We start from the raw sequence: 57,671 nt of genomic DNA on the forward strand, positions 1-57,671 counted from the left end.
TCCAAAATGGCTACGGCCAAGCATGAAGCACCTGCGTCAAGAGCAGCCTTTGCTGTTTCTGCATCACCATGCCCGTAGGCGTTTGCTTTTACAACTGCCATTAGCTGGACATGTTCACCGATATGTTCTTTCATATTGCTGACATTTTCCTTTATCGCGGACAGGTCAATTTCCGCCCACGTATCCCTGTAAAAAGGTTTTGTGCTCATTACGACACTTCCTAGCTTTTATTCAATATCATTTACATATCATACTAAAATTAAAGGCCAAAGGGAAACGATGTCTAACGAAAAAAAGGCCAAATCATGTTTGGCCTTTGGCGGTCATTTCGATGATTGTCCCTGCATGCTTTTCGCTACTGTCACCATTTCCTCTTTAGAAAGATCTTTAGAAGAGAGAAGGTAATCAACGCCGTCATATGTCCATGATAATGATGCATCCGACAAAGCGCCGATGGTGTAGCCGAGATTTACCGGTTCGCCGTTCAGCGTAACGGAGGAGGAGGCCTTGGCAATCTGGGCTTTTTCCTGAATTAACGTAAATGATTTTTCTCCTCCATACGTCATGATGATGCGCTTCCCGTCTTCAGTAGAAATATCTTTTTCTTCAAGCAGCTTTACGCCAAGCGGCAGTTCCAGCGGCGTTTTGACCGCGAATGTATCGGAAGGCTTCGCGCTTGTGGCAACATCCATTTGAGAAAGAGTCATATTTTTCTTTTCGTCAAATGATTCTTTATCAAATTGTTTATTAAATTCAAAGTTGCTGAATTCTACTTTGACCATCACTTTCCGGTCAGTATCCATCACTTTGACAGATGACGGGCTCATATCCTTTTTGTTAAATGTGATTTCTTGCGTCGGCAGCATTTTGTTATGCTGATAGTTTGTTTTTGTTTCGAATACGTATTTCTTTTCTTTCGCTGTGAAAACTGCATCCGAATCGTTTTGAACATCCTTTACGAGCGATTCAAACAAATAGACCTGACTGCTGTTGTTCGGCCAGTCGCTTTGAAATCTGAAGCTCTTATTTAAAGACGGCGTGAGAACGAATACTCCGTTTTCATTTCGTAAAATGACTTGGTTTTGGTCCTTTTTCGGATTTTCTAAATAAACCCTGTACAGAGACGGCTTTTTGTGCCAGATTTCCACATTGTATACTTGAGGCTCACTCCCTGTCTCGATGGTCATTTTCGCTTTTGCTTTGTACGAGGTGTATTCTTTCGCCTTTTCATCTAACCCGGCCACAATATCTTGCTGTGTTTTTTGCCCGCAGGCAGAAAGAATAAGAACAGCAAGCAGTCCCGTTAAAAGCAAAACAAAGCTTTTTCTCACCTTTTTCAACCCCTTTTTCTCAATTGATGTAAAAGGAAGAAATCGCTTGTTTGACTTTAACGGTACGCTCGGTACACGTTTAGGCAGAACAGATGCGTACCATAAAAGCCTCAAACAACTTGTCTCCCTTAATGCACTATCAAATATATGAGTGGGGTTTCCCTAATATGCAGACTAGCTTGACAACCTTTCAATCACAACCTGCGCGGCAGCGTATTCTTTTGTGTGAGTGATTGATACGTGAACGGCGGCCTGGCTCAGTTTGGTACAAATGATGTAGGGCTTGCCATTTTGGTCTTTCCTAATTTCAATGTCCTGAAAGCTGAGCTGCCTCCCTATACCGGTGCCAAATGCTTTCGAGAACGCTTCTTTTGCCGCGAATCTGCCTGCGAGAAATTCGATTTTTCTTTTCTCTGAAAGCTCATGGTATTGGTCAAGTTCGCTTCGCGTCAAAATCCGCTCGGCAAACCTTTTCTGGCGTCCAGCCATAGAGGCGATCCGTTTAAGCTCGGTAATATCAAGTCCAATGCCGTAAATCATGCATGATAACCTCCTTTGCGTACGTACTATTTAAATGGTTTGTCTCATAAACGTGTTACTATAGATATACCAAAATGAAGAAAAGGGGCTCGGAATGTTTATACGGACTGAAAATTTTCAAACGTTTATCAGGCTTTATCCCGTTGTCACCTTTATATTGGCTTTGCAAGCTGTTCTCTGGCTGTTTTTTTCACTCCCTGTCCATTCAGTCGTTTTATGGAGGGATACTGTCGCAGGCTATAATCTAGGTGTGGCTAACGGTGAATGGTGGCGGCTGATCACACCGATTTTGCTGCACGCCGGTTTCACACATCTGCTGTTTAATTCCATGTCCATCTTTTTATTTGCCCCCGCTTTGGAACGCATGCTGGGAAAAGCGCGTTTCCTTCTTGTGTACGCCGGCTCCGGCACCATCGGCAATATCGGCACGTATGTTACAGAGCCGCTTGATTACGTGCATGTCGGGGCTTCAGGCGCCATTTTCGGGCTATTCGGCGTGTACCTGTTTATGGTTCTTTTTCGCAATGAGCTAATTGGGCAGGAGCATTCCAAAATGATCCTCACCCTGCTCGCATTTGCCGTTCTCATGTCGTTTATCAACTCCAATATTAACATGATGGCTCATCTGTTTGGACTATGCGGCGGGTTTCTTCTTTCGTTTTTGTGTGTGCAAAAAAAAGAGCGGCGGTATTAACCGTCGCTTCAGATTGTTGACAAAATCCTAAAATGGTTTTCATTTTAGGATTTTGTCATCTTTTCAGCGTGATTGAAAACCCTTGAAGTCTAGGAAGGGCGAGCATAGGAGCGGACATTCACAGGATGTGATGACGACGGCGTTTAGGCAGGACGCCTGAGAATTTAGCCGTTGATCCACTTCGCATTGAGCACCGAAGCGCAGTCCTGACAACGAATGCGAGGGGTTGCCGACACGCTGGAGCGGCGGTATTAACCGTCCGCTTTTTCATATGAGTACCAGTTTAAAATGAAGGCTGCATCCTCTTCACCTACATCCCTCACCGTTAATTCTTCCATGTGGCTCGATGATTTCACTGAAGTAGAAATGGTATACAGGCGGCCTTTCTTTTGGAAATAGGATTGGCTGAACTTGCAAACCTGCATTCGTTTTTTGAGTACAATGGCGGTTGTTCTGCCTATAAATCTAGACGTCAGCTGCAGACGGTTCCCGTTGATTGTCCACGCAGCGTCTTTATACGCGAGATAGCCGAAAAACAATTCAATCGGCAGCAGGATGACCGACAGATAGCCCCAGGGCTGAAAGAAAATACATAACGGAATGATCAAAAAGAGCGAAAAAATGACAGAACGGAACAAATAGCGTTTCAACGCGCGCCGCGGCAGGCGGCGGCAGTTTTCTTCCAGCGTGTATTCCGGCGTAAATGTTCGAAGCATGTGCGGAAGCTTTTTTTTATGAATCATTGGAAAGAGAATGGTCAACGCACCTTCTTCTTTTTCCCGGTCGCCGCCGCCCGCACTGACGATGGACACCGTTACAAAGCCGAAAAGCTGCCGGATGATGTTTTCTTTTATTTTAATGGCTTGAATTTTTCGCAACGGAATCGTGACTTGATGTTTTTCAATAATTCCTCTTGAAATCACCAGTTCCTGCTCTTTTTTTATGATTTGAAAGTTCGCGTATCTAAACATCATGCCCGCAATGCTGAAAATCCAGGCGATAAATAAACCGATAAAAATGAGTACCGCGTAAATACCGATGCTGGCGTGCTGAAGAAAGGAAAATTTATCGAATAACCAATCCATCGGCAATACTTCATCGAGCTGGGAAATAAGCGCAAATACAGCCGAGATAATGACTCCGATTCCGCCAGAGGTAGAAGCGGCCATGAGCAATTCTTTCGCGTTCATGCGATAGTGCTCTTGCACCTCAACGGCAGGATCTAACTCCTCCTCAGCTTCAAGCTGTTCATCACCAAGTTCATTTTCTCGTCTTTGCGCTTTTTTCTTAAAGACAGCTTCTTTGATGCGTTCAGCCTCTTCCACAGAAATAGCAGAAAGAACGGCTTCTGCCTCCTTGCCTCCGCCCGCTGTTTCAATTTGCAGCTTCACAAGCTTAAAGATTTGCTGGACAAGGCCCGCGCTCGTATTCATCGTTTGAATCCGATCAATCGATATGTATCGCTTTTTCGTCACAAATAAGCCTTCTTCGATTCTAAATTCATCATCTTCAATTCGATAGGTAAACCTTCTCCATTTGATGATGCTTGCCGCTACTAGCCAGATGAACAGCACACCGAGCGCAATGGCTCCGTAAAAACGGACAGTATGGTTTGAATTGACGATATACACAAAAAAGAATGGCAGAATGATATTTTTTATTGTTTGAATAATGGTATGGCATAAATTCAAAATGACTGCTGCCGGGTGCAGGCGTTTCGGTTCAGACATCATCGTCAGTCACCCTTGCCAGACGGGAAATGGAGTCTCTCAGCCGGTCCGCTTCCTCCATCTCTAAAGCGGGGATCGAATGAACGGTCGCAGCCGTGGAAATTTTCACTGTTGCCAGATTGTATTTTTTCAATAATGGCCCTTGCGACGTATCAACGTGCTGAACCCTGACCATCGGGACAATCACACGTGTCACCACAAAAATACCTGACTGAATATCTATTTCATGTTCATGGACTTCATATCGCCACACCTTATGGCGGACCTTCGGAATGAGAAAGACCGTCACAATCGATCCCAGCAGCCAAACTGCGCCGAGCACGCCGCTGATCCAGTACGGCCAATGAAAATAATAGCTTAACACTGCAACTGCTATGACGATAAGCAAGCAAACAGCGGATATGATGATCTCTTGAAGTCGCCAAACCTTTAATCCGTCTGGACTGATTTGGTTTTTTGGCTGCTCTCTCAAAAATACCTACCTCCCTTTTTTTCGTCGCTACTTATACGTCTCTTGTACGGAAAGGTTTCATTCTTAAGCATACATAGAAAAATGGCTTCCGTCAGCTGAAAGTTTGCTGAATCACAAATCGTGAATATAAAAAAGCCCAAAACATGATGTTTTGGGCTCTGAATCGATCAAATTAGTAAGATTTTTTCTGGCGTCTGTCACCTGACGAACGGCGATCGTTTGAACGCTTTTTGTCGTAGGAAGAACGGTTGTTGCTTTTCCCTTTTCCGCCGCGGTAGCCGCCGCCTTGGCCGTCTCTGCGTTTAGAAGAGCGCTGGTTTTTGTAGCGTTTGCTGACCATCGGCGCTTCGTCTGTTAAGCGAACCGGTGTATTGTCCGGCTCTTTTGTAGACATTTTGATAGCCGCTGCAACCACAGTCACTGCATCATGATCTTCAAGCAGCTCAGCTGCCGCTGTCATGTAGAAGTTCAGGTTGTTTTCGCTGATTGCCGTACGAAGACGTTCAACCGTAACCTGCTGCTGGCCTTCTAACGCTTCATCAAGTGTAGGCTCCTTCATGCGGTCCATTTTGCGTTTTGTTGTTTGTTCAATTGCGCGAAGCATGCTTTTCTCACGCGGTGTAATAAACGTCATTGCCATACCTGTTTTTCCTGCACGGCCCGTTCTTCCGATACGGTGAACGTAGCTTTCAGGATCTTGAGGCACGTCAAAGTTGTACACGTGTGTTACGCCTGAAATATCAAGTCCGCGAGCGGCAACATCAGTTGCGACAAGAACTTCGATTGCGCCTTCTTTGAATTTACGAAGCGCAACCATACGTTTCGCCTGCGTTAAGTCACCGTGAATTCCTTCAGCTGCATATCCGCGAAGGTTCAGAGCTTCAGCCAGCTCATCGACACGGCGTTTTGTACGTCCGAATACGATCGCAAGCTCAGGAGACTGAATGTCAAGAAGGCGAGTCAGTGTATCGAATTTTTTGCGTTCTTGCACTTCCAAATAGAACTGCTGAATGTTAGAAACCGTCATTTCTTTCGCTTTCACTTTTACGTGTTCCGGCTCAGTCATAAAGCGCTCTGCAATACGTTTGATCGGTGCAGGCATCGTAGCAGAGAACAGAAGTGTCTGATGCTCGCTCGGCACGTTTGAAAGGATAGATTCAATGTCGTCAATGAATCCCATGTTCAGCATTTCATCCGCTTCATCCATTACAACAGTATTTACATTGTTTAAACGAATTGTGCGGCGGTTGATGTGGTCAAGAAGACGGCCAGGTGTTCCGACAATAATATTCGGATTCTTCTTTAACGCCCGGATTTGTCGTCCAATATCCTGTCCGCCGTAAATAGGAAGAACCTTCGCACGTTTATCTTGTCCGATTTTATATAATTCTTCAGATACTTGAATGGCTAATTCACGGGTTGGCGCGATAACGATTGCTTGAATATTAGGAGACTCGGGGTTAATTTTTTCAACAAGGGGTATACCAAACGCAGCTGTTTTACCTGTACCTGTTTGCGCTTGTCCAATGACGTCTTTATTTGAAAGTCCGAGCGGTATTGTTTGTGCCTGAATCGGTGTTGCTTCTTCAAATCCCATACGATTAATTGCTTTCATGAGATCAGAACTTAAATTAAAATCTTGAAACGTTATAGTCAAATTATTCAAACTCCTTCTAATTGCTGTTTCAGTAATGTCGTGATTTACCACTTATAAAACTGCCCTTTAAACAAAAGGGACAGGATCCATCCGTATACAAAGCCCGAATTACTTTAAGTTTTATCTTACCATTACACTACTTGTTTTTCAATAAGATGAGAAGCAGATCGGCTTCTCGAATATGCCGGCTGCTGCTCCATCCGCTCCCATTTGTCCGGCGGAGAACTTTGGGTCAGCGGATGAGAAGGCCGGACGAATATGTTCGTATCGCGAAATAACCTATATATATATTGTATCATAGCCGCAGCCGGCCAGATATACATAATTTCCGGCCGGCATACATTAGTGTTTGCACATCGTATGATTTTATGATGTAATATGATTTTTTCCGCAAATTATTTTCTTAAGAAAGCGGGCTCTCTATTAAATCTTTAACGATTTCTTCAAGCTTCATACCTCTGGACGCTTTGAATAAAATCAAATCGCCTTTTGATGCGTTTTCCTTCACAGCTTGGAGGAGATCTTTTTTCTCAGTGTAGTGGCTGACACGGTCTTTCTCAAAGTGTTTCAGTGCGCCTTCCGCGATAAAAGCTCCCAGTTTTCCGTACGTAAAAACGCGGTCAATTTTTTCAGGGCTGATCACAGCGCCGCACTCTTGATGGAACGTTTCTTCAAGATCGCCGAGTTCAAGCATATCGCCGAGCACGAGCATTTTTTTGCCATAGCCTTCAAGACTTTCTGTCAATTGAATCGCAGCTTTCATGGAGGTCGGACTCGCATTATAAGCGTCATTGATTATCGAAAGGCCGCTGTCTGTTTTAATGAGTTCAAGTCTCATGCCGGTTACCCTTAGGCCGCTCAGTCCTGTCGCCGCATCCTCAGGCGTGATGCCAAAATAAGCCCCAGCAGCAATTGCAGCCATGGCGTTCATCACATTGTGCTTGCCGAGTATCGGAATAAAAAACGATGTTTCCATCCCTTTGATTGTAAAATGGGTGCCTTCCTCACTCTGGCTGACATCCTGAAGCTGATAATCATTATGCGCTCCCGTTCCGTACGTTTTCGTCCGGCAGCTGTATGCATTTTGAAGGAGCGGTTCGTCCCCGATATAAATCAGCACTCCATCTTCTTTAAGCCCGTTAATGATTTCAAGCTTCGCCTCCGCGATACCCTCTCTAGAGCCAAGGTCTTGCATATGCGATTCGCCGATATTCGTAATCACTGCCGCATCCGGGTTTGCCAGGCGGCTCAAGAGGTCAATTTCTCCTTTGGCGCTCATTCCCATCTCCAATACGGCGATCTCCGTATTTTCAGGCATCGCTAAAACCGTCAGCGGCAAACCGATGTGATTATTGAAGTTTCCTCCTGTTTTGTGGACATGGTACCGGGTTCCCAGGACGGCGTGAATCATATCTTTCGTTGTCGTTTTGCCGTTGCTTCCGGTTACTCCGATGACACGCGTGCCAAGCTCCTGCAAATAGGCTTTTGCAAGCTGCTGAAGTGCGATAAGGGTATCATCCACTAAAATGACGGCGTGATTCTCAGGCGGATTTGGTTCTGACCGATCCCAAAGAACGGCCGCTACACCGGCTTCAAAAGCCTTTTCCACAAAAGTGTGGCCGTCAAAACGTTCCCCTTTCAGCGGAATGAAAAGCTGATGTTGTTCCAGTTTTCTTGTATCGGTTGCCACTCCATGAATGACTGTTTGTTCATATTTCGGATTTGTCAATGTGCCATTGACCATTTCAGCAATGTTTTTTACTGTTCGCTTAATCAAGTGAGGTCCCTCTCTTTCTTTTGTATATACGGGAAAAAACACTGCCCTTTTACCGGCAGTGTCCTTCTTCATTAGAATGTATGCTTGATCAATTGTTTTTCAGCGTGGCGTTCTTTTGCAAGCTCCACAAGCTGTTCAATCAGGTCAGCGTATTCCACTCCGGCTTCTTTCCAGAGCAGCGGGAACATACTGAAAGGCGTAAAGCCAGGCATTGTGTTGACTTCATTGATCAGAACTTCGCCGTCAGCTGTCAGGAAAAAGTCCGCTCTGACGAGTCCTGAGCCATCGATCGCTTTAAACGCTTTGATCGCCATATCACTGATTGTTGCGTATTCCTCTTCGGTGACAATCGCCGGAATCATCAGATCAGTATCTCCATCCTCATATTTCGCTTTGTAATCGTAGAAATCCGTCTTCGGTGCGATTTCTCCCACAACAGAGCATTTAGGATCGTCATTTCCAAGAACGCCGATTTCGATCTCGCGGCCGTTGATGCCTTCTTCGACGACGACTTTGCGGTCATATTGGAAAGCAAGCTCAAACGCTTTTTGCAGTTCTTCACGGTTTCGGCATTTGCTGATTCCGACACTTGAACCAAGGTTTGCCGGTTTTACGAAGCAAGGGTAGCCTAATTGCTGTTCAACCTGCTCACAGCATTCTTCCGGAGAATGAGTCCATTCCTTCTTAAGGAAAGCTGCGTATTTAGCTTGAGCAAGGCCGGCCTGCGCGAATAAATGTTTCATAACGACTTTATCCATGCCAGCTGAGGAAGCAAGCACTCCGTTGCCGACATAAGGAATGTTCAAGAGCTCTAGCATCCCTTGGATCGTACCGTCTTCTCCGTTCGGTCCGTGGAGGAGCGGGAATACGACGTCGATTGCTTCATTTTGCTGTGACGCTTCCTGCGGAAACATCTCCTGGTTCAGGGCAGCTGGAGAAAAAGCACTGCCTCCTTGCTCAAATTGAAGCATTTTCACGTTTGAAACAGGCTCAGTTAAACGGGCGCCTCTTACCCATTCGCCTTTTTCTGTTATATAAATCGGATGTATATCAAACTTCTCAGTATTTAGCGCTTTGATTACAGCCAGAGCTGTCTGCAGGGAAACATTATGTTCTGCCGACTTTCCTCCGTACACTAATCCTAGACTTGTTTTCAATGGATACTCCCCCCACTACAATTCATCTTTACTATCTTATCACTTTCACAAGAAAATGATCTAATTATTTTTGGGCATGCTGATGTTGAATGCATTTGTATGTAATTCCTTTTTATTTTATATTAAAATGGCATTGAAAAGGAGATGTGACATATGAAAAAAATCACAACGAACGAACAATTTAATGAACTGATTCAATCTGATAAAGAAATCATTGTAAAGTTTTATGCTGATTGGTGCCCAGACTGCACACGCATGAATATGTTCATCGGCGATATTTTGGAAGAATATAATCAAAACGACTGGTATGAGCTGAATAAGGACGAGCTTCCTGACCTGGCTGAAAAATACCAAGTGATGGGCATTCCCAGCCTGCTTATCTTCAAAAACGGTGAAAAAACAGCTCACCTTCACAGCGCCAATGCCAAAACGCCTGAAGAAGTGACTGAATTTTTATCTGAACATATAAGCTAATTCGTTAAACAGCCTTATTTTATGTCGTCGGGCTCTACATGAACATGAACATGAGTGACATCGTGTTCATGTTTTATTTTGTCTTCTACTTCATCAGCCACTCCATGACCTTCTTCTACTGTAAGCTTCGGATCAACCGTAATGACCATTTCGATATGAACTGTGCTGCCTAAATACCTCGCTTTCACATCCTTTAAGCGATGCACATTTCCGATCCTCGCGACGGTTTGTCTGTAAGGCTCAAGATCTTTTAAATGGAAGCCGTCTGTTAAAGAATGTGAAGCGTCTTTAAAGATATCCCACGCCGTTTTGCAAATGATGATGCCGATGATAAAAGCCGTTACCGGATCAATCCACGGCAGCTGCAGCTGGGACGAAAAAACACCGATAAACGCGCCGGCACTTACAAAAGCGTCTGACCTGCTGTCCTTTGCCGCTGCCATCAGGGCAGAGCTTTTAATGGACGCTGCCAGCCTTTTGTTATATAAATAGATGCCATACATAAACACAGCACTGCCTAACGCCGTCCATGCCGCGATAAGATTGGGCGTTTCCGTTGTGCCTCCCGCAATCGCTTTTCCTCCGCCGATTAACACTTCAATGCCGACTGCCATCATAATAAAAGACGCAATAAGAGACGAAATTGTTTCAGCCCGATAATGGCCGTATGGATGATCGCTGTCAGCCGGCCTTTGGGAAATCCGCAATCCTATGAACACCGCTAAGGACGCAACAATATCTGTTCCATTATTTAACCCGTCTGCTCTCAGCGCTTCAGAATGATATAGAATCCCAATGACTAGCTTCACAACAGCAAGGATGACATATGCAAAAATATTGAGGAGCGCCCCTTTTTCTCCCTTTTTCAGATTTTCTGTCCGCTCCATTGTATACCAGCCTCCATTCTATTACATAGTATGGTTCAAAACATGAAAAATAGCAGAACTGCGTTCAATGAAGCGGGACATTTCGACAGCAAATATTGCCCGGGAAACTTTTTGTCGATTTGTTGAATGTTTGTAAATTGGCAAAGAATAGGACTGTTTTCACCTTTACAGGCTATTGCGGGCATTGTATACTGAAGTTAATTGATAATGATTATCACTATCGTTTGATTGGAGGTTGGTGACACAATGACACCTCAGTCTGCAGAAATCAGAAAAAAACAGCTCATTCATCTGTTAATACAGAATGGTATATACAAAAAGTCAAAGCGTCATCTGTATGAATTGTCGCTGACGGAGTTAGAAAGTGAATACAAACATGTCAGGAGGGCGCCGGAGCATGCCGAAGCGTAAAATAAAAACTTACCAACAGCTGATCCAGGAAAACAAAGAGGCGATTATGGGCAATCCAAAGCTGATGAATGTTATTTATGACAGGATCGACCGCAAGCATCAAAAAAATCTGCAAGAGCAAAACAATACATAAAAAGAGCCGAAAAGGCTCTTTTTTTTATGACTCAAACGCTTCTGCTGCCAGGGTGTGTATCACGGCGTCATCCATCGGCGGGTTATGGAGACCGGCACGCACATCACGGTAATAGCGCTGAAGCGGGTTGGTTCGTTCAAGGCTTTTGGCTCCGACAATTCTCATCGCTTTATCAACAACAGACAACGCAGCGTTTGTGACGATATGTTTCGCTGCACCGAGCTCGCTTGTCAAGTATGGACGCCGTTCCGGATCGTCATATAATTGAGCGATATGGAAAAGAAAGTGTCTGGCATTAAGCAGTTCAAGCTCCATTTCACCTGTCCTTTGCTGTACGGCCGGGACATTCTTGATCGGTCCCTTCAAACTGTTTGGAGAATACTCAGAGGCAAATTGCACTGCATAGTCACGCGCAGCTTGTGCCACACCAAGATAAATCGCCGGAATGTGAAGCAGCCAGCCATTCGGCTTAGCTCCACGAGGCCCTTGAAGCAATTCAACTAGCTTATTCTCTTCAAGCATGACTTCGTTCAGTACAAGATCATGGCTCCCTGTCGCCCGCATCGCCATCATATCCCACGTTTCTTCAATCGACAAACCGGGATCATCTTTATGAATGAGAAACACGCCTGTTGTTTGTTTGTCTTCAATCCATGCGGTTACTAAAAAATAATCCAGTGCTTGTGACATCGTCGTAAAGGTTTTTCTTCCATTCACTGCCCATTTGCCATCCTTTTTGACGGCATTTGTACCCGGACGCCCTCCTCTCGTCGGGCTTCCGGTTTTCGCTTCAGTCGCCGCCCTGTTAATGACGGCTCCGTTTTGGACTTCCTTGGCAACAAATGCAAATACGTCTTCATCCCAGCTGTTTCCTTCTCCAAGCTCCCCGATTACGCTCAAATGCCAGCCGATGCTAAGAGCCGCAGGAGCATCTCCCCGTGCAAGCCGTTCTTGAAACAAGAGCATTTCGTAAACAGAAATGCCCCCTCCGCCATGAGAAGCTGGCAATGTTAATGCCGTATAGCCAGCATCACGCAGTTTTTGTATTTTCCCCACAGGAAAACGTCCTTGTTCGTCATCTTCAGCAGCTGTTTGCTGAAATTCATCCGCAATCCGTCCGATTTTCTCCATCCATTGCCGCTGTTGATCGTTTTGTATAAATAATGACATCCGGCAGCCCCCTAAGTTTTAATTCCGATAAATTTAATATGTATTATAGATTTCCTGCCATTTTTCCGCAACTGTTAATCTTTTTGTCCAGTATAGAAAAACACGCCGTTCCCCTAGGGAACAGCGCGATTACACAGGATTTGCATCCCGGTCTTGTTTCATGCCGAGATAAATCAGCATATATGTCAGGTAACCCATTGTCATCACCAGGCCGCCAAAGAAAAAGCTTGAGAAAATCGGCTCTTCAAAAGCGGTCACTGCAGCCAACACAATCCAGCTGGCATACAGATAGATGATAAAATAGCGAATGCCCGTCTTCATTTTATATATCATGTACAGCCCCACGAGAGAAAACAACCCTAGCGCGAGCCTGAAATAAACAAGATGTTCAAACTGAAACATGAATGACACAAATGAGAATCCAAGCAGCAATACGATCGGTAAAGCGGTAATAAAGTTCCTCAATCGAGACACCTCCGTCAGTACCTTTAGTATAAACCAAAATATCAAATGATATTGATTTACGTGAGCTTTTTCACAAAAATGTCATTCCTTGCCTTTAGACCCGAACATCCCGTTTACAGAAGCACCACCAGCCAACGACGATGAAGAATATCGCGTGTATGATGAGAATCCCAATTGAAAACAATGGCGTCATGCCTGAAAACAACGCTGTCTCTCCGCTTCTGTATTGTGTAAAGTCAGTGTTCGCAAAAAGCAAAAAGCTTCCCCACTTGTTTTCAAACAACTTCATGAGCTGAACAAGTGTACTCGCTCCGTATAAAACGACAAAGGAAACAACAACTGCTACCGCGCTATTTCGGAACAGCGAAGAACAAAGCAGGCCGAATAATCCCATCATCACGGCTTCAAGCCAGTTTGACCCGATCAGCGCCAAGGTGTTGACCAGCAATGTCTGTGATTCCGAGGTCACGGATGTGCCAAAAAACACGAGACCGAATAATAAAGCCAAAATGTAGTATGCCACATACAAATAAAAGCTGACCATTACGACTGTGATTAATTTTGACCAAAAAACCTTTTGGCGTTTAACCGGCCGAATGAGCAGAAATTTGATCGTCTTTTTATCAAATTCCATCGAAATAATTGTCGCTGCAATCACGATCGTTAAGGCCTGCAGCAAAATGTTCAGGCTCGGTGTATACGATAAATAGCCGATGAAGTTTTCATCTGTCCCGGCACTGACGACAATCCGTTTAATGATCAATGCCATGAAGAATTGGAAGACAGCCATCAGGATCAGAGAAACCAAAGTGACCTTCCGATTAAAAAGTTTCATATGTTCATTCCAAATTAATTTAGACAAGCTCTTCTCCCTCCTCTTGATGAGCAGTCGTCGCTTTTATAAATTCGTCTTCCAGTGATTGCGTGTAAGGCGTAATGGAGAATACATTCAGACCTTGTCCGACAAGTGATCGGTTCAGCTCCGGAATGTTTTCTTTTGCTACCTCAACTACAATCTTCCCAGCTTGGCGCTCAGCTTGATATTGATTGCCTGTCAGCCAATTGAGTGCTTTTTCTTGCGGCTGCACTTCTATAATCGCTTTTTCTGTGGTTTGATCAGTTCCTTGTAAGCTGACTTCTGCTTTGATCTCACCCTTTTGAATGATGATGACACGGTCGCACAGATCTTCAACCTCGCGCAATAAATGAGTGGCGAACAGGACTGCTGTTCCTTCCACTTCTGCGAGCTCCTTAATATGATCGCGAAAATCCTTCATCCCCGCAGGATCGAGGCCGTTTGTCGGTTCATCTAGAATGAGAAGCTTCGGCCGGTGAAGAATTGCCTGAGCTATTCCCAGACGCTGCCGCATTCCAAGAGAATAGGTTTTCACTTTATCATGAATGGCTGACGTCAGCCCGACACGTTCCACCACTTCATCAAGCCGTTCATCCGTTATTTCCCTGTGCATATTCGCAAAGTGCTTGAGGTTTTCCCAGCCTGTCAGGTACGGATAGAACTCAGGGTTCTCGACGATCGCTCCAACCGCTTCCATCGCTTTTTCAAACTCTGTATCATGCTGGAATCCGCTGATTGTCACGCTTCCGCTGTTTTGTTTTAGCAGCCCGACGATGATACGGATAAGTGTTGTTTTTCCGGAACCATTCGGACCGAGCAGACCGATGATTTCACCCTCCATGACGTCCATGCTGATCTGTTTTAAAATCGCTTTAGACCCAATCTTTTTATCGAGGCCTTCAATATGTAAAATCGGCTCAGCCATAAAGCCTTCCTCCTTTTTCAACCAAAAATAAACAGTGCCCAAAATTAGGCACTGTTTGTATTATAGCATTTGTTGCTTCCAAATGTTTGGTTAAACCGATAGAGTCGGCGCTTGCTCAGTCTGCTTATTCTTTTCGGTTTCTGTAATGATGACAGCGCAGGCCGCGTCACCTGTTGTGTTCACCACTGTACGGAGCATATCAAGCAAGCGGTCAATTCCAAGAATCAATCCGATTCCCTCGACAGGCAGGCCGACAGATTGAAGCACCATGGCTAGCATAATCAAACCGACCCCCGGAACACCAGCGGTTCCGACACTTGCCAGCACAGCCGTCAGTATTACCATCAGCAGCTGCGTAAATGTCAGATCATGCCCGAACACCTGCGCGATGAAGACAGTGGCCACCCCTTGCATGATGGCTGTTCCGTCCATATTAATTGTCGCACCGAGCGGCTGGACGAAGCTGCTGATTGGCTCAGGCACTTTTAATTTTTTCTGAGCCACATCCATAGATACCGGGAGTGTCGCATTGCTGCTGGAGGTACTGAACGCCACAACCATAACCTCTGAGAAATCTTTAAAGAACGTGATCGGATTTCTTCTGGCTAGAAGCGCTACTGTAGATCCGTAGGTAACGATTGCATGTATCAGCAATGCAACGGTTACCACAACCATGTACAATCCCATCGCTTTCATTGCACTGAATCCTTGGCTTCCGATAGCTGTCGCAATCAGACCGAATGTACCATACGGAGCGAACTTCATGACAAGATTCACCAAGTACATCATCAATTCATTTCCTTGTTCAACGACTTTGAGAAGCATATCCGCTTTTTTTCCGAGCATTGTAATTCCAAGTCCGACAAAAATGGCAAAAGCAATAATTTGCAGCATATTTCCTTCCGTCATCGCTTGAACAGGGTTGGTCGGAATAATGTTTAACAGAGTGTCTGCAATGCTTGGGGCTTTTTCAGCAGTGAATTCGGCAGATGAAGTATCATACGTTCCGAACTCTCCCGGTTTGATGACAAGAGCTAAAATGATGGCAATCGTAATCGCGACTGCAGTCGTGATGAGAAAATAAGAAATGGCTTTCACACCGATTCTGCCAAGCTTCTTAGGATCGCCCAGCCCGGCTACTCCCAGCGTCAGTGAGAAAAAGACAATCGGAACGACAAGCATTTTAATGAGGTTTAAAAAGATGGTGCCTAGAGGACCAAATACAAACTTATTTAAATTTTCAAATAATTCAGGTGATGTTACGTTAAGAATAATCCCCGTCACAGCACCCAGCACCAATGCAATGATAATCTTTGTAGCCAGCTTCATCCGCATTCCTCCCTCTTTTGAAAAAAGCCCGCGAGAGACTCCCGCGGGCTTTGGCTATACAATCAAACCACAGGACTCTCTCTTCACGCTGATGAGGTTAGCTGACGGGTTCGGACGAAGAGATGTCCGTTTTTCAGATGAAAAATTAACCCCAAAAGATCGGGTCCCCCACTCCTTGTTATAGGATTAAGCGTGTGGCTTACTATTATATGATCTATTTTATTTATACAGAAAAGATCCAATTTTGTAAACTATTTTTTGTTACTTTTTTCTCTGGATCTTTTAGGTCGATCCTCCTTGTTGGTGACATCAAGAATATCAAGGAGAAATACAAAGATCGGAATCCCGATAATTAAGCCCCAAATGCCGAAAAAATGTTCAGAGAAAATGAGTACTGTGAAGGTGAAAAAGATTGGCAGCTCTGTTTTCGCAGACATCAGCTTTGGATTTAAGAAATAGGTTTCGATCGCATGAATGGCGAATATGACAAGCACAATGTAAAGCACATACATTCCGCCGCCAGTGCTGTAGGCGATAATGCTGAGCGGAATCAAGGAAATGACGACGCCTGCCACAGGGATCAATCCAAGGAAGAACACCATAATAGACAGCCCAAACAGCTGCGGGAAGTGCATAATCCAAAGCGCGATAAACGTCAGAATACAATTGACGAGCGCAATGATAAATTGTGCCTCAAGCACCTTGCCGAACGTTCTGGCAAATTTGCTTCCGAAAAAAGCAATTTCCTCATAAAAGACCCTCAGTTTGCTCGTTTTAAATTTCGCCATGAATTCAGAAAGGCGTTTTTTCTCAAATAAGAAAAACATGCTGAGGATAAGCGCCATCACGACCTGCAAACCGAATGTGCTGATATCGGCCAGATACGTATACACTACATTGAAGCCCTCTTTGACATATGAACTGATGTTGATATCTCCGAAAACACTGGTGATCTCATCAAAGAAAGGGATGCTGTCAGGGTGATACGCAATATGTTTAATCTGCTTAACCAGCTGCTGGATCTGCGCCGCGACGACCGGATAAAACACAAAACCCCCGACTGTAAGCAGCACAGCCAGCAGCATGTAAAGAAACGTAATGACAACCCGCTGGCTTACGCAGAAGAACTGGCTTACAAACTGCCGCACGACAAGCTCCAAACGATCCATTAAAAACGTGAAAATGAAGGTAAGCAATATTAAGTTGATCATGCTCTTAAATAGATATAACACACCAGTTAACACGACAAAGATGGAGAAACGTCTTACTCCCGGGTGCTGAAAAAATTTAACTAAAGCGGCCATTTATACACTCCTGTTAGGACAAACGTCCTTCATTCAATATAGTATCCATTTGTAAATTATATAACAAAAAAATGCTGAGGTCTCTGTCCTTACCTTAATAATTCTTAAACAATTAAAAAAACGGCCCATGAATGGGCCGTTCTTTTTTCAAACTGCTGTTTTCATTTTTTTCATGCCTTCAACAGCCTCTACGCTTTTTGCTTCATCAAATTCATTTTCGCTTTTTGCAACAATGATCGTGGCGATTCCGTTTCCGATCAGGTTCACAATGGCTCTTCCTTCACTCATGAAACGGTCGACACCAAGCAGGAGTGCAAGGCCCTCCAGCGGAATGACCTGAAGCGCTGACAGCGTTGAGGCAAGGACGATAAATCCGCTTCCCGTCACACCTGCCGCTCCCTTCGATGTCAGCATCAGCACGAGGATAATCGTAATTTGCTGGCCGATGCTGAGGTCTACTCCAAACACCTGTGCCAAAAAGACCGTCGCCATTGATAAATAAATGGATGTGCCGTCGAGGTTAAATGAATAGCCCGTCGGAATCACAAGCCCGACAACGGATTTGGAACAGCCGTAGCGCTCCATTTTATCCATCATACGCGGAAGCACCGATTCGGAAGAGCTTGTGCCAAGCACGATCAGAAGCTCATCTTTAATGAAGCGCAGGTAATTCCACAGGCTGAATCCGTAAAGCTTGCAGATGATATTTAAAGCAACAAATACGAACAGGAACATCGTAATATAAACAGACATCATTAAGCTTGCCAGCGGTTTGATGGAATCGAGCCCGAAGTGCCCGATCGTATACGCCATCGCCCCAAATGCCCCGATTGGCGCAGCTCGCATAATGTAGCCGATAATTTTGAAAAAGACGTGAGAAACCTTGTCGAAGAAATCAATGACGCTTTTCCCTTTTTCACCTAATGCCGCAAGACCGACTCCGAAAAGAATAGAAAAAAATAAGACCTGCAAAATGTCCCCTTTTGCGAAGGCATCAACCATGTTGGACGGAACAATATGTGTCACAAATTCAATCCAGTCGATTCCCTGACCGCCATTTTGCGTGTATTGTGATACATCTCCCTTTTCAAGCTTGCTGTAATCAAGACCCGCACCCGGCTTCATGATGTTGACGACAAATAAACCGATAATGAGTGCGAGGGTGGTGACAACCTCGAAATAGATAAACGCTTTTCCCCCTACTTTTCCAACCTTCTTCATATCGCCCATTTTTGCAATCCCGAGAACGATTGTGAAGAAAATGATTGGTGCGATCACCATTTTAACAGCGTTGATAAATGTATCGCCAAGCGGTTTCATTTCTTTGCCGACATCCGGCCAGACCAGCCCGACAATGACCCCAATGATGACCGCGGTTATGACCTGAACTGTTAAATTTTTAAACAGTTTCATATCCTTCATCCCCCTGTCCTATTCGCCTTTGTGTCTTTCTTACTAGAATGATAGCGTTTTCATATGGTCTGGGGAAGTTTATGATCATAACGGACATTTTGGTCTTTTTGGTCTCAGGTTTATCCTTTTAACACGTAGCGGTTGACCGGCCGGCCGACTCCGCCATATTGAACGTCCAATTTGATGATCCCGGTTTTTTCTAAGTAATCAAGATATCGTCTGGCTGTCACTCTGGCGATGCCGAGCGCCTTGGCGACCTCTTCCGCAGAAAGGGATGCGGTTTGCTGTTTCAAAAATGCAGTGACTTCATTCATCGTGAAGTGATTCAACCCTTTCGGCAGATTCTGTACGGCCTGCTGCGGAATATTCAGGATCGCATCGAGCTGTTCCTGAGACAGCGTATCATTCGCTTCGATTTTTTGTTTATATTGCTTGTACTTTTCGAGCGCCTGTCTCATTCGCTCAAGCTTAAACGGCTTTAAGATATAGTCAGCCGCCCCGTTTTGCAGCATAAGAGAGATCGTTTCCTTGTCTTTTGCAGCGGAGACGACAATGACATCCACTTCAAGCTTTTGCTTTCTAATCTCCTGCAAGGTCTTGATGCCGTCTTTTTTCGGCATGTACACATCGAGAATGACGAGATCGGGCTGTTCTTCTTTAATCAGCTTAATGCCTTCCTCTCCGTTTCCTGCTGTTGCACAGACAGTAAAGCCTTTAACAGTTGTAATAAAATCCTTATTGACCTCTTGAACCATCGGATCGTCTTCAATGAGCAGAACCTTCCATTCTTTACGAGCCATGCTGTGCTTCCTCCCCCTTCATTGGAAAAACGATAGAAAAAGATGTCCCCTGCCCCGCATGTGAATCAACTTCTATCGTGCCCGATCCTTTGTCTATGATTTGTTTCACTAAATACAGGCCATAGCCTGTGCCGCCTGTTTTATTGACCGTAAAACCTTTGTCATAAAGGTGCGGCATATGTGCCTGTTCAATCCCGCAGCCGTTATCTTCTATTAAAATAGCAAGGATATCATCCGTTTGTTCGATGCTAATGTCAATTCGTTTGTCATCTGATTGAACGGCTTCAAAAGAACCGAAGGCATTTTCAATCAGATTCCCCAAAAGCACGACGATATCATGCTGATCAACATGCTCGGGAAATTGCTGAAGACTGCTGTTTTCATCTATATGAACAGCAATGCCGAGCTCCCTTCCCCTTCTGATTTTACTTAATAGAAGGCCGGCCGCAGCGTCATTTTGAATCGAGCGGTGCAAAAATTCAGTCACATTTTCCTGCTCAGTTGATGCCTGGAATGCAAGCTGCAAGGCTTTTTCGGATTTCCCCAGCTGGATGAGACCGGCGATCGTGTGCAGCTTATTCATATGCTCGTGATTTTGGACACGGAGCGCCTCCACAAAGTTTCTGACACCAGTCAATTCCTCTGCCATCTTGGCTGCTTCCGTTCTGTCCTGAAAAATCGCGACGGCGCCGATCACTTTTTTCTTCATGACGATCGGTATTCTGCTGCTCATGATGACCTTACCGCTGACACGAATTTCTTCATTATAAACCGCTTTGTTTCGCTCCACGATTTCGGGCAGGCGCGAATCCTTGAGAACCTCCCAGATCACCTTGCCGATCAGATCCCCCTGCACTTCAAAGATCTGTTTCGCTTTTTCATTGAAAATCGTAATGATGAGACGGTTGTCAATGGCGATCACCCCTTCATTCATCGAGTGAAACGTCGCCGTCCGCTCTTCATACATTCTGACAATCTCATGTGGCTCAAGCTGAAACATTTGTTTTTTGATATGACGGGCAAGCAAAAAGGAACCCGCAAGCCCGAAGCCGAGTGTCAGCACAACGATGAATGCGATATCACGCTTTAAATGAAGCAGGATGTCAGCAATCCCCGGCAGTGTTTTTCCGACAAGCACCACGCCAATTTGGTTGAGGTCGTGATCCTTAACCGGATAAAAAGCGCGAACCGCCGTGCCGATCTCGCCCTTTGCTTCAGAGAAATAAATGTGCTCCGCAAACGCCGCCTCCTCGTCTGCTCCCTCTGATTTCTTGCCAATGCTAGTGCTGACAGGATGCGTATATCGAATGTGATTCATATCCATGACGACAATATAGTCTGCTTCATTAATCATCCTGATTTCTTCAACCGCATGGCGAACCGCTTCTGTCCGTTTTTTTTGCGCCAAAGCTTCTTTCACTTCTGTCATCTCTGACATCGTCCGGGCCGTATTCATCAGCCGCTTTTTCAGCTCCCGCTCCTCTGTATGCTGAATGTTGCCGATGAGCACAATGCCGCCGATCAAAAAGGAGAAAATGACGAGGATATAGGATAAGATCGTGATTTTCCAACGGATTGAGAGCTTCTTTTTGTTCATCAGCTTCTCCTTTCAGGTCTTTACGAATGTCATTGCCCCCATTATCCTTAACATAAGGGAGGGCTTTTCATGAAGAGTTTGCTTGCATGTCTCGCGCTGATGATCGCTGGAATTGCAACCGCTTTATTTATCGGATTCCATGATCATACCGGCAATAAAGAGATTGTTTATGATGACGACCAGGAAGGCCTGCAGGATCAAATCGTCTTTAAATTCAGCCACGTGGTTGCTGAAAATACGCCAAAAGGGCTGGCCGCCAATAAATTCGCTGATTTGGTGAACGAAAAATCAGGCGGGAAAATAAAAATTGAAGTATTTCCGAATGGAAGCCTGTACTCGGACATTGAAGAAATCGAAGCATTGCAAAACGGCGATGTTCAATTTATCGCCCCCTCCACATCGAAGCTCGGCATGCTCTCGCCTGAATGGGGAGTGCTGGATCTGCCGTATGCTTTTACAGATTACGATGCCGCCAAAAAAGGGCTGAACGGAAGCATCGGCACACAGCTGTTTGATTCTCTAAAGAAAAACCAATTAAAAGGACTGGCCTATTGGACAAACGGCTTTAAACAAATCACGACAAATCAAGGGCCGGTCAAAACCCCGGATGATTTAAAAGGGCAGGATCTCCGGATTATGCAAAGCGATGTGATTGAGGATCAGTTCAAGCTGCTTGGCGCAATACCCCATCAGGAATCCTTCAATTCTACCTTTCAGCTGCTAGAAAACAATGTAGTTGATGGTGAAGAAAATACAATCTCAAACATCTATTCTAAAAAATTTTATAATGTTCAGGACTATTTGACAATAAGCAGCCATGGTTACCTCGGCTACGCTGTCATGACTGATGAGCATTTCTGGAAGGCGCAAACCCCAGAAACAAGGCGCATTTTGACTGAAGCGATGAAGGAGACAACGGAGTGGAATGAAACGTATGCCGAACAAATGAACAAGGAGCAGCTGGAGGAAATCAAAAAGAATTCTGCTATACATATTTATGAGCTGTCAGATAAAGAGAAAAAAGAATGGATGAAGCGTCTTGATCCTGTTTACCGGCAGTACGAGCCAATCTTTGGCCGGAAGCTGATCAAGGAACTGTTGGAGCTCCGAAAAGATTCATAGTTCCCATCTCGATACGCTGGTTTTCGTTTATCTTTCTATTGATCGGAAATATAAAAAGAGATAATCGAAAAAGGAGATGGGTACATGTTTAAGCATACAAAAATGCTGCAGCATCCTGCTAAACCAGATCGTCCAGATCCATTATTCGCTAAAAAAATGCAAGAAATTTTAGGCGGGCAATTCGGAGAAATTTCAGTTGCCATGCAGTACTTATTTCAAGGCTGGAACACAAGAGGAAATGAAAAATACAAGGACTTGCTGATGGATACGGCAACCGAGGAGCTCGGGCATGTTGAAATGATCGCAACGATGATCGCCAGACTTCTAGAGGACGCCCCTCTTGATCAGCAGGAAAAAGCCGCTGAAGATCCGGTCATCGGCTCCATCCTGGGCGGCATGAACCCTCACCATGCGATTGTATCAGGACTTGGCGCCATGCCGGAAAGCAGTACAGGCGTACCTTGGAGCGGCGGTTATATCGTAGCAAGCGGAAACCTGCTGGCAGACTTCCGCGCCAACCTGAATGCGGAATCACAGGGACGTCTGCAGGTCGCACGCCTGTTTGAAATGACGGATGACAAAGGCGTCAAAGATATGCTCAGCTTCCTGCTGGCGCGTGACACGATGCACCAAAATCAATGGCTCGCCGCCATTAAAGAATTAGAAGCACAGGAAGGTCCGGTTGTGCCGGGCACATTCCCGAAGGCGCTCGAAAAACAAGAGTTCTCACATCAGCTGATCAATTTCTCTGAAGGCGAAGAAAGCGCCAAGCAAAACTGGCTGAATGAAAAAGCGCCGGACGGAGAAGCCTTTGAATATGTGAAAGAAGCAAAAACGTTTGGAGAAAAACCGGAGTTAAAACCAGCACCGCCTTTTGTTCATAATACACTTCCGGGACGCGAGTAAAGACACAAGCCCAAAACATGATGTTTTGGGCTTTGATTATGCCTTCAGAACCGTCCAGTCTGGTTCGTATTGGATGTCTGGGTTATGTAACAGATCGTGAACGAACGATTTATCCTCTTCGTACAGCGTCACCTCTATCGAAAGAATCACAGCCTTCTGGTCGTTTTCCTCGTATATGCTGTCATGTTCATTCTCCATAAAATGATCATAGGCTTCTCTGTTTTCCCATACGCTGATGATTTCTGCGGTGAGCGGCCCGTCTATCGTTTTTCGCCAGCCACCGGCCTGTTTGATGAAGCCATTTACATGTGATAGTGCTCCCCACTCTGACTGCGCTTTTGCAAATGCTTCAGCGTTTGCAGTGTCTACTTCACATACAATCCTTTTGATCAGCATGACTACTCCTCTATGATGACGGTTTCGGCTTGTTTAAGCTCCACACAGAGATTCACCGTTCTGACGTAAGAGCGTGTGCGGTGAACCGTGCCTTTCGGGATGAGCAGGCTGTCATTTGCTTTGAGCACCGCGGTTTCTTTGTCCTTAAAGTCGATCAGCAGCTCACCTTCAAGAACAATAAACAATTCGTCTGAGTCAGGGTGATGGTGCCAGTCATATTCTCCTGTAAACACCGCAAGGCGAACGCAGTGGTCGTTGACCTCTGAAATTGAAAAATTGGCGTGTTTTTCTTTGACTTCGTTTGCGATGGCGAGCAAATTTTGCATTTCGGACATTAGCGAAAACCCCTTTTTCACTTATTGTATCGCAATTGTCGCATAAATTGAGAAAATTCCCGAAATAAAAAGCGATCCAGCTGATGTGCCGGATCGCTTTTTATTTACAGGTTGTCTGCCTTTATGCTTTTGATTAGTCGTTGTTGCGGGCGTTTCCGCCTTTTGAGCCGATTTCTTGGTAGAATTCTTTATCATGATTTTTGCTTGTAGCCTCTCCGCCTTTACGGCCGATTTCTTGATAGAATTCTTTATCATGATTTTCGCTAGTGGCTTCTCCGCCTTTTTCACCGATTTCTTGATAGAACTCTTTGTCATGGTTTTGGCTTGTGGCTTCTCCGCCTTTTTCGCCAATTTCTTGATAGAATTCTTTGTCATGATTTTCGCTAGTGGCTTCTCCGCCTTTTTTCCCAATCTCTTGATAGAATTCTTTGTCATGGTTCTTGCTTGTTGTTTCTCCGCCTTTTCTACCTGCTTCTTCTCTGCTCATTTTGTTATTGTCTGCCATTTTGAATTCCTCCTTTAATTGGTGTTGGTTGTTGTATTCCCGCTATCAATTCTTTTAAACAAACAAAACACATTGGGTGTGTTTTCAATAAAAAAAAGCAGGCGGATCGCGGTGTCCGTCTGCTTTCTGCTATTCCATCTCTCGTTCTGTTTCTTTCAGTCGTTCAAGAATGCGCCTCTTTTTGTACAGCATCATGCCTGTCTCGGTAATGTCGTTTAATGTTGAGCGATTGGCAGCAGCGCCAAAAACCATTCCGGCGACCGGCACCAGCTGGAATAGCTTTTTCCAGCCAAACGTGTCCCGATAGCCTAAAACGACTTCTCGCCAGCCTTGAATTTGAGATGCGACATTCTTATATGTACGGTCTTGATCGTAGTGTTTTAATTCTTGCAAAATCGATCTTTTGCCGACAACATCAGCCGACGTCAGCTGCAAACATTTCACAATGAAGACACGTTCTTTTTTCTCCTTTGGGTCATAGCCGTATGCAACTGCGATATCCTGTAATGTTTTTAGTGATAAGCCAAGCACTGCCGGAATGTCTGCCGCCAGTGTAAACACGCCGCCCACACCGGTTGTCGCGCCTTGAACGGTTGCTGCGTTGATTCTGTTTTTGCCCATTCCTTCCGCAATTTCATCCATGACAGGAAGAGGCGCTTTCCGGACGTCCTCCAGCGATTCAAAGATCTCCTCCGGCAGTTTCTTTTGAAACATCCTGATAATCTGTTTTTCAGATGTCAGGTACTGTCCTCCTGTTTGAACAAAGCTGCCGATCTCATCCAAGAGCTTGCCGATCTTTTTCTGAATGAATTCAGGTGTCAGCTTGTCCAGCAGCTGAAACGGGAGACGGCCGAGCTTTTCCCAAAACCAGACTTTTTGCTGAGCTTTTTCCCATTTTTCTATCTCTTTTAATTGCTGGTGTAAGTCTTCTTTTCGTTCTGTTGTCACTCAACCCGCACTTCCCTTCCGTTTTTTCTACTATATAGTATACCTTCATTTGTTCAGATGCGTTTTTATTTTTCACCTGCGGGTACCATTTTTATAAAAGAAAAAGGAGTGATGGGACATGCCATGGTCGATGAAGGATTATCCCGCTTCATTAAAAAACCTTGAGAAGCCGGTCAAGAAAAAAGCAATTGAGATTGCGAATGCGATGATTGATGAGGGCTATGAGGACGGACGTGCGATCCCGATCGCGACAAGCAAAGCGAAAGAATGGGCGGAAAACGCATCTACAGATGAAATTGATGATTTCCTTAAACATGATGACGAGACAGAACGCGATGATGGTTCTAACAGCGGCGGAGACCCTGAACTCATGCATAAAGCAGAGCATGTCATCAAGCATAAAAACGGCTGGGCAGTCAAAGCCGAGGGAGCCAAACGTGCGTCTGACATCAAGGATACAAAGAGAGAAGCGATTGAACGGGCAAAGGAAATCGCTGCGCATAAAGGCACTGAGGTCGTTGTCCATTTGGCTGACGGCAGTGTGCAGAGAACGATCAAAACGGGATCATAAAGCGATGTGCTTTTAGGTGTTTCGAAATAATCAGGAGCGGTTATTGATTGGTAAATCATTTATGAGAGGTGATCATGATGCTTAGCTTTTTGGTTTCATTAGTTGTTGCTATCGTTATCGGATTAATTGGAAGCGCCATTGTAGGAAACCGGCTGCCGGGAGGAATTTTTGGCTCTATGATTGCCGGGCTGATCGGCGCTTGGATCGGACACGGACTTCTTGGCACTTGGGGACCGAGCCTCGCCGGCTTTGCTATTTTCCCGGCCATCATCGGGGCAGCCATCTTCGTGTTCTTGCTGGGCCTTATATTCCGCGGGCTGCGGAAGGAAGCCTAAACTCATTAGATACAGGAGGCATCGTTTCGAACTGAAACGATGTCTTTTTATATGGGACCTTATCCCGAATCCCTACATATCATGTTACATAACAGGGAAAAATTCAGGAATGTATTTTGAACATTTTCGGTTGACAAGAAACCGGTATGGTCATATGATGTAGATAAAATAATTTGCCTTAAGGAAACTCTTTGTTGTACGGCAAAAACAATCAGAATTCAGGTGAGACATGATGAACAAGGACATCACAGCACAATCTCCCCGTTCCAAAGCCGTCCAAGATGCGCTTGACGGGAAAATCAGAGGATTCAGAGGGCTGCTCCCTTTTCTTGGCCCTGCATTTATAGCAGCCATCGCCTATATTGATCCCGGCAACTTCGCAACGAATATTTCGGCGGGTTCTAAATACGGATATATGCTCTTATGGGTAATATTATTTTCCAATATCATGGCGCTTTTAATTCAATCTCTATCCGCCAAACTTGGGATTGCGACAGGCAAAAATCTGCCTGAGGTTGCCCGTGAAGAATTCCCGAAGCCTGTCTCGATTGGATTATGGATTCAGGGCGAGCTGGTCATTATCGCAACTGATCTGGCGGAATTTATCGGAGCGGCTCTGGGACTGTATTTGCTGTTCGGCATTCCGATGCTTGAAGCGTCTATTATAGCGGCGATCGGTTCTTTCGCGATCTTGGAGCTTCAGCGCCGCGGTTATCGCTCACTTGAAGCCGGCATCGCCGGTATGCTGTTTGTGGTCGTGATCGCCTTTGCACTGCAGACCTTTTTCGCAAAGCCTGATGCCGTGTCAGTGATGAAAGGACTTTTTGTCCCGGCATTTCATGGCACTGACAGTGTGCTTCTTGCCGCGGGTATTCTCGGCGCAACTGTTATGCCGCACGCCATTTATTTGCACTCTGCCCTTACACAGCGGCGGGTGGTCGGTAAAACGGATGCAGAACGGAAAAAAATCTTCAGATTTGAATTTATTGATATTTTAATAGCGATGCTAATTGCAGGAGCTATTAATGCAAGTATGCTGATTGTGGCTGCTGCATTATTCTACAAAAACGGCCTGTTTGTTGAGGACCTTGATGTCGCGTTTCAGCAATTCGGACATCTTGTCAGCCCTATGTCTGCGGCTTTATTCGGAATTGGGCTGCTCGTTGCCGGGCTATCCAGTTCGTCTGTCGGCACACTTTCAGGCGACGTGATTATGCAAGGATTTATCAACTATCGCATCCCGCTGTATGTACGGCGGTTTATCACGATCATTCCGCCGATCTTGATCATCGCGTCTGGCGTAAATCCGACGACCGCTCTCGTCTTGAGCCAGGTCGTGCTGTCTTTCGGGATCGCCTTTGCCCTCATTCCGCTGATTCTGTTTACAAGCAATAAACGGATCATGGGATCTCTGATCAACGCCAAATGGGTCACAGTGGTGTCTTGGCTGATTGCAGTATTGATCGTCGCTTTGAATGTGTTTTTAATTGTAGATACGTTTCGATAAAAAAACCGGCTGCAAAGCCGGTTTTTTATTTTTGGCAAAAGCTCATTGATACCCTTTTTGACAGAAATTTGTTATGATAGAAGAAAAATCGGAGTTTTGATGATGTCAGTATTTATTCTGTTTTATTTGTGGATTGTTCCTATTGTTATCGGCATTATATGTTCTGTCGCTGCCTATAAATCCAAAGGGAAAATGAGAATAGCGCCCGGCATGGCCATGATCATGTTCAGTATCATTTCCTTGATCACCGCGTTTACAGCCGGACACACGAATTTTCACGTGTTTATCGGCGGCATGTTTTTATTCGGCACCTTCTTGGTCGGTTCTGCTTTTCCTTTCTTTTTCGGGCTGAAGAAAAAAGAGAAATAACCCTATACTGAAAAGAGTTCTGCAAGATTTGATAAGAATAAACAAATGAAACATACAAGGACAAATGCGCTGGTCTTTTTGCTTTGAAAGAAGGTGCATTTGTCCTTTTGCCCGTTCTGAGCATGGCGAAAATCGTGATATGACGCATAGATCATTCCTGCAGATCCTAATACATACAACAATAATTTTATAAACTCAAACATGTAATCCTCCTCATACCAATATAATACAAGGATAACCCGAAATACATTTGTTTCCAACACAAAAAAAGAGGCCTCTAAAAGGGCCTCTTTTTTAGAATAACCGTTTCAAACTTTTCTTCAGTGACGGCATTTCGATTTTTTGGTTTTCGAAGAAGTTTTTCAGCATGTACTTGCTGAAGCCTTTTGCCTGCCCGTAGGTGATTTTGCCAGGCAGCGGCGGTTCGTTCCCAATCATGACATCCACAACGACCGGTTGGTCAGAGTGCAGCGCCTCATGGAAAGCCGGCGCAAGCTCTTCCGCTTTGGTCACTTTGATGCCTTTTGCTCCGCAGCTTTCTGCAAATGCGGCATAGTCGACATTTTGGAGTTGCGTGACATAATCGATATTGCCTTTGACCTGCTGCTCATATTCGATCATGCCGAGATTTTCGTTGTTTAAAATGACGACAGTGATCGGGAGCTTATATTTGACGGCTGTCGGAAGATCCTGCATGACCATGGAAAATCCCCCGTCACCGCAAACAGCGATCGCCTGGCGTTCCGGTTCGGACAAGCTTGCTGCGATCGCTCCCGGCAGGCCGCAGCCCATTGTCGCAAGCCAGCTTGAAACGATGAAATCCTGTTTCGCGTTCATTTTGAAATGACGCGCCATCCAAACTGTCACAGTGCCGACATCTACAGAGAGCACCGCATCATCAGCAGCCGCTTCCTGAAGACGTGCCACGACCTGCTGGGGTTTAAGCGGTGTTGTTGCCTCTGTCTCATCTTTTTCAATTTCGTTCCACCAATGCTGCATATGTTCTGTGCAGGCATTCAGGAATCTTCTGTCTTCCTTGCGTTCAATATACTCTGTCAATTCGTGCAGGCCGAGAGCCGAATCGCAGACAAGGCCCGCTGTCACCGGATAGCGTTTTCCGATTTTCGCCGGGTCTGAATCGAGCTGGATGGCCGGTGTATCATCTGGCAAATAATCGCGGTACGGGAATGACGTTCCGAGCATGATTAATAAATCACATTCCTCCATTGCCTCGTAAGCCGGCTTTGTGCCAATTTGTCCGAGGTTGCCGAGAAAATGCGGGTGCTTATCGGGAACGACGCCTTTTGCCGGTAGTGTGACTACGATCGGAGCGGCGGCTTTGTCCGCAAATTCTAAGAGCTCCCGTTTCGCCTTTTTCATTCCCTGCCCCGCCAAGATAATCGGCTTCTTAGCATTATTAATATATTGCGCGCAGGTGACGAGCTGTTCTTTTTTCGGTTCAAGGTTCCCTTCAATATACACTGGTGAAGTATACACGGGCTCGCGTTTGATTTTCTCCGCAAACAGATCATCTGACACGCTCAATACCGCAACGCCTTTTTTGCTGTAGGCGGTGCGGATCGCCTGATTCAAGAGATCCGGCAGTGTTTCCGCGCTATGTACCTCTCTGTTGAACACAGCCACGTCCTCAAACATTTGCTCCAGCTTGATCTCCTGGAAATAATCCCGTCCGACTTCACCTGATGAAACCTGTCCTGCAATGGCCAGCACAGGGGCGCCGTCCGCTTTTGCATCATATAAACCATTTAATAAGTGCACCGCTCCCGGCCCAGCGATCGACAGACAGACTCCGATCTTGCCGGTGAGTTTTGCTTCAGCTGCGGCTGCCAGTGCTGCCACCTCTTCATGGCGGGTTTGAATGAATTTCAGTTGATTTCTTTCGTGTCTTAATTCCTCAATAAACTCATTTATACTATCTCCGGGGATGCCGTAAACATGATCAACTCCCCATTGTTCAAGCAGCTCTGTCATTGCTTGTCCTGCAGTTTTGTGTGCCATAACGTATCCTCCTTTTTCCTTTTTTCAATACCACAGGAGAAAGGCTTTAAAACCCGGAGACCTAAATCACTTGCCCAGTCTTCTTTTCAACAGATCGATCGCCGCAAGCATGCCGACGTCCTTGAGGGTGAAGGTTGCATCTAAGGCGCCATTCACGTAATCTTTGATTTGCCGTTTTCGGTTCGGCACCATAAAAAGCGGCAAGCGCCGCGGAGAAAACCACTTTAATTGTGCTGTCTCTGCGCCGTCCGCTATTGCTTGTCCGCCTGTTATGCTTCCGAAAAACACATGCTGTTCATCTAGAAACTTTGGCCTTTGATAGACACCTATTTTCGCGGAAAGCGCTGTATTGTAGCCCGTCTCTTCCAATACCTCACGTACCGCTGCTGCCTCAGCCGATTCCCCGGAATCAATCCTGCCGCCCGGCAGATCCCATAAAGGGACATCTTTTCGTTTGAGCAATAGAATCTGCTGATTTTCGTTCAGTACGATTACAAAAGCACCTTGAGTATACACCGCCATTCCTCTCTTTCCCGCAAAAAAGACCAAGGTGATTCCCTTGGTCCTAGACTTTACTTTTTAAAATGATACGGCAGTGTGGCAACCATTATGTCCTTTTTCCAGAACAGCCGAACTCTGAGGAGGAAGGCCGATTGATTGTGAAGGATGGTGTGCCAGCGTTTTTTCGTTATAAATTGCGGAAACAGCACCATGACAGAAAACTGCTCCTTCTTCGCTTTTGCCTCAACTGTTTCTAAAAATTTATCAAACGGATGAACAAGGCTTCTGTACGAGGAGTGAAGGGTAACGAGACGCACTCCATTATTGAGCTCTTCCCAGCGTTTTTCGACTTTCTTTTCCTGTTCTCTGTCAAATGATACGTGAACGGCGATCACCTGATCGGACAGTGATTTCGCATAGTGAATCGATTTTTGCACGACGGTGGTGACACCTGCTACAGGCACAATCACAACGGTGCCTTTGATTTCTTCCGGCTCTTTGTCTACGATGCGAAGCTGTTCACCAACCGCTGTGTAGTGATTTTTAATCGCAAAAAACAGCAAAACGACGATAGGCATAAAGATTAACACAGGCCATACGACATTAAACTTTGTCACAAACAGGATAGATAGAACCATAAACGAAATCAGAGCGCCGCAGGAGTTGATCAGCATTTTTCCGATCCAGCCTTTTGGTTTTTGCTTGATCCATTTTATGCACATGCCGGTTTGTGAAAGCGTAAATGGAATAAATACGCCCACAGCATATAACGGGATTAAGTGCTCCGTCTGTCCTCCGAATAAGATAATGAGAATAATGGAGGCAAAGCCTAAAAAGATAATCCCATTTGAGAAGCCTAAGCGGTCACCCCGAACTGTAAACATTCGCGGCATATACTGGTCTCTCGCCAGGTTGAAGGCAAGCTGCGGGAAGGCTGAAAATCCCGTATTTGCCGCAAGGACCAAAATAAGCGATGTGACACCTTGGATGACATAGTAGAACACATTCCGCCCGAAGGTTTCGGACGCAATTTGTGAAACCACTGTTTCATCGGGCTTCGGCGCCGTTCCATATCCGTATGCGAGCACCGTGATGCCGGAAAACAGAATCGCCAGCAAAATCCCCATCATCGAAAGCGTTCTTGCCGCGTTTCGTGCAGGCGGGTTTTTGAAAGCAGGAATGGCGTTAGAAATGGCCTCAACTCCGGTCAACGCTGAGCATCCGGAGGAAAAAGCCTTAAGCAGCAAAAACAGCGTAATGCCGGCTACAGGTGTGCCAAGCGGTGTATGATGAACCGGCTGGTCTATTTGTCCTGTCATGAGCTTGAACAACCCGACTGCAATGAGAACCAATAGCGCCACCACAAACAGATAAACCGGGTAGGCAAGAATGGATGCCGATTCCGAAAGCCCGCGCAGGTTCAAAATCATAATCACTAACACGAGAAAAATAGCGATCGGCACATGATAATCATGCAATGCAGGAAAGGCCGACGTGATGGCGTCCGTGCCTGCGGAAATACTTACCGCTACCGTTAAAATATAATCGACAAGTAATGAACCGCCCGCGATCAACCCCGGCTTTTCGCCGAGGTTTTCTTTCGAAACAACATAGGCCCCGCCGCCCTGCGGATAAGCGTAAATAATTTGCCTGTATGAAAGAATCAGTGCGAGCAGTAATATGAGAACGCCGACCGCAATCGGAATGGAGTACCAAAATGCGGCAGCACTGATTGTTGCTAAAATGATTAGAATTTGCTCTGTCCCATAAGCGACAGATGACAGCGCATCTGAGGAAAGCATTGCCAAGGCTTTTAATTTCGTCAGTTTTTGCTCTCCCGCTGCTTGAGATTTTAGTGGTTTCCCAATCAAAAAACGTTTGATTGAATGATACATCGATGTCTTCCCCTTTTAATTTCTCATTTTTCAATTAAAACAATAAAACATCAGTGTCTTGCTCTCACATTTTGCAATAGTCCTTTCTGCTATGATGTCTCTGTATGCGATTTACATTCCTAAAAATGAACGGCAAAAAACACAGAGGCAAACGGATGCCCCTGTGCCATAACATCGAACACAGGTTTCATTCATCTCCTCTCACGAACGCTTACGAGGTTAGCTGACGGATTCGGGCATATGAGAGTTAGCCCTACCTAAAAAGGATTCACCCCAACGGCAAAAAGCCATTCTAATGGGTCCCCCGCTCTGATTTCAGATTAAGCGATTTGTTTTCTAAAAGAGATCATACTCCCGTTCCCACACGTTGTAAAGAGGCTTATTGGCCGGGCGGAAAAAATAAAATGATAGGTTCCACAAATGGAATTTACATACCAAAAATAAAAAAACAGAGGCTAGATTGCCTCTGTTTTTATTCTGTATCTGTCTTTCTTTTTCTTCGTCTTACGGCAACCCAAATGAACACTGCCGCAATCACCATAATAAGTGCCAGCACACCAATATACATCCATTTCTGGCTATGATCCTGTGTTGGTTGTTCTGCGCCGGAGCTGATTGTCTCCGATTTGAGCTGCTGGTGGTTTGTAAACACCTGCTGGCTATTTGTTTCATTAAGGACGGTTGCCGAATCATCGTTGCTGTTCAGATAATTGATGATCTCTTTCGTGACAGCCGTGCCATCTCCTTTTGCCGGTGCAAAAACAGCCATTGTATAGTGTGAATCCCAAGGCGATGCTTGGGTAAACACCACTTGTTTTGTCGTCTCATTCAGCATCTCGAAACCAGATACATCAAACGAGCCGTTTTTTGCCTGCGGCACAAGCAGGTCTGATGATTTCTCCTTCAAAAGAGAAAATTGATTGATCCCTCCTATAAAAATGAGGTTTCGGCCTTTCGCATCGTTTGCTGTAACGTCAGATGATTTCTTTACCGTGTATGAATGCTGTGCTTCGCTGCCAAAGGATTCCGTTACGAGAGAAAGCTCCTCAAGCTTCGATTGGCTGGCAGTGTCAGGAAGCACGATTACCGTTGTTTGATCCTGATTTCCGGCGTAAGGAAGCGGCCACTCCTGAAAATCCGCTGACGGGGACATCCCTTTGCTGGCGTATGATAATGTACTGCTTTTATCAATAAAGACCCACTTTTCTTCATCAGTCGTGTTGCAAGGGTTGTTTTCCTTTAACCCGGTTGTGACGAACTGAATATCAATGTAGCGGTTTTTTTGCAGCAGCTTAGGGTCCACTTTCACCGTAACATGATAGAATCCGTTTTTATCTTCTTTTCCTAAGTCATCAAGCCGGACCGAGTGCGGCTGGCCGTTGATCATCACTTTCAGCTCTGAAGCCTGAGAAGCCGATACATTTTCGTCCGTTGAGGCTTGAATCGTTTCAGACTTTTTCAGTTTAAGCGACAGCTTCGCTGATTGGTTTTCATCTAAAACCGCCGAAGCCGGATAAAAATAATGTGCTGAAGATGTTTTGTCGGCTCCAATTGTGATATCGCCCGCTCCAAAATTCTCGAGGGTCAGCTTATCGCTTTCTTTTTTTTCTGTCTGCTTAAGCTTGCTGATTGAAAGTGTATCGCCGCTGAGCTGGCCTGTGTATGTCTGATCTGTCATCACGCTGATTTTTTTAGCGAGTACCTCCTCGGATGCAGCTTGCGCAAACAGAACCGGCTGCTGCTTGCCCTCTGCTTTCAGCACCCGCTCAGCAAGCAGAAGTTCTTCTCCTTTTGCCTGCAAGCCGGCTTGTTTCATCAGTTTTTTCACTTTGCCGTTCCAATGCTTGTCCACTCCGATAACAATCGTCGGCTTATCGATTTTTTTTAGCTCAGATTCTGTGACATACGCAATCCTGACACTGCTGTCCACCGTTTTCAAATAGCCTTCTGTTTTAACCGCAGCTTCAATTTCCGCCGAACTTGGGTCATCCGGAATGACGAGGGCGGTTTCTTCGGTTGTGTTTCCAGATTGGGCGAATGGGTACGGATAATGGTCCAGCGACGTTCCTTTCGCTTCACCGCTTTCAGCAAGTGTCAGCCGGCTGTCCGGATAAATTTTGATCCAGTTGCCAGAAGTATCCTGTCTGACACACACGCCCTCTTTCATTACGCCGTAAAATTTCAGCGATACGTTGTGATAACCTTGCGCTGACTGGTTTTTATTCAGATTCAGCTTCACTGTTTTCCGCTTGGAATCACCATTAAGCTTTAACGTTTTGACTGGTTCATCATCAATGACAGCCGTTAACGATGAAGGAGAAATTAAAAGATTTGATGCTTCGTATTCAATGACCAATTGCTGATTGCCTGAAGAGGCGCCTGCCGGGATCTGATACGTCAGCTCCGCGCTGTCTTTTGATCCATACAGTGTAATCAGCTCGCTTGTCAGCACCTGCTGTTTGGCTTGTTCTTGGCTGCTTTTCCCAAGAAGCGAACCGCTGACCTGTACATCCTTGGCAAGAGCCGGTTGTCCAACCATCGCCAGCAGCATGAAGCTTGTGAGAAAAATCATTATTTGTTTCAAAAAGGTCACCCGCTTTTATGTTGATTGTATCGTTCTGTCTTGTACCATTTGACCTCCTGCTTGAATAAACGGTGCTTGATTTCTACGAATAAAGAGTAGATCACAAGCACAATCCATGCCTGCGAGTATGTGAAGTACATGAGAAACACGATAAAAAAGTTTTGCCTGTTCATTTCTGTTTTTTCAATGCTCAACGTAATCATGACCTCTGTCATAAATAAGAAAAATGCCAAAATCCAGAGAATCATTGCCAAAAATCCAACCGATAAATGCAAATCATAAAACAAATTCACTACAAAAATCGTATTCGACATGATCACGCCAAAGAAAAACAGGAAGTACGTAAAGAAAAAATAAAACAAATCAAAGATAATCCGTTTTCGTTTCAGCTTAAAAAACTGCGCCAAAAATTTGAGCACGACATATTGATTGCCGCGCGCCCATCGGGTGCGCTGGCGCCACCATACCTTCCAGGTTTCGGGCTCCTGCTCCCACGTGATGGCCGCAGGGAAAAAGCGAATGTGATAGCCGAGATTGTACACCCGGATGGTCAGCTCCGTATCCTCAGCGAGCGCTTTGTCATCCCAGCCTCCGAGCTTTTCGATAATGCTTCTGCGAATCGCGAAGTTGGTTCCTGGGATCGTGGCGATTTTAAACCACTTCCATCTGCCTCCCTGAGCCATCCACTGAAAACAGATCGTTTCGATATTGATAAACCTCGTCAGCAGCGTCTTTGCCGCATTGATGACGCGGAATTTCCCTACCACGGCGCCTGCCTTTTCGTCATTCATCAGGCCGAGCACGAGATAATACACGGCCATTTTCTCAGGCGTATTGTCGGCGTCATACACACAGATCACATCGCCATTCGATTCGGCAAAACCCGAGTTGAGTGCAGAGGATTTTCCTTTACCTGCGTTCGGCGGCTTCGTAATCACCATTTTGATGAAATCGTATTTCTCGGAAAATTCATTGACGATATCACCCGTCCGGTCTGATGAATTGTCATTCACGACGATAATCTCCAGCCGGTCCTTCGGATAATAAAGGTTGACCATCGCCTTCAGCGTCTGCCGAATCACAACCTCTTCGTTATGCGCCGGGATGAGGACGCTGACCTTTGGCAGCTCCTTCATGTTTTCTCTCCACTTCGGGATATTCCGTTCGAAGGTCATATAGTGGCGGAACCCGCCCTGCATAAGGAACATGTGGTAGAGAAGCATCACCCATATTAAACTTAGCGAGATAAAGAACAGCGTATTACCCAAGGCTTCTTCTCTCCTTAAAAATTCGTTTTTTCAATGTGGCTCTCAAGTAAAACGTATAACTGACAAACATGATGACAAATAAGAGCACGACAGCGGAGAGAATCCATAATGCCTTTTCCAGAGGGGTTTGCCGATGATGATCGAAAAACTCGTCTATGGCGCTTACGCCGTTTTTCACCTGAATCGTTCCATCACCGCTTGTATGAATTTCCACTTTGTCTGTTTTGACGGTTTGTTGCGTTTTCTTTAAATCAAGCCATTCACTGTCTGGAATGCGTTCCATCTGATCAACCAGCTCCGGCAGATATTTCATCCCAAGATACGGGTGATAAAACCCACCGGCTACTCCGCCTTCAAAATCAATCATCTGAGAGATATGCTCCTCCATATCGCCTAGCGGGTTTTGCTTTGATGTATCAACAAAGCCGATCGTCTCCGGATAAAGCGTCATTCCATGCAGCATCGAGGGAGCGGTCACGAACGGAGGTGCACCGGAGGTTTTCCACGTTGTGTCGCTGAGCTGAACCTGGCCGAAAATGCTTGAAAAATACTGTGAAGCGATTTGATAGCCGTATTCGGACATCGTGTAATGCGGCGCTTCAAACGCCAGCGGGTAAAGACCCGATGATGCCAAATCCTCAATGGCCCGCGTCAGTTTTTGCTTTGTATACGTTTCTTCCTTTTCCCGAAATGGTTCGAGATAGCTGCGGTAGGCTTGTTCGTTCGGGAAGTCCTGTGCCTTCTCCAAAATGGACGGGGGGTCTTCGGCATTTCCGGATGTAATCGGCTGATCCGCCTTTGCATCCCAAAATTCAAAGCCCTCTCCTGTTTCACTGTAGCGATAAGCGTGAGTATAGCCGTGAACAATGATACTGCCACCCATGCTTTGCAGCTTTTTCAGCACCTTGACCATCTTCGGTTGATCAGACAAATACACTTTGTCGCCTGTTTCCGGATTCAAGTAAACCGGAATGACCGCCAGGATAAAAGGAATATGCCGCTGATGCAGATATGTACCGGCTTGTAGCAGCAATTTTTCATCAGACATCGGGCTGATATCCTCGAGACGCAAATACAATAACGTCGTCCCCGCCTTCTCTCCGAAGGCTTCTCTGAGCTGTTTCGCCACGATCAAATTGTCATTTAACAAATTCGTTAATCCAATGTACACATTCCCTTTTTTTGTTTTCCATATAAAAGAATGCGTTTTGCCGTCATCGGCTTTGAAGGTGTAAAGCGCCGTTCCTTTCAGGCCTGATACGCTCAGCACATTAAGCCCGCTTTCCAGAGACACATCGGCCTTTTCCGGCCTGCTGTGAACCTGAAACACATTTTCTTTGCGGGCTAATGAAAGCCCGGAAAATTGGCTGATTTGTCCTGCGTTATAGCCAATGGCGACAACCGGTTTTTTTACGCCGCTGATAAGAGACAGCAATTTTTTGCTGAGCTTTCTTTTCGTTTGGCCGTAATACATCACATGATCTTTTCCTTTGAAATCCGACGCTTCAACATCTGAATCTCTTTTGACTGTTACATGGGATGTAAAGTGTCCCGCAAGCAAATCGAGCATTTTGACTTGAGACGACTCTTTGCCGTCCAAGGTTGAATAGATGATGAGAATGCCGGCATCCCGCTCCTTCGCTTGCGCTGAAGCGGGAAAAGAAGCAATCGCTGAAAACAGAAGCAGCATGATGCAGAGCAGTGTGATTCCTTTATAGTTCATTCATCATCATCTCATTTTCCAGTTCTTCTAAAAATTGATCAGCTGTTTTGATATCTTTCCGGTAGGGCAAATAGCAAACGTGGAACGTAAGCGAGACATACTTTCCATTTTCCAGCTGATATGTATCCAATTGTTTCTTCAGCTTGGTCAGAACGGCTGGCATATGTTCAGCAGGCGTGTGCGTCAGCACGATCCCGATACGCTCGTCGGAGGGGCGGAATTTCTTATCCGTTTCCCGAACACTCGTCCTGATTTGCTGACCGACATATTGGAAAAGGCGATCCGTTTCTTTTTCACCGTACAAGGACTTAAACTCTTTGAAATAATGCATATGGAGCAGCAAAAACACAAAAGAATTGCCGTAGCGCTCAGCCCGCTTCATTTCTTCTGAAAGTTCCAGCTGCATCCTTTGCTTGTTATCAAACCCAGTCACTCTGTCAACAGCAACAAAACTTTTGATTTCGGATTGAAGCCGCGTAATTGAGCGCCGAAGCTCTGCTGTGATATCGTGAATTCTTCCGGAAATAAAAGAAAACAGCAAAAGCGCGATTCCCCACACGACAAGCATTCGCAGCCCTTCCTCAGCTGGAAAGAGCGATGCCTGTCCAGTCTGGAAAAACATCATTAAGGTGCCGAGAACAAAAAGTACGATTAAGGTCACTGCCAGCGCGTAAATCGGGCCGAACCAGATGCCTGCGGCGATGACGACAAACGTGATGCAAAGGATCAGGGCGCCTTCCGATTGCTGGGCTGACACATAATAAATAAACAGAGACAGGGCCGCGATGAGCCCTGAAAAATAAGCAAATAATTTTTGTGATTCATTGAATGATATTTTCATTAAAAAGCTTCCTTTCGGCTAACAGCGGCAGCAGATTGTCAAATGAATGCGTCTGAGTGCCGCTCATATAGCCTCCATAATACGATTTCACCGGATCATGAATTTCAAAGTCATTCATTCTGTCATATATGGCTTTGATGACAGAGCTGTTTTCATGCTGTTTTGTTAAAAACAATACGGCTAATGCATATACGGATGGCGATTCATATTGGACGGCAGGCTCCTTCGTATCTGCCGAATATCGCCCGTACAGTTTTCCGTTCGTCTGAAATTCCTGCTTGATCCAGTCCGCTAAAACAGATGCTTTTTCATCCCCTTCCGGCAAATGCCAAGCAGTGTAAAGCTGATCAATCAGGTTGATTTCACTGTCATATGTGTATTCCTTCGTCTCCGAGCTGTATGTCTTCGGCAAAAAGCCATTTTTTAAAGGAGCTGAATAGAGAACATTGGCATTCCGCTGTTCTGTTTCTTCGTCTATGATTCCATTCTTCTTTAAGACAGCTAAGGCATCAGGCATGACGTATGAAAGCGTCACATCCTTTGAAGCGGCCTGTGAGTCGTAAAAGTCTGTGAATAAACCGTTGTTCATATTGTATGTCTTCAAAGCCGTGCCGATATCCTTAGCCGTTTGCGCGTAGTCGCTGCGGCCCCATTTTGCGGCGGCTTGGTCAAGAGACAGCATAATTCTCATATCATCTATCAGCGCATTCGTCCCGCTCGCTTGGCCATTTTGAATCTTCCACGTTACCAAGTGATTGCTCAACAGAAATGAATCAGTCAGATGCCCATATTGGTCTTGGAAATGCGGTGCGTCATTTTTGCTGAGCAGAAACTCCATCCACAGTCCGAGAGATTCCGATAAATACGAAGGCTGGTCTGAAAAATCGGTTTTGATCAGCCCTTGATCATTCATTAGATTATGATAGATGAAATATTCCGCTGGCTGCAGCGGGCTGGTGTTCACTTCTGCCGCCGACTGATTTTGGGCCTTATTTCCAGCTTCAGCACACCCTGCGGAAAGTCCGATAGATAAGAAGAATAAGATGACAGCAATTAGTGCATGCCTCACAGGCAAATCCCCCTTTGTCGCCTGAAGCGAATCAGACGCTCACAAATAGTTATAGAAGAAAATATGACTGCCATGTTACAAAGTACATTTACTATAAAAGAAAAAAATGCAGATTGCTAGCTTTTTTTTCCCTTTTTGAACATTAAAAAAACGGGACCTAAGTCCAATAGAAAAACCTGTGCGATAGGCACAGGTTTTTTATTATTTATCCAAACCGAGTTTTTTCAGCTGTTCTGCCAGCGCGTTGTTAATCGGCTCATCTTTATTTTGTTTTTTCAAATAAGAGGACACGTCCCGTTTGGAAGCACGTGCTTTGTCTTTGTTTTTTCGTTTTTCAAATACAGAGAGCTTCTCGCGGTGGCCGCACACACACGCAAAGGTCTGGCCCTCACCTTGGCCGCGAAGCTCCATTCTTTTATGGCAGTTCGGGCAGCGCGCGTTTGTTTTTCGGGCAATCGTTTTTCTGCTTCCGCATTCACGGTCTTGGCACACGAGCATCGTCCCGCGTTTGCCGTTTACTTTCAGCATCATTTTGCCGCATTCCGGACATGCCGTTCCCGTGATGTTGTCATGTCGGAAGGTTTGGCTGCTGTTTTTGATGTCTTTTACCGTTTGGTGAGCGTAAGCCTTCATGTCTTTAATAAAGACAGCCGATTTCAATTTGCCTGCCGCGATCGCAGACAGCTTTTGCTCCCATTCTGCCGTTAAAGCCGGTGATTTCAGATCCTCCGGAACAAGCTGCAGGAGCTGTTTCCCTTTAGACGTGATAAAGATATCCTGGCCTTTTTTCTCGATTAAAAAGCTGTTGAACAGTTTTTCAATGATGTCGGCACGCGTTGCCACCGTGCCGAGGCCGCCTGTTTCTCCAAGCGTTTTGACGAGGCCTTTTTCTTCTCCCTGCATAAATGCGCTTGGGTTTTCCATCGCTGACAGCAGGGTCCCTTCGTTAAAGCGGGCGGGCGGTTTCGTTTGGCCGCTTGTTTCCGTTAACGTGCGGACGGCAAGTGTGTCGCCTTTTTGAAGCGCAGGAAGTGTCTGATCTCTGTCATCGTCCTGCTCATCATCCTCATCCGCCATATCATAAACGGCTTTCCATCCTTGCGACTGTACGGTTTTGCCTTTTGCCGTAAAGGTTTCTCCGCCGATTTCTGCGATGACCTTTGTTTCTTCATATTCGAATGCAGGCATTAATACTGCAAGGAAACGTTTCGCAATCAGGTCATACAGCTTTCGTTCCTTATCACTCAGACTGCTGAGAATGAGCGGCTCTTCGGTCGGGATAATCGCGTGGTGGTCTGACACCTTCGCGTCATTGACGTAGCCCTTATGGGATTTGATGCCTCGTTTTTTAATTTGGCTGACATATTGGGCGTACGGTTTTACTTCCATGCCTTCCAGGCGGTCTTTTAACGTCGGGACGATGTCACTGGATAAAAATCTAGAGTCCGTCCGCGGATATGTGACGAGCTTATGCTGCTCATACAGCTTCTGCAGCACAGAAAGCGTTTCTTTAGCAGAAAAACCGAAGCGCTTGTGGGCGTCACGCTGCAGCTCCGTTAAATCATAAAGCGCAGGCGCAAAGCTTTTTTTCGCTGTTTTTTTCAGCTCAGCTATGACCGCTTGCTTTCCTTGAAGGTCTTTTAGCAAACGGCTTGTTACGTCTTGATTGAACGTTCTCGTCTGCTTTGATTTCTTATCCTGCCACGTCAGCGTCATGCCGTCGACTGCTGCACGTATGCCGTAATACGGGACTGGCGTAAACGCTTGAATGTCTGCCTCGCGCTTTGCAATCATGGCAAGCGTCGGGGTCTGCACACGCCCGCATGAGAGCTGGGCATTGAATTTGGTTGTCAGCGCACGGGTCGCATTAATCCCCACAATCCAATCCGCTTCCGCTCTGGCGACAGCAGAATGGTACAGGTTTTCGTATTCTTTGCCGCTGCGAAGCTTTTGAAATCCTTCCTTGATCGCTTTATCCGTCACAGATGAAATCCACAGCCGCTTGATCGGCTTGCGGACATTCGCTTTTTCAATGATCCAGCGCGCGACAAGCTCTCCTTCCCGGCCTGCATCAGTCGCGATGACAATCTGATTGACGTCTTTACGGATAAGCTGTGATTTAACCGCATTGAACTGTTTTCCGGTTTTCTTGATCACAACAAGCTTTAAGGGTTCTGGGATAATCGGCAGATCCTCCAGCCGCCATGATTGAAATTCTTTTCCGTAGCCTTCCGGATCAGCTAGTGTCACCAAATGGCCCAAAGCCCAAGTCACAATATATTGATCGCCTTCGAGATAACCGTTTCCTTTTTTATGGCACTTCAGCACCCGGGCCAAATCCCGGCCGACTGAAGGTTTTTCAGCTAGTACAACTGTTTTTGACATGCTTGATCACTTCTCTTTCTTTCACACTCATCCTTTTATTATAACAGACTTGAACAAGCACTCTCTAACTGCGCCCGTTTTTCGTGTCAATTTCTGAGAAAATGACATGAGTGACGGTTTGCGCGTATGGTGATGTTTTGTTAATGAAATCTTCTACCGCTTCGAGGCTTTCAGCATTGATTTTCAGCATATAGCAGGCCGCGCCCGCAATCCGGTAGCAAAATTCGATATTCGGCAATGTTTGAATATAGCTTTTGAACCGCTCGTAATCCGCGTTTTTAACGGTTGCTTCCACAATGCAGGAAACGGGAAGGCCCAGTTTTTTCTGGTCGACCTCCAGCGTGTATTGCTTGATGATGCCAAACGATTCAAGCTGCCTTACCCGTTCTGTCACAGATGGAGGTGATAGCTTAATTTTTCTGCCTAATTCCCTCATTGACAAACGGCTGTCCTTCTTCAGCTCCTCAATGATATTCAGATCAATCTGGTCAAGTTTCATTTCAACATCCTTCTTTTATGATTTTGTACACATTATCTCGGGTATTTTTGTAAATGACAAGTACAGTTCCCTGAAAAAGGCATGTAAAAATGAATGTTTTCCGAACATTTTTCGAAAGCTGTCATATGCCCCTCCGGATTGTTTATAGTATAAAATGAAAACGTGTCCACAAGGAGGGCGATTTATGCTGCACACGCCGATCGGAAGACTTCGCACGATGGGTTTTATTGAAGGAATGTCACTCTTAATCCTGCTGTTCATCGCTATGCCGCTTAAATATTGGGCAGGCCTTCCGCTTGCAGTGACAATTGTCGGTTCGGTTCACGGAGGGTTGTTCATTTTGTATTTGCTTGTCTTGGCTTATGCAACCTTCTCTGTCAAATGGCCGCTGAAATGGTCAGCCGCCGGCTTCATCGTCGCTTTCGTCCCATTCGGAAACTTTTTGTACGATCGCGGATTGAGGAATTTTAAATAAGGAAACGCAAAAAAGGCTGGATCTTTTTGATCCAGCCTTTCTTATTAAAACCATTTTGTCAGCCAGGCGATATAGTAGGCCCCCGGAATAAACATGAGCTGGGCGAGGAGTGTGCCCGCCACCCTTGATGTAACCATTGTGACAGATGTCCATTTTAAATAGATATAGCTTCGTTTTCCTTTTGCCACATCATCAGCAAGAACGGATACCTTAGGATCAACAAAAATGGCCAGCAGCATCGTCGCAATTCCATTGATCAAGCCCGATGCCATGACGGCTGTCGTGCTGCGCTCCGGCGCCAGCAGGCCTGCGTACAAAGCCGAAAGCACGCCAATCGTATAAATGGATGTAATCAGCATGTTGATGACAAACAAACGCTTCGGAATCAAGCGCATATGAAACCCTTTTACATATGAAATAGACGGCAGACGCAAATAGGAAAAGGCATTTTTAAATCCTTGTTTCGAGCATCCCTTTCGGAATACTTGAAAAACGGAGCCGCCGCCGCCCGCCAAGTGAATAATCGCCCGTGAAAAAAGAGCGACAAAAGACGGGAGCAGGATGATGCCCAGGATGGTGCCGACTGTCGATCCGAAAATCAAGAAGCGGAACTGCTCGCCTACAATCGCCAGTGCGTTTTTTCCCGCATCATCAATTAAATGCCCGGTAAAGGGCTGCTGCACCATGTTCGACATTCTGGACACAATGACCATGACATTAAACAGGGAAAGCGCGGACGCAATAAATCCAACGCGGGCCCCGGAAAGCCTTGTGGCATAGGCTAAGGTTTCTATCGAATGAATCAGCAATAAAAAACAAAATATAAAAAGTACTTGTGTTGTAATGACATGCACGTTATTCTTCCTCCAATTTCATCCTAGAGATAAGACTGGAAAGAAGGCAATTAGGTTTCAGTACGATGTGTTTTTTGCAATAAAAAAACCGCCGGCGTACGCCGGGCGGTTTGTCTTATTCTTTTCTATACGCAAATAAAGATTATATCATCCGCCAGCTCGGGCGGGTTAGATTCATAAAGCATTGTTCCGAAGAATCTTTCTGGAAAGTAAACACCATGGAAATTTCTTGAACACAAGACAACGAAAGCCCTACCTCTCAATCGTCACTGCGGCTCCGAAGCCGCGCCGGTGTGAATTGTAAAACAAAAAAGTCTTTTTTCCATCTCATCGTTAGGGGCGATTTGTTATGAAGGAAAAGAATAAGGGCAGCTGATTATGCTGCTTGGGAAGCGGTAAGCTTCTCTCTCAAAACAGAAAAAAGAAGTTTACTTTCTTTTTTATTTGCTTATTTTTCTTACTAGCTATTCATAATAACATATCGCCCCTGAAAACACAAATTTTTTATAGTTCGAGTGAGACCGGTGTTTTCTCTCCGGCATTCATTAATCTGATATCTTCCGGTTCAATTTCAAGAATCACCAGATTCGGATCATCCTTGCCGTCAAACCAGCGCTCTAATTTAGAACTCCATATTTTGTCCTTCAGTTCTGCCGAATTGTTGATTTTGGCTTTTCCGGCAACTTCGACATAGGCGTCGCCAAAGCCTTCACAATCATAGCCTAATAAAATGTGGACATTGGGGTTGTTCTCAATTTCTTCCGCTTTATGAGTTTCCTTGCTTGTCGGTGTGTAAATCGTCAGCCCGTCATGGAAAAAAGTCATGTAGCGGGAATGCGGTTTGCCCTTTTGAACCGTTGCGAGCGAACCTACTTTATGGTGATCTAGAACATCAAGCACTTTTTGTTTTATGTCTTTCTGATTCATCTCGAATCACTCCTTTTTAACGTCTCCGCTGTTACTTTTCCACATCCGGGGAAGATTTAAACAAGAAAGTGTGCTCTTTATTTTCATCCTTTCCATTCATGCTTTAGCAAGCTGTAATAGATAAGATCATGGTGCCTGCCATTTACGAATAAGCCGTCCCGTGCCCTTCCTTCCTCTATAAAGCCAAGCCGCTCCGGAACCGCTCTGCTTTTTTCGTTTCCGACAGCCGCACAGATCGCCACACGATTCAGCTCAAGCTCTTCAAAAGCATACGTAATGAGTTTTCGGCAGGCAGCGGTAATAATGCCTTTCCCTTCAAATTCTTTGGCAATCCAATATCCGATTTCTGCCTTTCGATTCACTTGATCAAGGTTATGCAGGCTGATCATGCCGCATAGACTGCCGTTATAAAGGAGCCCCGCCTCAATGCCGTTCAGGTCGGCATACTGCCGCCGCCAATCTGGAATGATTGTTTCCCGGTACGTTTCAGCGCTGCTTGGATTTTCTGCAAAAAACAGCCACTTGCTAAGCCTCTCCTGATTTTGGATAATGAGTTCGGCCAGCCGCTCCGCATCCTTCGGCTCCAATAATCGGATGGTGATGTGCTCATTTACCTTGCAAGTGAACATTGCCTCTCCCTCTTTCCTTTTTTACCCATTATAGCGATGATTCCGTTTTTTTCAATACAAAAAAGGATGGGCTGCTAAGCCTCATCCTTATATCCTTGGATCGGTAAAGATATCATGCTTATCTGTGCTCGTCGAAGACATTTCCGTCACGACGGCTCCCTCTTCACCCGCTTGAAACCAATGCTTTGTATTCGGGGGAATCGTATATTGCCCGCCCGGTTCCAGCTCAATTTCGTGCCAGACCGTATAGTGTTCTCTGTCTTCCTGAGGAGGGAGAACCTTTGGCAGCTGCGTTTTTTCTCCTTCTACGTAAAGATACACTTTTCCGTAGCGGCAGCGGAAGGTCTCCTGCTTGCCTTCCTGGCCGTCGACCGGCGGATGGCGGTGTTCCGGGCAAGTCTGTCCCGGAAACAGCACCAGCTCCTTTGAACAATAACGGTCTGTATTGACGTAGACAAAGAGCTGGAGCCCGACTGTTTTTTCTTTTCCTAAGCCGTAGTCCATCAGCTGGATTTGGTCTACCTCCTCGTCCGTTAATACAATGCCTGCCTTTTGATAGTAGCTGTTCACTTCTTCTTTCGTGATGCCCATATGTCTCACTCCCTCTTATGTCGTCACAAAATTACCGCCGTTGACATGCAGTGTCTGGCCTGTCATGTAAGATGATTCATCTGATGCCAGCAGCACATAACAGCCGACGTGCTCAACAGGCTGTCCAGGACGGCCCATCGGCGTATCTTGCCCAAATTGGGCGACTGTTTCTTCAGAGAACGTAGCTGGGATTAATGGCGTCCAGATTGGTCCCGGCGCAACTGCATTCACACGGATGCCGTCTTTGACAAGCGCCTGCGCCATTGTTCTTGTAAAGGCATTGATCGCGCCTTTTGTCGCTGTATAATCAATCAGTGTCGGGTTTCCTACGTACGGGTTAATGGATGTCGTGTTAATGATGGCGCTCCCCGGTTTCAGGTAATCAATTGCTTTTTTAGTCAAATAAAATTGAGAATAAAAGTTTGTTTTGAATGTGCGGTGAAGCTGTTCACTTGTAATGTCTTTGATGCTTTCCTTCGGATGCTGTTCACCGGCATTGTTGACAAGGATGTCAAGGCCGCCTAGTTCTTTGACCGTTTTTTCAACCGCTTCATTGCAGAATTCCTCTTCACCGACGTCACCGGCAATCAGCAAGCATTTTACACCTTCTTGTTCAACGCGTTTCTTCGTCTCTTCGGCGTCTCCATGCTCATCCTTATATACAATGGCGATATCAGCACCTTCCTTTGCATAAGCGACCGAAACCGCGCGTCCGATCCCGCTGTCGCCGCCTGTAATGAGCGCAACTTTTCCTTTTAATTTGTCCGCTCCTTTGTAATTCTCGTACTCATACACCGGACTTGGATTCATTTCGCTTTCAATTCCCGGCTGGCGATTTTGGGTTTGTGCCGGCAGTTCTTTTGGATAATTTGCCATGATGATTCTCCTCCTTTGTTTTCATGTCTATTTGTTGTGTACCTCACACGCTCTTTGGATAAACATGGATTGGCACCTTCGCATTGCTTTATCAGAAAAATGTTTCACATGGAACGCTGGGAGGAAATAACTTGAAAAGGGGGTTACTGAATGATTAACATGCTTTCAAAAAAATTCAGCAGACCTAAAGGCGTCATCGGCATGATTGCCGGGTACATCATGGCTGCTGAAAATCAGACACTGAATCAGTGGACAATCAATCAGCTTGAGATCATGCGCGGGGACAGCATTTTAGAAGTCGGGTTTGGCCCTGGATACTGCATGCAGCAGATATTGAAACGTGAAAAGGATGTTCATCTTCATGGGATTGATGTGTCAGAAGCCATGCTGAAGCTGGCCGCCCGCAGAGTGAAATCAGAGGGGGTACGCCTGATACAAGGAAGCGTCGAGACATTTCCTCTTTCCGCCTCGTTTTATGATAAAGTGATTTCCGTTAACAACTACACCATTTGGAATGACCAAACAAAAGGCATGAAACAGATTTATCGGGCATTAAAGCCCGGCGGCAAAGCAGCCATTACGATGCAGCCGCGGGAAGCGGATGCCAGCCCTGAGAAAACCAAATCATTTGGAAAACAGATGATTGCCGACTTCAAAGCAGCCGGCTTCGAGGACATTGATATACACTTTAAAAACATTAAGCCTGAGCTTTCCGTTTGTGCGACTGCAAAGAAGCCCGCCACATAAAGTGGCGGGCTTCTTCTTTTATGAATGTACAGCCTGGTTGCGCAGGACGTCTTTTTTCACCTTGCCGAGGTTGTTTTTCGGCAGTTCGTTAACGAATTCAACTTCAGGTATTTTGTAAGCGGACAGGCGCTCTTTACAGAATGCGATGACATCCTCTTCCGTTATGCGCTGGCCGCCATTTTTCACGATAAAAGCTTTCGGTTTTTCACCGTAAAGCGGGTCTGGTATTCCGACCACCGCCGTTTCAAGGATTCCCGGGATCTGCTGGATAACTTCTTCAACCTGATCAGGATAGACGTTATCGCCTCCGTAAATAATGACATCCTTGTAGCGTCCAGTGATGAAAATAAAGCCATCTTCATCCACATAGCCTGAATCTCCGGTTCTGAACCATCGGTTTTGCAGCACTTTCGCTGTTGCTTCAGGGTTGTCTTCATAGCCTTTAAATAAGAATGGAGTATGAACAACGATTTCGCCGATTTCTCCTTGGGGGAGTTCTTCTCCCGTCAGAGGATCTTCGACTTTGACTTTAACGCCTTCCACAGGTTTCCCCGCAGATGCCGCTTTATCCATTCCCATATCAGGCATCCATGTGCTGATTCCCCAAGCCTCAGTACTTCCATAGCCATGCGCGAGCGGAATGCCGATATCAAGATAGCGGCGGATTAGGCTGCTCGGCACTTTTGTTCCGCCTGTCATTAAAATAACAAGCGACGATAAGTCAGTTTGGTGCGTTTCCCACGCTTCAAGCAAATACGTGTAAAACACAGGAAGAGCCATCACGGTCTGAATTTTCTCTTCTTCAATGACCTTCAGCATGTGAACAGGATCTTGATCCTTTGTGAACACAAAGGTTGTTCCTGCAAACGTTCCAAGCATGATGCAAATGAGCGCACTCGTATGATAAATCGGATGGCACGCGAGAAAACGAAGGCCCTTCATGCGTGTTACTGAGCTGTTGGATTTTTTGACGTATCTGTATATGCCGCCATGTGTGATCATGCATCTTTTCGGGTTTCCCGTTGTGCCAGACGTGAACATGAGAAGTGCTGTATCATCTGGGGAAACCATTTCCGTTTCCGGCAATTGATCAGGACCGGCAAACAGCGCTTCAAATTCAGCAGATGTTTCATAAGCTGTTCCTGTCTCCATTGTTAAACACAGTGAGGACAATTCAGGAAGAATTTCATCCAGCGTCTCTTTAAACTCCGCTCCGTAAAACATCGCTTTCGGTTCACTTGCTTTTAAAATGCCTGTCATTTCATATGGTTTCAGCTGCCAGCTGACAGGTACAACAACAGCACCTATTTCAAGCGCGGCGAACATAACAGTTGATGCGGGATGGCCGTTTTTGCAAAGCAATGCAACACGATCGCCCTTTTGAATTCCTTTTTGCAGCATGGCATTCGCCAGCTGATTAATCCGTTTACGGTAACCTTTATATGTCAGTGTATGGTCTCCGCTTTTTACAGCCTCTATTTCTTCGCTATCCGGCATGTCATGCAGAATCAGATGCTGTAATGTTTCCATATCGTCATCTCCTATATTCTCTTGAATCTTCAATAATTTGTTAGATTTTCTTCCTTACCTCACCCATTTTAACCCAAAAAAGATAACTTGTAAAACTATTTCATTTTGGAATTATTCCAATACTGAATGATAAAATAGTCCCACATTTTCTTATTTTGTTCCCCGTCCACAGAAAAACACACGCCAATTTTTTGACGTGTGCCATGAAGGATTACAGTATGTTTTTTTCTTTCATCCAAGTGAAAAATATGCGGTTTAACCGCTGATACAATTCTTGTTCTCCTTCTTCCTGAAACCCCGCCATGCTTTCTCCGCTCTCGATAATTGCCGAGCTGATCGCGCTTAAAATTTCCGAGCCTTCAGCAGATAATGAACCAGGCGCCATCATGACGAGGATGCGTGTCATGATGAGGGTATTTCCGTCCATGCCATCCACTTCATAGGAGGTGCTGAGATCAAACATTTTGAAAAAAGGCAGGACGATTTCATCATTTTTGAGATGATAAAGCGCCATGTTTGTTCCCGGGATGCCCAATCCCCCTTGTTTCTCCCGCTCAGCCAGGCAAACCGCGGCTTTTTTCGGATCACGGATCAAGCCATCCTTTTTCAGCTGCTGAAAAAGCTCTAACAGCAGCATGCTATGATCCGGGTTTGTTTTGAGTTGAGCTAGTGAAAAATGGCGCAAAACATCTTGAATAACCTCCATATACCGACCTATGCTTTCCGCCGCTTCCAGCATATCAGGTGCATCAGCTTGCTGCGTTTCTTCCTTGGGGCTTCTTTTTTTGTTAAGAATAAGGGGAATTTTCCGCTTGATATACTGCTTGACCTGGTTTGCGTCTTCCTCATTCAATAGCGGGCTGACCATGATGTAATCAATGTTTTCATAAGGAATTGGAACAGTGGACACAATCATATCATACGCTTGAACATCCTTCCCCTTTAGCTCGATCAGGGATGACATATCAAACGATTCAATTTCCGGCAGCTCTTTCTTCAGCCTTGAGGCAAGCATTTTCGAAGAGCCGATCCCGCTTGAGCAGACGACAAGCGCTTTCACTTTCGCTTCTTCTTTTTTGATTTCAAGAGCCGAGCCAAAGTGAAGAACGATAAAAGCGATTTCATCATCAGAAAAGGACATGCCCGGAAAATATTTTTCGACGCCTTCTTCGATCGCCATGTAAAGCAGAAAATAATCGCGCTTGATCTGTTCCTTCATCGGATTGTATATCTCAATATTTTCTTTTATGCGGCTGACGGCCGGCTCCAAATGGGCGATCAAGCCTTCATATAAAGAGTAGTTTTTCGTGAGATCCATTCGGATTTTATCTGAAATAAAGGCAATGAGCCGCTTTGTTTGCAGGGCTGTTTCCAGCTCAATTTCCTGCGCTTTGTATTCTGTTTTGTATTTTCGATTGGCGCTTCGAAGGTGGATTGTAATATAGCCGACTTCCGCCTCCGGTATCGTCACGCCGAAGGCTCGTTCAAGCTCGCCTGCGATTTCAAGAGCCGAGCTGTATTCTCTCGCATTCTTCATCTCCTCAAGCTCATTTTGCTCCATGGTGATGGTTTCCCCAAGCTTAATCCGTTCGATCGCATACGTCAGATGGACGACGAGCGCTATATAGGAGCTGTCGGACAATGAAAAAGCGATTTTTTCCTTCAGCTGAAATAAGATGCGCTCCATTTTTAGCAGCTCACCTTTGCTGACAACACCGAACATTTTCTCTGAAGAATCAGGTTTTCCTTTGATGTTTAATTCGACCGCTTCCAAAAACATTTGGATGTCGAGGCGGTTCACAATCAAGTTGCCGACAATTTTCCGTTTCGCATTTTCCGGCCCTATGAGCTGGATGCCAAAACCTCTTTTGCGGATCAGTGTCAATCCGAAGGGAGAAATCCATTTCTCCAGCTCGTCTAAGTCATAGCTGACCGTGGCATTTGTCACCTGGAGATCATGAGCTAGCGTGTACAGCTTGACGGGCTCCTGAGACTCTAATAGCGAACAGAGAATGAGCAGTTTCCGTTCGTCCGCGCTGTATTCATGCTGTTCATATGATAAATCGGTGAGCAGCTTTTGTTTATCTTCGGGACTTCCCACTGCTTTCAACCCTTTGCCGGGCTGTTTATCAAGCGTAAGCCCGACGGTTTCCATCAGCGGCTTAATTGATTTGAGCTCCCTGTGAATGGTTCTTGTGCTGACCTCCATCAGCTCAGCAAGCTCAGTTACGGTTATATATCTATTTTGTAATAACAAGTGCTTTAACAGCTTTTGTTCTCTGGCAGTCATATACATAAAAAAAGACCTCCTAGACAATCTTGATGTGCGGATGAAGTCGCAAGGAGATGCAGTAGAGGATATAGAGAGGTTTCCTTTTAATATAAAACGCTTTCACAAAAGAATCAATCAGTTATAAATGGTAATTTGGCACTAAGCGGTGTGACAACATTGAAAAAGCATCAGCTGGTAAGCTGATGCTTTTTATGGAATATCGTAACCCTGTACGGCTGTAAAAATACGAAACCATTGATCTTGGTCAAGCTTGTATGACATCGCGTTTATCGCGGCAGAAATCCGCTCGCGCTTTCCGCTTCCGACAATCGGCATGATGTTTGCCGGATGCGTATACAGCCATGCGTACATGACCTCGTCCAAAGAAGCGGCGCCGATTTCTGCTTGAACGGATTCAAGCGCCGTGCGGACACGCCGGTCTTTTTCCGTGTCACCAGTGAAAACTTTGCCGCCTGCCAGAGGCGACCAAGCCATCGGCGGTATCCGTTTTTCCTGACAGAGGTTCAAAGTGCCGTCGCGCACATTTTCTAATTCATATGCGGAAAGCTCAATCTGGTTGGTCACGAGCTTCTCAGGCAAATACGATTCCAGCATCCGATACTGGTGATCTTTAAAATTTGAAACACCAAAGTACCTGACCTTGCCAGAGCATTTCAAGGCTTGAAACGCCTCTGCTACCCCCTCCGGATCCATGAGCGGGTCCGGTCTGTGAATCAACAGCACATCGATATAATCCGTCCTAAGGTTCATAAGTGATTGCTCAACGGATGCCAAAATATGCGATTTGCTTGTGTTATAATGATGCGATCTGTGAGCTGGCCGTTCAGGCGATTCAAGAACGATGCCGCATTTTGTGACCAGCTCTATGTTTTCTCTTAATCCGGGCGAAAGGGCAAGGGCGTTTCCAAACAGCTTTTCGCACGTATAGCCCCCATAAATATCCGCATGATCAAAGGTCGTGATGCCGTGATCGATACACCATTCAATGAGACTCAGCAGTTCAGCATCTGAATAGTTCCATTCATTCAGCCGCCAAAGGCCGTGTATGACTCTTGAAAATTGAAGATCCTCCGCCAATTGAATACGTTGCATGCAAAATCCCTCTTTTCCTTGTATAAACCGGGTTTTGCCCCTTACTAGTTCATTCGGCCTCAGATCCCCTTTTTCCTTTCGCCCCTTTTAAAAAGACATTTTAATTCGATTGAAATTGCTTTTTCGCTTTCTCAACGACGTAGTGGCTGCCGCCGCGGTCCTGCACATTTTGGATCATCATGGCGACAAGCAGGTCTTTGTTTTTGTAATCGTAGCCGACAAACCAGCCATTTTCCGCGCCATCCTTATCATCTTTGGATGTTTTCAGCTCGGCTGTTCCTGTTTTTCCGGCCACTGTGATTCCTTTCACGACAGGCTGATAGGCTGATCCGCGCTCATCCTCGACAACGCCCTTCAGACCTTTTGTAATGTCTGCCGCTCCTTCCTTGGTGACCACTTGCTTGTGCCAAACATCAGCTGTTTGTGAGTCTTTTTTGATCAGCGTCGGTTTGACAAGGTCTCCATTGTCAACAAATGGCGTGTAAGCAGCTGCCAAGTGAAGCGGAGACATTTGCATTTGCCCTTGTCCGTAGCCTGTATCCGCAAGCAAAATGTCTGAATCAAGCTTGTCATTTGCAATAGACGATTTCTGGATCGGGAATTCATACGGAATGTCCTCTGAAAAACCGAATGTCTTCAAGCCTTTTGTGAAGGTGTCCGCTCCCATATCAAGCGCATTCTGGGCAAAATAAATATTGTCTGACGTAATAAGGGCATTTTCCAAATCGACTTGCTGAAGTCTCTCAGACACGCGTGTCACTGAATAGCCGCCCCAGCTCGAATCTTTTTGCCACTCCTTACCTTTGATTGTTTTCTTTTCATCGGCTTTAAGGGTGCCGTTTTTGATTCCAATAGCAGCTGCAATCGGTTTAATGGTGGAACCTGGTGCATATGTCTTATTGAATTTCGCTGAAAACGGGTTGTTTTTATCTTTGTTTAGCTTTTTCCATTCCTTATCGCTCCAGCCGAAAATAAACCCGTTCGGATCGTAGGAAGGCGCGCTGACAAGTGCAAGTGTTTCGCCTGTCTTCGGCTGCAGCGCGACTGCCGTCCCGCTGTCATCCTTGAGTTCATCATACAGCTTCGTTTGCGTTTTAATATCAATTGTGAGATGAAGATCCTCGCCGTCCTTTGCTTTCTTTTCAGCGATGACTTCCCCGGTTTGCGGCACGTAAATTTTCCAGCCAGTTGTGCCTCTTAGCTTGTCTTCATACACATTTTCAAGTCCGGCGATGCCGATGTTAGACGTATCGCTGTACGTTCCTGCTTTCTTTTTCTTTAGTTCTTCCGCTGTAATGGCGCGGACATACCCTGTCAAATGGGCTGTCTTTTCGCCATACGGATAGTAGCGAGAGCTGACATTCGTTCTTGTTACGCCTTGTAATGACGTCGCTTCAGAAACTAACTTCTCCTGGTCAGGCTTGACCTTTTTGAGCGGCACAAACGAATCGTCTTTTACCCAGCCTTGATCCAGCTTTTTCTTGATGTCGTCTTCAGTCAAATCAAGTTTTTTGGCGAGCTCTTTTATGACTTTCTCTTTTTTATCGCCAAGCTCTCCGGGAACAATCCCGATTTCCGGAACATCTGTATTGACGGCTAACCCTTTTCCATTTTTATCGTAAATTTGGCCTCGTTTCGGTTCAATGCTCATAATTTGCACGGTTTTGTCGTCAGCCAGCTGTTTGAAAATAAACGATGGGTCCCAATCTATATTCCATGACTCCTCGTCATCTGTTTTTTCTAATTTCAGCACAGCAGTATTCTTGAAGCTGACTTTGCCGGCATTTGTGTTCATGCTGACTTTATACGGGATATGTTTCATCGTCTTGTTGTCTTGATCGTCCTTATCTACTTCTCCCGCAGTGACTTTCAAATCTTTTACACCGGCCTGCTCATAGATGGCTTTATACCTGTTGACGAAATCTTTTTTGGAGATTTCTTTTTTGACATCTTTAGTCAGGCTTTGATACATGTCATCGAATTGCTGATCGTTCCACTGTTTCACGAATGCTTCCATGCGATCCTCTGGTGAATCTGTTTTGGAGCATCCGATCAACCCAATCAACCCGACGCATAGAAATACTAGTAGAATACACTTTTTTAACATGACTTTCCCCTGCCTTCCACTTGTTATTTTCTCTTAATTGAATTGGTGCGTGCAAGATTTTTTTGAAAATGAAGGAAAAGTTCACCGATTTTGCAGAAATCTCCTATCGTTTGCTGTAGACTATTTGAAAAGACAGAAAGAAGGGATAGCATGGTCAGAGAGGCAGCAATGCTTCACATTAAAGAAGGGCTTGAACAAGAGTTTGAGGCGGCGTTCCGGCAAGCGGCGCCGATCATTTCCAGCATGAAGGGCTATATCACTCACTCGTTATCAAAATGCATGGAGGAAACGCATAAATATCTGCTTCTTGTGGAGTGGGAAACACTTGAGGACCATACGGAAGGCTTTCGCGGTTCTTCAGAGTATCAAGAGTGGAAAGCCTTGCTTCATCGGTTCTATACCCCGTTCCCGACGGTCGAGCATTTTCAGGATGTGTAATAGATTTATATAATATGAAGTGTAAAACCGATAAGGGAGACAGACCATACAAAAACGGCGGTATAAATATTAAAAGCGCCTGAGCCGTCATTTTCTTTTTTGCGTTCTTCAAGCCCCTGCATAAACATGACTGCGCCAAGAAAAACAAGCATAACCGATTGGATAACAGAGGTGTGTTCCGTATATTTAAAAGCAATAAGCGCCAATAAAATAATGATAACCGCAAAGGACATTTTAACAATGCGAAACAAAAGGACCATCCTTCCTTATATACGAAATATTGAACGTTATGGCTATATTTGCCTACGCCCTCCATTATTCTAGCGCACTTTTTGGGGATGTAGAACAGAAGAAAGGGAATTTTAAGTTTCTTTTAATATTTCGATCACACATAAAAAACGCGCCTGTCATGAGGCGCGTTTTTTATGAAACTGACAATTCTCTATAGCCTAACTTGTGAACGGCTTCAGCCATCGCTTGATAGCCTTTGCTGTTCGGATGGACACCGTCAAGGGACAGGTATTCCTGCTCCTTGCCTTTGAAGATGCTGTAGGCATCCGCGATTTTGACATGGGGTGCTGATGCAAGTGTTGCTAAATGTGAATTGAAGGATGTGATCCATTTGCCGGCGATTTCAATGCCGGGAAACGGGTTGTATAAGTTGAACACTCGGATGGCGTACGGGGAAGGGTTTTCTCCTTTGATCTCGGCGATCTTGGCAATCATCTTTTCAAAATTCTCATGGCAATGGGCGGATACACGGCTGAAAATTGTTTCATCCTTAGAGGTTTGGTAGGCTAAGACCGAATCGATAAGATCGTTTCCGCAGCCTGTGATCGTTATCATATCAGCATCTCGTATGCATTTTTGCACATAGGAATATGACAGGAGTCCCAAAATCTCCTCTGTATTCAGGCCTGATCTGGCAAATAGGGCTATTGCCGTTTTTGTTTTCAAGTCAGCTGACATCATGTCTCCAAAACGATGGACGAAGCCGGGTGAAAACAGCCCGGAGCCTCTCCCTGTCGTCAAGGAATCGCCCAGAGCTGTATATCGAAGCACCATGTTCTTTCCTCCACTCCTGAACGTCGATACGTTAATGTACGCAGCAGAGTAAAGATTGGCTACTTATGTATATCCTATTTTTCTTGAAATCTGTAAAGCGGCGTCCTTCACCTTTTCTGTTAAATAGGGCATCCTGTCTTCTGTAAATCTCGCTTCAAAGCCTGCGATGCTAATGCCGGCTGCCACCTGGCGCTTATGGTTGAAAATCGGGGCGCCGATCGCCGCCGTATAGTTTTCGAGCTCTGAATAGCTGACAGTATAGCCATTTTGCACAGAGGCATCAATCTCCTGAAGCAGTTTTTCGGGATCGGTAATCGTTCCGGAGCCAATTGAAATGAGTTCGGTTTGTTTGATGTATGCTTCGATTTCTTCACGGGGAAGAAAGGACAGAATGCTTCTGGCGCACGCTCCCGCATACAGTGGGGAACGCCTGCCGATTGCCGTATACAGCCGCACAGTCTGTGTTCCTTCTATTTTCTCAACGTATATCGCTTCATTGCCGTCCCTCATGATCAACTGCACGGCCTCGTCCACTTCCCGGCACAGCTCTTCCATTACGGGTTTCGCTATTTTTCTGATATCCAGCCTGTCAGCGACAAGCTGTCCGAATTCCAAAAACACCAACCCCAGCGAATAAGCGCCGGACGCATCCCGACTGAGGAACCCCATTTCCTCCAAGGAGCTGACCATCCGGTGAACAGAGGTCTTCGGCATTCCTGTCAGTGCCACCAGTTCACTTAAGGTTAGGCTTGGTTTATGCAAAAACAAATTAAGCAGCGCCATAGATTTGACTACGGTTTTATTTTTATTCTGCATCCTTCATCCCCTTTGCTATGTCAGCCATTCCATCTTCATTCTCGTTTTCAGTTCTTTTATATGCTGTTCTCGTTCTACCGCAAGTGCTTCTGCCTCCTGAAGGGACACAGGCTCAAACTGGACGTGCTCGCCCGGCATGATTTGAGAAACAATCGGAAGATCAGCGGATATGATGTGCGCGATCCTCGGATAGCCGCCAGTCGTCTGCCGGTCTGCAAGCAGGATAATCGGGTTGCCGTCAGGCGGCACCTGAACTGTTCCAAACGAAACCGCTTCTGACACCATCTCAAGCGGGGCTTTCAGTTCGAGCGGCTCTCCTTTGAGCCTGTAG

Annotated in this window: 58 protein-coding genes and 2 riboswitches (2 of these 60 cut by a window edge); of the genes, 13 read left to right on the forward strand and 45 right to left on the reverse strand. The window is 45.6% G+C overall.

Annotated features, from left to right (window positions below):
- From alr to acpS, 3 genes are all read right to left on the reverse strand, one after another.
- Positions 1 to 209, reverse strand: partial view of an alanine racemase gene (gene alr / locus ACQXR1_RS13620; protein ID WP_172640219.1) — the start only. The gene continues 961 nt to the left of window position 1, outside the view; only the first 209 of its 1,170 coding nucleotides appear in the window; it begins with the start codon at positions 207 to 209; its stop codon lies beyond the left edge, outside the window.
- Positions 210 to 323: 114 nt separating this feature from the next.
- Positions 324 to 1,340: a LolA family protein gene (locus ACQXR1_RS13625; RefSeq protein WP_080478309.1), complete on the reverse strand. Its 1,017-nt coding sequence runs from the start codon at positions 1,338 to 1,340 to the stop codon at positions 324 to 326.
- A gap of 165 nt (positions 1,341 to 1,505) precedes the next feature.
- Entirely contained in the window at positions 1,506 to 1,871 is a 366-nt protein-coding gene (gene acpS / locus ACQXR1_RS13630; protein WP_014475874.1) for a holo-ACP synthase, read from the reverse strand.
- 94 nt (positions 1,872 to 1,965) lie between these two features.
- Between acpS and ACQXR1_RS13635 the strand changes: the two genes are divergently transcribed.
- Positions 1,966 to 2,565 (forward strand): rhomboid family intramembrane serine protease, encoded by a 600-nt coding sequence (locus ACQXR1_RS13635; protein WP_430772316.1) that lies wholly within the window; start codon positions 1,966 to 1,968, stop codon positions 2,563 to 2,565.
- A gap of 251 nt (positions 2,566 to 2,816) precedes the next feature.
- Here ACQXR1_RS13635 and ACQXR1_RS13640 read toward each other — a convergent pair whose 3' ends face one another.
- The 5 genes from ACQXR1_RS13640 to ACQXR1_RS13660 form a co-directional block, all read right to left on the reverse strand.
- Positions 2,817 to 4,298 (reverse strand): PH domain-containing protein, encoded by a 1,482-nt coding sequence (locus ACQXR1_RS13640; RefSeq protein WP_095432091.1) that lies wholly within the window; start codon positions 4,296 to 4,298, stop codon positions 2,817 to 2,819.
- Positions 4,288 to 4,767: a PH domain-containing protein gene (locus ACQXR1_RS13645; RefSeq protein WP_014662848.1), complete on the reverse strand. Its 480-nt coding sequence runs from the start codon at positions 4,765 to 4,767 to the stop codon at positions 4,288 to 4,290. The genes ACQXR1_RS13640 and ACQXR1_RS13645 overlap by 11 nt, the downstream gene beginning before the upstream one ends.
- A 172-nt stretch (positions 4,768 to 4,939) precedes the next feature.
- Positions 4,940 to 6,424, reverse strand: coding sequence for a degradosome RNA helicase CshA (gene cshA, locus ACQXR1_RS13650; RefSeq protein WP_040084118.1), 1,485 nt, complete (start codon positions 6,422 to 6,424; stop codon positions 4,940 to 4,942).
- A 403-nt stretch (positions 6,425 to 6,827) separates the two neighbouring features.
- Positions 6,828 to 8,201 carry a UDP-N-acetylmuramoyl-tripeptide--D-alanyl-D-alanine ligase gene (locus tag ACQXR1_RS13655; protein ID WP_430772317.1) on the reverse strand — a complete coding sequence of 458 codons (1,374 nt, stop codon included), beginning with the start codon at positions 8,199 to 8,201 and terminating at the stop codon, positions 6,828 to 6,830.
- A gap of 71 nt (positions 8,202 to 8,272) precedes the next feature.
- On the reverse strand, positions 8,273 to 9,358 hold the full coding sequence (locus ACQXR1_RS13660) for a D-alanine--D-alanine ligase (protein WP_069839915.1): 1,086 nt from the start codon (positions 9,356 to 9,358) through the stop codon (positions 8,273 to 8,275).
- Between the two features lie 153 nt (positions 9,359 to 9,511).
- Here ACQXR1_RS13660 and ACQXR1_RS13665 point away from each other — a divergent pair, with 153 nt between their 5' ends.
- Positions 9,512 to 9,832, forward strand: coding sequence for a thioredoxin family protein (locus ACQXR1_RS13665; protein ID WP_003234326.1), 321 nt, complete (start codon positions 9,512 to 9,514; stop codon positions 9,830 to 9,832).
- Positions 9,833 to 9,846: 14 nt separating this feature from the next.
- On the opposite strand, the gene ACQXR1_RS13670 is transcribed toward ACQXR1_RS13665, so the two are convergent.
- Positions 9,847 to 10,719 carry a cation diffusion facilitator family transporter gene (locus tag ACQXR1_RS13670; protein WP_069839914.1) on the reverse strand — a complete coding sequence of 291 codons (873 nt, stop codon included), beginning with the start codon at positions 10,717 to 10,719 and terminating at the stop codon, positions 9,847 to 9,849.
- A gap of 246 nt (positions 10,720 to 10,965) precedes the next feature.
- Between ACQXR1_RS13670 and ACQXR1_RS13675 the strand changes: the two genes are divergently transcribed.
- Together ACQXR1_RS13675 and fbpB are read left to right on the forward strand one after the other, a co-directional pair.
- A complete protein-coding gene (locus ACQXR1_RS13675) occupies positions 10,966 to 11,130 on the forward strand; it encodes a Fur-regulated basic protein FbpA (RefSeq protein ID WP_003225157.1) in 165 nt (54 codons plus the stop codon).
- On the forward strand, positions 11,084 to 11,263 hold the full coding sequence (fbpB, locus tag ACQXR1_RS13680; RefSeq protein ID WP_080478162.1) for a Fur-regulated basic protein FbpB: 180 nt from the start codon (positions 11,084 to 11,086) through the stop codon (positions 11,261 to 11,263). Before ACQXR1_RS13675 ends, fbpB begins: the two co-directional genes overlap by 47 nt.
- A 24-nt stretch (positions 11,264 to 11,287) precedes the next feature.
- Here the strand turns inward: fbpB and ACQXR1_RS13685 are convergent, their stop codons facing one another.
- From ACQXR1_RS13685 to dctS, 9 genes are all read right to left on the reverse strand, one after another.
- Positions 11,288 to 12,433, reverse strand: a complete 1,146-nt coding sequence (locus ACQXR1_RS13685) for an acyl-CoA dehydrogenase family protein (RefSeq protein WP_430772318.1) — start codon at positions 12,431 to 12,433, stop codon at positions 11,288 to 11,290.
- A gap of 129 nt (positions 12,434 to 12,562) precedes the next feature.
- Positions 12,563 to 12,898 carry a hypothetical protein gene (locus ACQXR1_RS13690; protein WP_003225151.1) on the reverse strand — a complete coding sequence of 112 codons (336 nt, stop codon included), beginning with the start codon at positions 12,896 to 12,898 and terminating at the stop codon, positions 12,563 to 12,565.
- 94 nt (positions 12,899 to 12,992) lie between these two features.
- A complete protein-coding gene (locus tag ACQXR1_RS13695) occupies positions 12,993 to 13,760 on the reverse strand; it encodes an ABC transporter permease (RefSeq protein WP_069839911.1) in 768 nt (255 codons plus the stop codon).
- Positions 13,753 to 14,679 carry an ABC transporter ATP-binding protein gene (locus ACQXR1_RS13700; protein WP_430772319.1) on the reverse strand — a complete coding sequence of 309 codons (927 nt, stop codon included), beginning with the start codon at positions 14,677 to 14,679 and terminating at the stop codon, positions 13,753 to 13,755. Before ACQXR1_RS13700 ends, ACQXR1_RS13695 begins: the two co-directional genes overlap by 8 nt.
- 90 nt (positions 14,680 to 14,769) lie before the next feature.
- Entirely contained in the window at positions 14,770 to 16,008 is a 1,239-nt protein-coding gene (locus ACQXR1_RS13705) for a dicarboxylate/amino acid:cation symporter (protein ID WP_103031589.1), read from the reverse strand.
- A 72-nt stretch (positions 16,009 to 16,080) separates the two neighbouring features.
- Positions 16,081 to 16,211, reverse strand: a riboswitch (cyclic di-AMP (ydaO/yuaA leader).
- A gap of 48 nt (positions 16,212 to 16,259) precedes the next feature.
- Positions 16,260 to 17,312 (reverse strand): AI-2E family transporter, encoded by a 1,053-nt coding sequence (locus tag ACQXR1_RS13710; protein WP_069839910.1) that lies wholly within the window; start codon positions 17,310 to 17,312, stop codon positions 16,260 to 16,262.
- 147 nt (positions 17,313 to 17,459) lie between these two features.
- A complete protein-coding gene (gene dctP / locus ACQXR1_RS13715; RefSeq protein WP_014475862.1) occupies positions 17,460 to 18,725 on the reverse strand; it encodes a C4-dicarboxylate transporter DctP in 1,266 nt (421 codons plus the stop codon).
- Positions 18,726 to 18,844: 119 nt separating this feature from the next.
- Complete coding sequence (dctR, locus tag ACQXR1_RS13720) at positions 18,845 to 19,525, reverse strand: two-component system response regulator DctR (protein ID WP_103031588.1); 681 nt, start codon at positions 19,523 to 19,525, stop codon at positions 18,845 to 18,847.
- Positions 19,515 to 21,122: a two-component system sensor histidine kinase DctS gene (gene dctS / locus ACQXR1_RS13725; RefSeq protein WP_430772320.1), complete on the reverse strand. Its 1,608-nt coding sequence runs from the start codon at positions 21,120 to 21,122 to the stop codon at positions 19,515 to 19,517. Before dctS ends, dctR begins: the two co-directional genes overlap by 11 nt.
- 69 nt (positions 21,123 to 21,191) lie before the next feature.
- Here dctS and dctB point away from each other — a divergent pair, with 69 nt between their 5' ends.
- Both dctB and ACQXR1_RS13735 read left to right on the forward strand, forming a co-directional pair.
- The gene (dctB, locus tag ACQXR1_RS13730; RefSeq protein WP_430772321.1) at positions 21,192 to 22,244 is read left to right on the forward strand and encodes a C4-dicarboxylate TRAP transporter substrate-binding protein DctB; all 1,053 of its coding nucleotides are present in this window, start codon (positions 21,192 to 21,194) and stop codon (positions 22,242 to 22,244) included.
- 84 nt (positions 22,245 to 22,328) lie between these two features.
- Positions 22,329 to 23,150, forward strand: coding sequence for a manganese catalase family protein (locus ACQXR1_RS13735; RefSeq protein WP_015382816.1), 822 nt, complete (start codon positions 22,329 to 22,331; stop codon positions 23,148 to 23,150).
- A gap of 36 nt (positions 23,151 to 23,186) precedes the next feature.
- Here the strand turns inward: ACQXR1_RS13735 and ACQXR1_RS13740 are convergent, their stop codons facing one another.
- The 4 genes from ACQXR1_RS13740 to ACQXR1_RS13755 all read right to left on the reverse strand — a co-directional run bounded on the left by ACQXR1_RS13740 (position 23,187) and on the right by ACQXR1_RS13755 (position 25,334).
- Positions 23,187 to 23,546: a YdbC family protein gene (locus ACQXR1_RS13740; RefSeq protein ID WP_430772322.1), complete on the reverse strand. Its 360-nt coding sequence runs from the start codon at positions 23,544 to 23,546 to the stop codon at positions 23,187 to 23,189.
- Positions 23,547 to 23,548: 2 nt separating this feature from the next.
- A complete protein-coding gene (locus tag ACQXR1_RS13745; RefSeq protein ID WP_168781289.1) occupies positions 23,549 to 23,881 on the reverse strand; it encodes a cupin domain-containing protein in 333 nt (110 codons plus the stop codon).
- A gap of 133 nt (positions 23,882 to 24,014) precedes the next feature.
- The gene (gene gsiB, locus ACQXR1_RS13750; protein WP_024714471.1) at positions 24,015 to 24,386 is read right to left on the reverse strand and encodes a glucose starvation-inducible protein GsiB; all 372 of its coding nucleotides are present in this window, start codon (positions 24,384 to 24,386) and stop codon (positions 24,015 to 24,017) included.
- Positions 24,387 to 24,515: 129 nt separating this feature from the next.
- The gene (locus ACQXR1_RS13755) at positions 24,516 to 25,334 is read right to left on the reverse strand and encodes an EcsC family protein (RefSeq protein ID WP_014662831.1); all 819 of its coding nucleotides are present in this window, start codon (positions 25,332 to 25,334) and stop codon (positions 24,516 to 24,518) included.
- 118 nt (positions 25,335 to 25,452) lie between these two features.
- Here ACQXR1_RS13755 and ACQXR1_RS13760 point away from each other — a divergent pair, with 118 nt between their 5' ends.
- The 4 genes from ACQXR1_RS13760 (at position 25,453) to ACQXR1_RS13775 (ending at position 28,116) form a co-directional block, all read left to right on the forward strand.
- Positions 25,453 to 25,905 carry a DUF2188 domain-containing protein gene (locus ACQXR1_RS13760; protein ID WP_134976273.1) on the forward strand — a complete coding sequence of 151 codons (453 nt, stop codon included), beginning with the start codon at positions 25,453 to 25,455 and terminating at the stop codon, positions 25,903 to 25,905.
- Between the two features lie 77 nt (positions 25,906 to 25,982).
- Positions 25,983 to 26,240, forward strand: a complete 258-nt coding sequence (locus tag ACQXR1_RS13765; RefSeq protein ID WP_003246519.1) for a GlsB/YeaQ/YmgE family stress response membrane protein — start codon at positions 25,983 to 25,985, stop codon at positions 26,238 to 26,240.
- 229 nt (positions 26,241 to 26,469) lie between these two features.
- A complete protein-coding gene (locus tag ACQXR1_RS13770; RefSeq protein WP_071581013.1) occupies positions 26,470 to 27,747 on the forward strand; it encodes an Nramp family divalent metal transporter in 1,278 nt (425 codons plus the stop codon).
- A gap of 102 nt (positions 27,748 to 27,849) precedes the next feature.
- Entirely contained in the window at positions 27,850 to 28,116 is a 267-nt protein-coding gene (locus ACQXR1_RS13775) for a hypothetical protein (protein WP_040084133.1), read from the forward strand.
- A 294-nt stretch (positions 28,117 to 28,410) separates the two neighbouring features.
- Here ACQXR1_RS13775 and ACQXR1_RS13780 read toward each other — a convergent pair whose 3' ends face one another.
- From ACQXR1_RS13780 to lrpC, 10 genes are all read right to left on the reverse strand, one after another.
- Entirely contained in the window at positions 28,411 to 30,135 is a 1,725-nt protein-coding gene (locus ACQXR1_RS13780; RefSeq protein WP_103749774.1) for a pyruvate oxidase, read from the reverse strand.
- A gap of 66 nt (positions 30,136 to 30,201) precedes the next feature.
- A complete protein-coding gene (locus tag ACQXR1_RS13785) occupies positions 30,202 to 30,651 on the reverse strand; it encodes an NUDIX hydrolase (protein ID WP_430772360.1) in 450 nt (149 codons plus the stop codon).
- Positions 30,652 to 30,707: 56 nt separating this feature from the next.
- Positions 30,708 to 32,531 carry a potassium transporter KimA gene (kimA, locus tag ACQXR1_RS13790; protein WP_322394004.1) on the reverse strand — a complete coding sequence of 608 codons (1,824 nt, stop codon included), beginning with the start codon at positions 32,529 to 32,531 and terminating at the stop codon, positions 30,708 to 30,710.
- A gap of 193 nt (positions 32,532 to 32,724) precedes the next feature.
- Positions 32,725 to 32,868: riboswitch (cyclic di-AMP (ydaO/yuaA leader) on the reverse strand.
- 135 nt (positions 32,869 to 33,003) lie between these two features.
- Entirely contained in the window at positions 33,004 to 35,115 is a 2,112-nt protein-coding gene (locus ACQXR1_RS13795) for a cellulose biosynthesis cyclic di-GMP-binding regulatory protein BcsB (RefSeq protein ID WP_430772323.1), read from the reverse strand.
- Positions 35,116 to 35,120: 5 nt separating this feature from the next.
- Positions 35,121 to 36,383, reverse strand: a complete 1,263-nt coding sequence (locus ACQXR1_RS13800) for a glycosyltransferase family 2 protein (RefSeq protein WP_069839898.1) — start codon at positions 36,381 to 36,383, stop codon at positions 35,121 to 35,123.
- A complete protein-coding gene (locus ACQXR1_RS13805; RefSeq protein ID WP_430772361.1) occupies positions 36,376 to 38,085 on the reverse strand; it encodes a DUF2334 domain-containing protein in 1,710 nt (569 codons plus the stop codon). The genes ACQXR1_RS13800 and ACQXR1_RS13805 overlap by 8 nt, the downstream gene beginning before the upstream one ends.
- A 10-nt stretch (positions 38,086 to 38,095) precedes the next feature.
- Entirely contained in the window at positions 38,096 to 38,947 is an 852-nt protein-coding gene (epsK, locus tag ACQXR1_RS13810) for a cyclic-di-GMP receptor EpsK (protein ID WP_014662819.1), read from the reverse strand.
- Positions 38,928 to 40,016 (reverse strand): lipoprotein YdaJ, encoded by a 1,089-nt coding sequence (locus tag ACQXR1_RS13815; protein ID WP_430772324.1) that lies wholly within the window; start codon positions 40,014 to 40,016, stop codon positions 38,928 to 38,930. The genes epsK and ACQXR1_RS13815 overlap by 20 nt, the downstream gene beginning before the upstream one ends.
- Positions 40,017 to 40,217: 201 nt before the next feature.
- Positions 40,218 to 42,401, reverse strand: a complete 2,184-nt coding sequence (locus ACQXR1_RS13820) for a DNA topoisomerase III (RefSeq protein ID WP_430772325.1) — start codon at positions 42,399 to 42,401, stop codon at positions 40,218 to 40,220.
- A 64-nt stretch (positions 42,402 to 42,465) separates the two neighbouring features.
- A complete protein-coding gene (gene lrpC / locus ACQXR1_RS13825) occupies positions 42,466 to 42,900 on the reverse strand; it encodes a transcriptional regulator LrpC (RefSeq protein WP_003240281.1) in 435 nt (144 codons plus the stop codon).
- Between the two features lie 184 nt (positions 42,901 to 43,084).
- Here lrpC and ACQXR1_RS13830 point away from each other — a divergent pair, with 184 nt between their 5' ends.
- A complete protein-coding gene (locus ACQXR1_RS13830; RefSeq protein WP_014662816.1) occupies positions 43,085 to 43,375 on the forward strand; it encodes a DUF3817 domain-containing protein in 291 nt (96 codons plus the stop codon).
- Between the two features lie 44 nt (positions 43,376 to 43,419).
- Here ACQXR1_RS13830 and amj read toward each other — a convergent pair whose 3' ends face one another.
- The 5 genes from amj to ACQXR1_RS13855 all read right to left on the reverse strand — a co-directional run bounded on the left by amj (position 43,420) and on the right by ACQXR1_RS13855 (position 47,252).
- Positions 43,420 to 44,229: a lipid II flippase Amj gene (gene amj / locus ACQXR1_RS13835; RefSeq protein ID WP_168781280.1), complete on the reverse strand. Its 810-nt coding sequence runs from the start codon at positions 44,227 to 44,229 to the stop codon at positions 43,420 to 43,422.
- A 504-nt stretch (positions 44,230 to 44,733) separates the two neighbouring features.
- A complete protein-coding gene (locus ACQXR1_RS13840) occupies positions 44,734 to 45,156 on the reverse strand; it encodes a pyridoxamine 5'-phosphate oxidase family protein (RefSeq protein WP_069839891.1) in 423 nt (140 codons plus the stop codon).
- Positions 45,157 to 45,239: 83 nt separating this feature from the next.
- Positions 45,240 to 45,785, reverse strand: coding sequence for a GNAT family N-acetyltransferase (locus ACQXR1_RS13845; RefSeq protein WP_168781279.1), 546 nt, complete (start codon positions 45,783 to 45,785; stop codon positions 45,240 to 45,242).
- Positions 45,786 to 45,872: 87 nt separating this feature from the next.
- Complete coding sequence (gene lyxE, locus ACQXR1_RS13850; RefSeq protein ID WP_069839889.1) at positions 45,873 to 46,376, reverse strand: D-lyxose ketol-isomerase; 504 nt, start codon at positions 46,374 to 46,376, stop codon at positions 45,873 to 45,875.
- A gap of 15 nt (positions 46,377 to 46,391) precedes the next feature.
- On the reverse strand, positions 46,392 to 47,252 hold the full coding sequence (locus ACQXR1_RS13855) for an SDR family oxidoreductase (RefSeq protein ID WP_227099525.1): 861 nt from the start codon (positions 47,250 to 47,252) through the stop codon (positions 46,392 to 46,394).
- 150 nt (positions 47,253 to 47,402) lie between these two features.
- On the opposite strand from ACQXR1_RS13855, the gene ACQXR1_RS13860 reads away from it, so the two are divergent.
- Positions 47,403 to 47,999 carry a class I SAM-dependent methyltransferase gene (locus tag ACQXR1_RS13860; protein ID WP_430772326.1) on the forward strand — a complete coding sequence of 199 codons (597 nt, stop codon included), beginning with the start codon at positions 47,403 to 47,405 and terminating at the stop codon, positions 47,997 to 47,999.
- Between the two features lie 18 nt (positions 48,000 to 48,017).
- Here the strand turns inward: ACQXR1_RS13860 and ACQXR1_RS13865 are convergent, their stop codons facing one another.
- From ACQXR1_RS13865 to pbpC, 4 genes are all read right to left on the reverse strand, one after another.
- On the reverse strand, positions 48,018 to 49,529 hold the full coding sequence (locus ACQXR1_RS13865; protein ID WP_430772327.1) for a class I adenylate-forming enzyme family protein: 1,512 nt from the start codon (positions 49,527 to 49,529) through the stop codon (positions 48,018 to 48,020).
- Positions 49,530 to 49,740: 211 nt separating this feature from the next.
- Complete coding sequence (gene mtlR / locus ACQXR1_RS13870; protein WP_430772328.1) at positions 49,741 to 51,825, reverse strand: mannitol operon transcriptional activator MtlR; 2,085 nt, start codon at positions 51,823 to 51,825, stop codon at positions 49,741 to 49,743.
- Positions 51,826 to 52,011: 186 nt separating this feature from the next.
- Positions 52,012 to 52,914: an aldo/keto reductase gene (locus tag ACQXR1_RS13875; RefSeq protein WP_416723384.1), complete on the reverse strand. Its 903-nt coding sequence runs from the start codon at positions 52,912 to 52,914 to the stop codon at positions 52,012 to 52,014.
- A gap of 100 nt (positions 52,915 to 53,014) precedes the next feature.
- Complete coding sequence (gene pbpC, locus ACQXR1_RS13880; RefSeq protein WP_069839883.1) at positions 53,015 to 55,021, reverse strand: penicillin-binding protein 3; 2,007 nt, start codon at positions 55,019 to 55,021, stop codon at positions 53,015 to 53,017.
- A 150-nt stretch (positions 55,022 to 55,171) separates the two neighbouring features.
- Between pbpC and ACQXR1_RS13885 the strand changes: the two genes are divergently transcribed.
- On the forward strand, positions 55,172 to 55,459 hold the full coding sequence (locus ACQXR1_RS13885) for an antibiotic biosynthesis monooxygenase family protein (protein ID WP_069839882.1): 288 nt from the start codon (positions 55,172 to 55,174) through the stop codon (positions 55,457 to 55,459).
- Positions 55,460 to 55,464: 5 nt separating this feature from the next.
- Here ACQXR1_RS13885 and ACQXR1_RS13890 read toward each other — a convergent pair whose 3' ends face one another.
- The 4 genes from ACQXR1_RS13890 to pxpC form a co-directional block, all read right to left on the reverse strand.
- Positions 55,465 to 55,710 carry a YczI family protein gene (locus ACQXR1_RS13890; RefSeq protein ID WP_014662805.1) on the reverse strand — a complete coding sequence of 82 codons (246 nt, stop codon included), beginning with the start codon at positions 55,708 to 55,710 and terminating at the stop codon, positions 55,465 to 55,467.
- A gap of 172 nt (positions 55,711 to 55,882) precedes the next feature.
- Positions 55,883 to 56,524, reverse strand: coding sequence for a spore germination lipase LipC (gene lipC, locus ACQXR1_RS13895; RefSeq protein ID WP_430772329.1), 642 nt, complete (start codon positions 56,522 to 56,524; stop codon positions 55,883 to 55,885).
- Between the two features lie 63 nt (positions 56,525 to 56,587).
- On the reverse strand, positions 56,588 to 57,340 hold the full coding sequence (locus tag ACQXR1_RS13900; RefSeq protein WP_326246509.1) for an IclR family transcriptional regulator: 753 nt from the start codon (positions 57,338 to 57,340) through the stop codon (positions 56,588 to 56,590).
- A gap of 15 nt (positions 57,341 to 57,355) precedes the next feature.
- Positions 57,356 to 57,671, reverse strand: the 3' portion of a protein-coding gene (pxpC, locus tag ACQXR1_RS13905; RefSeq protein ID WP_326274557.1) for a 5-oxoprolinase subunit PxpC. It continues 692 nt past the right edge of the window; 316 of the gene's 1,008 nt are visible here — the last part of the coding sequence; its start codon lies beyond the right edge, outside the window; it ends in the stop codon at positions 57,356 to 57,358.

This window comes from Bacillus sp. ATD, from assembly GCF_050585765.1.
Lineage (GTDB): Bacteria > Bacillota > Bacilli > Bacillales > Bacillaceae > Bacillus > Bacillus stercoris.

Coding starts and splice junctions, on each gene's coding strand:
- acpS (WP_014475874.1), bottom strand. CDS start 1,871: ATGATTTACGGCATTGGACTTGATATTACCGAGCTTAAACGGATCGCC.
- ACQXR1_RS13635 (WP_430772316.1), top strand. CDS start 1,966: ATGTTTATACGGACTGAAAATTTTCAAACGTTTATCAGGCTTTATCCC.
- ACQXR1_RS13640 (WP_095432091.1), bottom strand. CDS start 4,298: ATGATGTCTGAACCGAAACGCCTGCACCCGGCAGCAGTCATTTTGAAT.
- ACQXR1_RS13665 (WP_003234326.1), top strand. CDS start 9,512: ATGAAAAAAATCACAACGAACGAACAATTTAATGAACTGATTCAATCT.
- ACQXR1_RS13670 (WP_069839914.1), bottom strand. CDS start 10,719: ATGGAGCGGACAGAAAATCTGAAAAAGGGAGAAAAAGGGGCGCTCCTC.
- ACQXR1_RS13675 (WP_003225157.1), top strand. CDS start 10,966: ATGACACCTCAGTCTGCAGAAATCAGAAAAAAACAGCTCATTCATCTG.
- ACQXR1_RS13685 (WP_430772318.1), bottom strand. CDS start 12,433: ATGTCATTATTTATACAAAACGATCAACAGCGGCAATGGATGGAGAAA.
- ACQXR1_RS13700 (WP_430772319.1), bottom strand. CDS start 14,679: ATGGCTGAGCCGATTTTACATATTGAAGGCCTCGATAAAAAGATTGGG.
- ACQXR1_RS13705 (WP_103031589.1), bottom strand. CDS start 16,008: ATGAAGCTGGCTACAAAGATTATCATTGCATTGGTGCTGGGTGCTGTG.
- ACQXR1_RS13710 (WP_069839910.1), bottom strand. CDS start 17,312: ATGGCCGCTTTAGTTAAATTTTTTCAGCACCCGGGAGTAAGACGTTTC.
- dctP (WP_014475862.1), bottom strand. CDS start 18,725: ATGAAACTGTTTAAAAATTTAACAGTTCAGGTCATAACCGCGGTCATC.
- dctR (WP_103031588.1), bottom strand. CDS start 19,525: ATGGCTCGTAAAGAATGGAAGGTTCTGCTCATTGAAGACGATCCGATG.
- dctS (WP_430772320.1), bottom strand. CDS start 21,122: ATGAACAAAAAGAAGCTCTCAATCCGTTGGAAAATCACGATCTTATCC.
- dctB (WP_430772321.1), top strand. CDS start 21,192: ATGAAGAGTTTGCTTGCATGTCTCGCGCTGATGATCGCTGGAATTGCA.
- ACQXR1_RS13735 (WP_015382816.1), top strand. CDS start 22,329: ATGTTTAAGCATACAAAAATGCTGCAGCATCCTGCTAAACCAGATCGT.
- ACQXR1_RS13740 (WP_430772322.1), bottom strand. CDS start 23,546: ATGCTGATCAAAAGGATTGTATGTGAAGTAGACACTGCAAACGCTGAA.
- ACQXR1_RS13745 (WP_168781289.1), bottom strand. CDS start 23,881: ATGTCCGAAATGCAAAATTTGCTCGCCATCGCAAACGAAGTCAAAGAA.
- gsiB (WP_024714471.1), bottom strand. CDS start 24,386: ATGGCAGACAATAACAAAATGAGCAGAGAAGAAGCAGGTAGAAAAGGC.
- ACQXR1_RS13760 (WP_134976273.1), top strand. CDS start 25,453: ATGCCATGGTCGATGAAGGATTATCCCGCTTCATTAAAAAACCTTGAG.
- ACQXR1_RS13765 (WP_003246519.1), top strand. CDS start 25,983: ATGCTTAGCTTTTTGGTTTCATTAGTTGTTGCTATCGTTATCGGATTA.
- ACQXR1_RS13770 (WP_071581013.1), top strand. CDS start 26,470: ATGATGAACAAGGACATCACAGCACAATCTCCCCGTTCCAAAGCCGTC.
- ACQXR1_RS13775 (WP_040084133.1), top strand. CDS start 27,850: ATGTCAGTATTTATTCTGTTTTATTTGTGGATTGTTCCTATTGTTATC.
- ACQXR1_RS13780 (WP_103749774.1), bottom strand. CDS start 30,135: ATGGCACACAAAACTGCAGGACAAGCAATGACAGAGCTGCTTGAACAA.
- kimA (WP_322394004.1), bottom strand. CDS start 32,531: ATGTATCATTCAATCAAACGTTTTTTGATTGGGAAACCACTAAAATCT.
- epsK (WP_014662819.1), bottom strand. CDS start 38,947: ATGAAAATATCATTCAATGAATCACAAAAATTATTTGCTTATTTTTCA.
- ACQXR1_RS13820 (WP_430772325.1), bottom strand. CDS start 42,401: ATGTCAAAAACAGTTGTACTAGCTGAAAAACCTTCAGTCGGCCGGGAT.
- lrpC (WP_003240281.1), bottom strand. CDS start 42,900: ATGAAACTTGACCAGATTGATCTGAATATCATTGAGGAGCTGAAGAAG.
- ACQXR1_RS13830 (WP_014662816.1), top strand. CDS start 43,085: ATGCTGCACACGCCGATCGGAAGACTTCGCACGATGGGTTTTATTGAA.
- ACQXR1_RS13840 (WP_069839891.1), bottom strand. CDS start 45,156: ATGAATCAGAAAGACATAAAACAAAAAGTGCTTGATGTTCTAGATCAC.
- ACQXR1_RS13845 (WP_168781279.1), bottom strand. CDS start 45,785: ATGTTCACTTGCAAGGTAAATGAGCACATCACCATCCGATTATTGGAG.
- lyxE (WP_069839889.1), bottom strand. CDS start 46,376: ATGGGCATCACGAAAGAAGAAGTGAACAGCTACTATCAAAAGGCAGGC.
- ACQXR1_RS13855 (WP_227099525.1), bottom strand. CDS start 47,252: ATGGCAAATTATCCAAAAGAACTGCCGGCACAAACCCAAAATCGCCAG.
- ACQXR1_RS13860 (WP_430772326.1), top strand. CDS start 47,403: ATGATTAACATGCTTTCAAAAAAATTCAGCAGACCTAAAGGCGTCATC.
- ACQXR1_RS13865 (WP_430772327.1), bottom strand. CDS start 49,529: ATGGAAACATTACAGCATCTGATTCTGCATGACATGCCGGATAGCGAA.
- mtlR (WP_430772328.1), bottom strand. CDS start 51,825: ATGTATATGACTGCCAGAGAACAAAAGCTGTTAAAGCACTTGTTATTA.
- ACQXR1_RS13875 (WP_416723384.1), bottom strand. CDS start 52,914: ATGCAACGTATTCAATTGGCGGAGGATCTTCAATTTTCAAGAGTCATA.
- pbpC (WP_069839883.1), bottom strand. CDS start 55,021: ATGTTAAAAAAGTGTATTCTACTAGTATTTCTATGCGTCGGGTTGATT.
- ACQXR1_RS13885 (WP_069839882.1), top strand. CDS start 55,172: ATGGTCAGAGAGGCAGCAATGCTTCACATTAAAGAAGGGCTTGAACAA.
- lipC (WP_430772329.1), bottom strand. CDS start 56,524: ATGGTGCTTCGATATACAGCTCTGGGCGATTCCTTGACGACAGGGAGA.
- ACQXR1_RS13900 (WP_326246509.1), bottom strand. CDS start 57,340: ATGCAGAATAAAAATAAAACCGTAGTCAAATCTATGGCGCTGCTTAAT.